48 protein-coding genes are annotated in these 52,575 nt (G+C 71.7%); 39 read left to right on the top strand and 9 right to left on the bottom strand.

The genetic code is table 11. From position 1 onward, the window contains the following. The first annotated feature begins 120 nt into the window (after positions 1 to 120). The 28 genes from fliD to ETU37_RS16655 all read left to right on the top strand — a co-directional run bounded on the left by fliD (position 121) and on the right by ETU37_RS16655 (position 23,348). Entirely contained in the window at positions 121 to 1,503 is a 1,383-nt protein-coding gene (gene fliD / locus ETU37_RS16790; RefSeq protein ID WP_129988508.1) for a flagellar filament capping protein FliD, read from the top strand. Positions 1,504 to 1,520: 17 nt separating this feature from the next. Further along, the gene (locus ETU37_RS16785; RefSeq protein WP_129988507.1) at positions 1,521 to 1,892 is read left to right on the top strand and encodes a flagellar export chaperone FliS; all 372 of its coding nucleotides are present in this window, start codon (positions 1,521 to 1,523) and stop codon (positions 1,890 to 1,892) included. A 4-nt stretch (positions 1,893 to 1,896) separates the two neighbouring features. Then, complete coding sequence (locus ETU37_RS16780; protein WP_129988506.1) at positions 1,897 to 2,208, top strand: hypothetical protein; 312 nt, start codon at positions 1,897 to 1,899, stop codon at positions 2,206 to 2,208. Positions 2,209 to 2,381: 173 nt separating this feature from the next. Continuing rightward, positions 2,382 to 2,738 carry a flagellar basal body rod protein FlgB gene (flgB, locus tag ETU37_RS16775; protein ID WP_129988505.1) on the top strand — a complete coding sequence of 119 codons (357 nt, stop codon included), beginning with the start codon at positions 2,382 to 2,384 and terminating at the stop codon, positions 2,736 to 2,738. Further along, the gene (gene flgC / locus ETU37_RS16770) at positions 2,738 to 3,136 is read left to right on the top strand and encodes a flagellar basal body rod protein FlgC (RefSeq protein ID WP_129988504.1); all 399 of its coding nucleotides are present in this window, start codon (positions 2,738 to 2,740) and stop codon (positions 3,134 to 3,136) included. Before flgB ends, flgC begins: the two co-directional genes overlap by 1 nt. 49 nt (positions 3,137 to 3,185) lie before the next feature. Then, complete coding sequence (gene fliE / locus ETU37_RS16765; RefSeq protein ID WP_129988503.1) at positions 3,186 to 3,548, top strand: flagellar hook-basal body complex protein FliE; 363 nt, start codon at positions 3,186 to 3,188, stop codon at positions 3,546 to 3,548. Further along, positions 3,548 to 5,134, top strand: a complete 1,587-nt coding sequence (gene fliF, locus ETU37_RS16760; RefSeq protein ID WP_129988502.1) for a flagellar basal-body MS-ring/collar protein FliF — start codon at positions 3,548 to 3,550, stop codon at positions 5,132 to 5,134. The genes fliE and fliF overlap by 1 nt, the downstream gene beginning before the upstream one ends. After that, positions 5,134 to 6,150 (top strand): flagellar motor switch protein FliG, encoded by a 1,017-nt coding sequence (gene fliG, locus ETU37_RS16755; protein WP_129988501.1) that lies wholly within the window; start codon positions 5,134 to 5,136, stop codon positions 6,148 to 6,150. The genes fliF and fliG overlap by 1 nt, the downstream gene beginning before the upstream one ends. Continuing rightward, positions 6,131 to 6,844 carry a FliH/SctL family protein gene (locus ETU37_RS16750; protein ID WP_129988500.1) on the top strand — a complete coding sequence of 238 codons (714 nt, stop codon included), beginning with the start codon at positions 6,131 to 6,133 and terminating at the stop codon, positions 6,842 to 6,844. Before fliG ends, ETU37_RS16750 begins: the two co-directional genes overlap by 20 nt. Continuing rightward, positions 6,841 to 8,154, top strand: coding sequence for a FliI/YscN family ATPase (locus ETU37_RS16745; protein ID WP_129988499.1), 1,314 nt, complete (start codon positions 6,841 to 6,843; stop codon positions 8,152 to 8,154). The genes ETU37_RS16750 and ETU37_RS16745 overlap by 4 nt, the downstream gene beginning before the upstream one ends. Continuing rightward, on the top strand, positions 8,151 to 8,639 hold the full coding sequence (locus tag ETU37_RS16740; RefSeq protein ID WP_129988498.1) for a hypothetical protein: 489 nt from the start codon (positions 8,151 to 8,153) through the stop codon (positions 8,637 to 8,639). The genes ETU37_RS16745 and ETU37_RS16740 overlap by 4 nt, the downstream gene beginning before the upstream one ends. After that, positions 8,636 to 9,661 (top strand): NlpC/P60 family protein, encoded by a 1,026-nt coding sequence (locus ETU37_RS16735; RefSeq protein WP_129988497.1) that lies wholly within the window; start codon positions 8,636 to 8,638, stop codon positions 9,659 to 9,661. The genes ETU37_RS16740 and ETU37_RS16735 overlap by 4 nt, the downstream gene beginning before the upstream one ends. Before the next feature lie 5 nt (positions 9,662 to 9,666). After that, complete coding sequence (locus tag ETU37_RS16730) at positions 9,667 to 10,905, top strand: flagellar hook-length control protein FliK (RefSeq protein WP_165372570.1); 1,239 nt, start codon at positions 9,667 to 9,669, stop codon at positions 10,903 to 10,905. Positions 10,906 to 10,910: 5 nt separating this feature from the next. Beyond that, positions 10,911 to 11,324, top strand: coding sequence for a flagellar hook assembly protein FlgD (locus ETU37_RS16725; protein ID WP_129988495.1), 414 nt, complete (start codon positions 10,911 to 10,913; stop codon positions 11,322 to 11,324). Positions 11,325 to 11,376: 52 nt separating this feature from the next. Beyond that, complete coding sequence (locus ETU37_RS16720) at positions 11,377 to 12,228, top strand: flagellar hook protein FlgE (RefSeq protein WP_129988494.1); 852 nt, start codon at positions 11,377 to 11,379, stop codon at positions 12,226 to 12,228. A 30-nt stretch (positions 12,229 to 12,258) separates the two neighbouring features. Beyond that, complete coding sequence (locus ETU37_RS16715; protein ID WP_420819116.1) at positions 12,259 to 12,795, top strand: flagellar FlbD family protein; 537 nt, start codon at positions 12,259 to 12,261, stop codon at positions 12,793 to 12,795. Further along, entirely contained in the window at positions 12,795 to 13,562 is a 768-nt protein-coding gene (locus ETU37_RS16710; protein WP_129988492.1) for a motility protein A, read from the top strand. Before ETU37_RS16715 ends, ETU37_RS16710 begins: the two co-directional genes overlap by 1 nt. A gap of 1 nt (position 13,563) precedes the next feature. Next, a complete protein-coding gene (locus tag ETU37_RS16705) occupies positions 13,564 to 14,457 on the top strand; it encodes an OmpA/MotB family protein (RefSeq protein WP_129988491.1) in 894 nt (297 codons plus the stop codon). A 64-nt stretch (positions 14,458 to 14,521) separates the two neighbouring features. Beyond that, positions 14,522 to 14,965 (top strand): flagellar basal body-associated FliL family protein, encoded by a 444-nt coding sequence (locus tag ETU37_RS16700; RefSeq protein WP_129988490.1) that lies wholly within the window; start codon positions 14,522 to 14,524, stop codon positions 14,963 to 14,965. Positions 14,966 to 15,130: 165 nt separating this feature from the next. Then, positions 15,131 to 16,078: a flagellar motor switch protein FliM gene (locus ETU37_RS16695; RefSeq protein WP_129988489.1), complete on the top strand. Its 948-nt coding sequence runs from the start codon at positions 15,131 to 15,133 to the stop codon at positions 16,076 to 16,078. Positions 16,079 to 16,096: 18 nt separating this feature from the next. Further along, on the top strand, positions 16,097 to 16,825 hold the full coding sequence (gene fliN, locus ETU37_RS16690) for a flagellar motor switch protein FliN (RefSeq protein WP_129988488.1): 729 nt from the start codon (positions 16,097 to 16,099) through the stop codon (positions 16,823 to 16,825). A 31-nt stretch (positions 16,826 to 16,856) separates the two neighbouring features. Next, positions 16,857 to 17,678, top strand: a complete 822-nt coding sequence (gene fliO, locus ETU37_RS16685; RefSeq protein WP_129988487.1) for a flagellar biosynthetic protein FliO — start codon at positions 16,857 to 16,859, stop codon at positions 17,676 to 17,678. Next, positions 17,675 to 18,640, top strand: a complete 966-nt coding sequence (fliP, locus tag ETU37_RS16680; protein WP_129988486.1) for a flagellar type III secretion system pore protein FliP — start codon at positions 17,675 to 17,677, stop codon at positions 18,638 to 18,640. The genes fliO and fliP overlap by 4 nt, the downstream gene beginning before the upstream one ends. 2 nt (positions 18,641 to 18,642) lie before the next feature. After that, a complete protein-coding gene (locus tag ETU37_RS16675; protein ID WP_129988485.1) occupies positions 18,643 to 18,912 on the top strand; it encodes a flagellar biosynthetic protein FliQ in 270 nt (89 codons plus the stop codon). Positions 18,913 to 18,927: 15 nt separating this feature from the next. Continuing rightward, positions 18,928 to 19,698, top strand: a complete 771-nt coding sequence (gene fliR, locus ETU37_RS16670) for a flagellar biosynthetic protein FliR (protein ID WP_129988484.1) — start codon at positions 18,928 to 18,930, stop codon at positions 19,696 to 19,698. Continuing rightward, positions 19,695 to 20,840: an EscU/YscU/HrcU family type III secretion system export apparatus switch protein gene (locus ETU37_RS16665; RefSeq protein WP_129988483.1), complete on the top strand. Its 1,146-nt coding sequence runs from the start codon at positions 19,695 to 19,697 to the stop codon at positions 20,838 to 20,840. Before fliR ends, ETU37_RS16665 begins: the two co-directional genes overlap by 4 nt. Positions 20,841 to 20,983: 143 nt before the next feature. Next, positions 20,984 to 23,080, top strand: a complete 2,097-nt coding sequence (gene flhA / locus ETU37_RS16660) for a flagellar biosynthesis protein FlhA (RefSeq protein ID WP_240755786.1) — start codon at positions 20,984 to 20,986, stop codon at positions 23,078 to 23,080. Between the two features lie 28 nt (positions 23,081 to 23,108). Further along, a complete protein-coding gene (locus tag ETU37_RS16655; protein WP_129988482.1) occupies positions 23,109 to 23,348 on the top strand; it encodes a hypothetical protein in 240 nt (79 codons plus the stop codon). A 1-nt stretch (position 23,349) separates the two neighbouring features. Here ETU37_RS16655 and ETU37_RS16650 read toward each other — a convergent pair whose 3' ends face one another. The 3 genes from ETU37_RS16650 to hisC form a co-directional block, all read right to left on the bottom strand. Continuing rightward, the gene (locus ETU37_RS16650) at positions 23,350 to 23,982 is read right to left on the bottom strand and encodes a GNAT family N-acetyltransferase (RefSeq protein ID WP_129988481.1); all 633 of its coding nucleotides are present in this window, start codon (positions 23,980 to 23,982) and stop codon (positions 23,350 to 23,352) included. After that, positions 23,979 to 24,959: an EamA family transporter gene (locus ETU37_RS16645; RefSeq protein ID WP_165372569.1), complete on the bottom strand. Its 981-nt coding sequence runs from the start codon at positions 24,957 to 24,959 to the stop codon at positions 23,979 to 23,981. The genes ETU37_RS16650 and ETU37_RS16645 overlap by 4 nt, the downstream gene beginning before the upstream one ends. Before the next feature lie 108 nt (positions 24,960 to 25,067). Further along, on the bottom strand, positions 25,068 to 26,153 hold the full coding sequence (hisC, locus tag ETU37_RS16640) for a histidinol-phosphate transaminase (RefSeq protein WP_129988479.1): 1,086 nt from the start codon (positions 26,151 to 26,153) through the stop codon (positions 25,068 to 25,070). A 463-nt stretch (positions 26,154 to 26,616) separates the two neighbouring features. Here hisC and ETU37_RS23300 point away from each other — a divergent pair, with 463 nt between their 5' ends. From ETU37_RS23300 to ETU37_RS16610, 6 genes are all read left to right on the top strand, one after another. Beyond that, entirely contained in the window at positions 26,617 to 32,127 is a 5,511-nt protein-coding gene (locus ETU37_RS23300; protein WP_165372568.1) for a SpaA isopeptide-forming pilin-related protein, read from the top strand. A 263-nt stretch (positions 32,128 to 32,390) separates the two neighbouring features. Beyond that, on the top strand, positions 32,391 to 34,211 hold the full coding sequence (locus ETU37_RS16630) for an ABC transporter ATP-binding protein (protein ID WP_338068619.1): 1,821 nt from the start codon (positions 32,391 to 32,393) through the stop codon (positions 34,209 to 34,211). Next, positions 34,208 to 36,073 (top strand): ABC transporter ATP-binding protein, encoded by a 1,866-nt coding sequence (locus tag ETU37_RS16625; RefSeq protein ID WP_129988478.1) that lies wholly within the window; start codon positions 34,208 to 34,210, stop codon positions 36,071 to 36,073. Before ETU37_RS16630 ends, ETU37_RS16625 begins: the two co-directional genes overlap by 4 nt. Positions 36,074 to 36,118: 45 nt before the next feature. Further along, the gene (locus ETU37_RS16620) at positions 36,119 to 36,655 is read left to right on the top strand and encodes a hypothetical protein (protein ID WP_129988477.1); all 537 of its coding nucleotides are present in this window, start codon (positions 36,119 to 36,121) and stop codon (positions 36,653 to 36,655) included. Positions 36,656 to 36,772: 117 nt separating this feature from the next. Next, a complete protein-coding gene (locus ETU37_RS16615) occupies positions 36,773 to 37,345 on the top strand; it encodes a DUF2231 domain-containing protein (protein WP_129988476.1) in 573 nt (190 codons plus the stop codon). A 145-nt stretch (positions 37,346 to 37,490) separates the two neighbouring features. Then, positions 37,491 to 38,762, top strand: a complete 1,272-nt coding sequence (locus ETU37_RS16610) for a TolB family protein (RefSeq protein ID WP_129988475.1) — start codon at positions 37,491 to 37,493, stop codon at positions 38,760 to 38,762. Between the two features lie 67 nt (positions 38,763 to 38,829). Here the strand turns inward: ETU37_RS16610 and ETU37_RS16605 are convergent, their stop codons facing one another. From ETU37_RS16605 to ETU37_RS16595, 3 genes are read right to left on the bottom strand one after another with little or no spacing between them, the layout of a single operon-like run. Further along, positions 38,830 to 40,677: an alpha-amylase family glycosyl hydrolase gene (locus tag ETU37_RS16605; protein WP_129988474.1), complete on the bottom strand. Its 1,848-nt coding sequence runs from the start codon at positions 40,675 to 40,677 to the stop codon at positions 38,830 to 38,832. Between the two features lie 9 nt (positions 40,678 to 40,686). Further along, positions 40,687 to 41,163, bottom strand: coding sequence for an SRPBCC family protein (locus ETU37_RS16600; RefSeq protein WP_129988473.1), 477 nt, complete (start codon positions 41,161 to 41,163; stop codon positions 40,687 to 40,689). A 55-nt stretch (positions 41,164 to 41,218) separates the two neighbouring features. Next, entirely contained in the window at positions 41,219 to 42,211 is a 993-nt protein-coding gene (locus ETU37_RS16595; RefSeq protein WP_129988472.1) for an EamA family transporter, read from the bottom strand. 280 nt (positions 42,212 to 42,491) lie between these two features. On the opposite strand from ETU37_RS16595, the gene pdhA reads away from it, so the two are divergent. The 5 genes from pdhA (at position 42,492) to ETU37_RS16570 (ending at position 48,282) form a co-directional block, all read left to right on the top strand. Next, positions 42,492 to 43,685 (top strand): pyruvate dehydrogenase (acetyl-transferring) E1 component subunit alpha, encoded by a 1,194-nt coding sequence (pdhA, locus tag ETU37_RS16590; protein ID WP_129988471.1) that lies wholly within the window; start codon positions 42,492 to 42,494, stop codon positions 43,683 to 43,685. Next, positions 43,682 to 44,668: an alpha-ketoacid dehydrogenase subunit beta gene (locus ETU37_RS16585; RefSeq protein ID WP_129988470.1), complete on the top strand. Its 987-nt coding sequence runs from the start codon at positions 43,682 to 43,684 to the stop codon at positions 44,666 to 44,668. Before pdhA ends, ETU37_RS16585 begins: the two co-directional genes overlap by 4 nt. 20 nt (positions 44,669 to 44,688) lie before the next feature. Further along, a complete protein-coding gene (locus tag ETU37_RS16580; protein ID WP_129988469.1) occupies positions 44,689 to 46,179 on the top strand; it encodes a dihydrolipoamide acetyltransferase family protein in 1,491 nt (496 codons plus the stop codon). Positions 46,180 to 46,303: 124 nt separating this feature from the next. Then, the gene (locus ETU37_RS16575; RefSeq protein ID WP_129988468.1) at positions 46,304 to 46,954 is read left to right on the top strand and encodes a GntR family transcriptional regulator; all 651 of its coding nucleotides are present in this window, start codon (positions 46,304 to 46,306) and stop codon (positions 46,952 to 46,954) included. Continuing rightward, positions 46,951 to 48,282 (top strand): MFS transporter, encoded by a 1,332-nt coding sequence (locus ETU37_RS16570; RefSeq protein ID WP_129988467.1) that lies wholly within the window; start codon positions 46,951 to 46,953, stop codon positions 48,280 to 48,282. Before ETU37_RS16575 ends, ETU37_RS16570 begins: the two co-directional genes overlap by 4 nt. Here the strand turns inward: ETU37_RS16570 and ETU37_RS16565 are convergent. The 3 genes from ETU37_RS16565 to ETU37_RS16555 form a co-directional block, all read right to left on the bottom strand. Further along, positions 48,252 to 49,757 (bottom strand): carboxyl transferase domain-containing protein, encoded by a 1,506-nt coding sequence (locus tag ETU37_RS16565; protein ID WP_129988466.1) that lies wholly within the window; start codon positions 49,755 to 49,757, stop codon positions 48,252 to 48,254. The two genes, ETU37_RS16570 and ETU37_RS16565, sit on opposite strands and share 31 nt — an antisense overlap. Before the next feature lie 25 nt (positions 49,758 to 49,782). Next, positions 49,783 to 51,906: a M14 family zinc carboxypeptidase gene (locus ETU37_RS16560; RefSeq protein ID WP_129988465.1), complete on the bottom strand. Its 2,124-nt coding sequence runs from the start codon at positions 51,904 to 51,906 to the stop codon at positions 49,783 to 49,785. Between the two features lie 328 nt (positions 51,907 to 52,234). Next, positions 52,235 to 52,575: CoA transferase (locus tag ETU37_RS16555; RefSeq protein WP_206053994.1), on the bottom strand; the 341-nt coding region annotated here is incomplete at its 5' end.

The following is a 52,575-nucleotide window of genomic DNA, read 5'->3' as shown; positions in this document are numbered from 1 at the left end:
CCACAGCCGACGGCTCCCGCGGCCCCGCACGACCAGTAGTACCCGGTGGGGGCAGGTGCACCGCACCTGCCCCCACCGTCCTGATCGCCCACCGAACCGAGACACGAGAGGACACAGACGATGGCCGGCACCAGCGTCAGCGGACTCGTCAGCGGTCTCGACACGGCGACGATCATCAACCAGCTCATGCAGCTGGAGGCCCAGTCGCAGACCCGACTGAAGACGAAGGTCACGACGGAGCAGAGCGCGGTCACCGCGCTGCAGTCGCTGAACAGCAAGCTCAGCACGCTGATGTCCAAGGCCGCCGACCTCGCGAAGTCGACGGGGGCGTGGAGCACTCGCACCGCCTCGACCACCAGCCCGACCGTCACCGCGGTCACCGACGCGGGCGCGACGGCCGCCAGCGTCTCGTTCACCGTCGACAAGCTGGCCACGCGAACCAGTGCGACGTACACGACCGAAGGCACCCGGACAGCCGCGGTCGTCGCGGCGAGCACGCCCTTCACCATGACCTTCCACGGCACCACCATCTCCGGGATGGACACCGGGGACGGTTCCCTCGAAGACATCGCCGCCTCGATCAACGCCAAGGCCGGAGACAAGCTGAGCGCCGTCCTCGTGCGCAGCGGCACGGACGCCGGCGGGGAGGCGACCTACCGACTGGCCGTCTCCTCCACGTCTACGGGTGCGAACACAGACTTCACGCTGGACGGCGCACTCCTCGGTCCGGTCGTGGCCGGGACCGATGTGCCCGGTGCCGACGCGGAGATCACCGTCGCGGGACAGACCATCAAGTCCTCGACGAACACGTTCGACGAGCTGATGCCCGGCGTCGACGTGACACTCGGCTCCGACACCGAGCTGACGAAGTCCGTCACCGTCACCGTCGCGACGGACCCGCAGGCACTGACCGAGAAGGTCAAGGCGATGGTCGACGCGGTCAACGCCGTCGTGGCGGACATCGACACCCTCACCAACTACAACTCGGCCACCAAGAAGGCCGGCCTGCTCGCGGGCGACACCACGCTCCGAGCGGTTCGCGACCAGATCGTCACCGCGGTGACCAGCGGCGTCGCCGACCCTGCCGGTGGCGGGAGCCTCTCGCTGGCGAGCGTGGGAGTCCAGGTCGACCGCAGCGGCAAGCTCACCTTCGACGCCGACAAGTTCAAGGCGGCCTACGCCGCGGGCCCGGCGACGACCATGGCCTTCTTCGAGGACGCTGACGGGTCGGGCGCGGACGAGGGCGTCGCCACCAGACTCGAGGCGCTCGCCAAGACGTTCAGCAACTCGGTCGACGGTGCCGTGACCAGCCTGGTCAAGGGCCGCCAGTCGAAGATCGACGGGCTCAACGACGCGATCGAGAGCTGGGACGCTCGCCTGGCCCTTCGCCGGACAGCCCTCGAGCGGCAGTACGGCGCCCTCGAGGTCGCCCTGGGCAAGCTGCAGAGCCAGTCGTCCTGGCTCGCCGGACAGATCGCCTCGCTCCCGAGCACGTCGAGCTGAGGCTAGGAGACTCTGACATGAACGCGCGCAACGCATACGTGACCTCGTCCGTGCAGACGGCCAGCCCGACCCGGCTGCTGATCATGCTGTTCGAGCGCCTCGGCCGCGATGTCGAGATGGCCGCCGTCGCCCAGGAGGCCGGCGACCACCTGGCCGCCATGCCGCACCTGCTGCACGCGCAGGAGATCGTCATGGAGCTGATGACCTCGCTCCGGCACGACGTCTGGGACGGCGCCGACCGTCTCGCCTCGATCTACGGCTGGCTCCACAAGGAGCTGGTCCGGGCCAACACCACCCGCGACGCCGCGATCACCCGCGACTGCCAGAGCCTGGTCGACCCCCTGGTCGAGACCTGGCGCCAGGCGGCGCTGGTGGCTGCGGCGGGGTGACCCCATGAACGAGTCGTGGAACGCTGCCTGGGAGTCGGCGCTCGACGACCTCGAGCTCACCCTGGAGGAGACGGAGCACCTCCTCCAGGGTGGGCACCCACCCGCCGAGCCGGCGGCGTGGACCCCGCCCGTGATGCCGTGCCCGCTGCCGGCCGCGATGGCCGACCGCGCCCGGTCCCTGCTGGCCCGCCAGCAGGAGGTCATCGTCCGGGCGGCGCAGGCCGCGGCCAGCGCGCGCAGCAGCGCGTCGTACGTCGACCGGGTCGCCGAGACCCGTGCGGGCGCCCGGCCCCTCTACGTGGACATCAGCGCGTAGCACGACGGTTCGTCTGGGATCGCCCTGCACAAATCACCCCGTAATTCGCAGACGAATCGTTTTCGAAAACCTCAGGTGGCCCCCGCGGCTGCCGAACGGACGTGCGAGCCAGGAAGGCTCACCCTTCTGCCGACGGACCGGCGCCCTGTGACGAGATCACGGAGACCCCGGTCATGCTCATCTCTGCGTCGGACCCCGTCGCCGCTGCCCTCGGCAGCGCGCTCGACGGTCTCGCCCTGCGCCAGCGGGTGGTCGCGGACAACATCGCGAACATGGACACCCCGGGGTTCATCGCCTCCACGGTCGACTTCGAGGGCTCCCTCCGCTCCGCGCTGTCCGGCTCGATGACCGAGGCGGACGTCTCCTCGACGGTCTCCGCATCGACGGCTCTCCCGGGCGCTGACGGCAACAACGTCGACCTCGGCACCGAGACGCTCAACGCGATGCAGTCGACGTTCCGCTACCAGCTCGTCTCGCGCGCGGTCGGTGACCGGGCGGCCCTCGTCACGACGGCGATCGGTGGTTGGTGATGGGCGCCTTCGACATGATGAACATCGCCGGCTCCGGGCTGTCGATGCACCAGACCTGGCTCGACACGCTCAGCTACAACATCGCGAACGTCAACACCGTGCGCGCCACGAGCGAGAACGCCTTCCAGGCGCAGTACCTCATGGCCCAGGCCCAGGACGGCGCCTCCGGCGTGCGGGTCTCCGGCATCGCTCAGGGCGACCCGGAGGGCCGCCTCGTCTACCAGCCCGACCACCCGCTGGCCGACGAGGAGGGCTACGTGCGCATGCCCGACATCGACCTCGGCTCGCAGATGAGCCAGCTGATCATGGCGCAGCGCGGCTTCCAGGCGCAGTCGTCGGTGATCAAGAACGCCCAGGACGTCTACCAGTCGGCCCTCTCGATCGGACGCAACGCATGAACACCCCAACACGCCGCTCGCTTCGCTCGCACCGCGCCGGGGACCCCGCATGAGCATCAACGGCATCGAGTCGATCGGCGGCTTCACCCCGATGACTCCCGTCACCCTGCGCAGCCCCGCCGCCGGTGCGGCCGGTGCCGCGAGCGGCGTGCAGCCGCTGTCGGGTACGTCGGGCGTCAGCGGCGCCGGCGGCGCGGAGTTCGGCGACATGCTCAGCCAGGGCCTGCAGAACCTCGAGGGTCTGCACGACCGCGCCGACCAGCTCGCGGTCCAGGCGGCCACCGGCGACCTGCAGTCGCTGCACGACTACACGATCACCGCGACCGAGGCCTCGGTTGCCACCCAGCTCACCACTGCCGTTCGTAACAAGGCCGTCGAGGCCTTCCAAGAGATCATGCGGATGTCGATCTGATGCGCCAAGCACTCACCGGTGGCCTGCAGAACCTGCAGCGCACCTTCGGATCCTTCACCGCCGGCCAGAAGGTCGTCGCGGTCATCGGCAGCCTCGCCCTGGTGCTCGCCGGCGTCATGGTGTTCCGCTGGGCGTCGACCCCGTCGTACGCGCCGCTGTTCACCAACCTCGCCCCCGCCGACGCCTCGGCGGTCGTCGAGCAGCTCGACGCCTCCGGTACGCCGTACGAGCTCACCGACGGCGGCAACACGATCATGGTGCCGCGCGACTCCGTCTACGACACCCGCATCCAGCTCAGCGGCGAGGGCCTCCCGAGCCAGAGCACCGACGGCTACTCCCTCCTCGACGGCCAGAGCCTGTCGACGTCGCAGTTCCAGGAGCAGACCTCCTACAAGCGCGCGATCGAGGGCGAGCTCGAGAAGACCATCGAGGCGCTCGACCCGGTGCAGACCGCGGTCGTGCACGTCGCCCTGCCGCAGGAGGAGCTCTTCGAGAGCGACACCAAGCCGGTCACGGCGTCCGTGCTCGTCGCCACCGGCCCCGGCAACACCCTCGACAGCGGCCAGGTCCAGGCCGTCGTCCACCTCGTCGCCTCCAGCGTCGAGGGCCTCGACCCCAAGCAGGTCACGGTCACCGACTCCACCGGCCAGGTGCTCTCCGCCGCCGGCGACGACGCCGCCACGCTCGGCGACGCCCGCGCCCAGCAGGTCGAGTCCTTCGAGCAGGACATGCAGTCCTCGGTCCAGCAGGTGCTCGACCGCGTCCTCGGCCCCGGCAACTCCGCCGTGCAGATCACCGCCGACCTGAACTTCGACAAGACCACCACCCAGACCACCCGCTACTTCAGCGACCCGAGCTCGACGCCGCTGCGCGACTCGACCAGCACCGAGACCTACACCACCCCCGGCGGCACCGCGGGCGGTACGGCGGGCGGCGTGGTCGGTCCGGACGGCCAGCTCAGCACCGACACCACCTCGACCGACGGCGGCACGAGCTACGAGAAGGAGTCGCGCACCTCCGACAACGCGGTCAACACCGAGGTCGAGCAGCGTGAGGCCGCACCCGGCAACGTCGAGAGCCTGCACGTGGGCGTCGTGCTCGACACCCAGGCGCTCGGCGAGATCCAGACCACCGACGTGCAGGACCTCGTGTCCTCGGCGCTCGGCGTCGACGAGCAGCGCGGCGACACCGTCGAGGTGACCAGCATGCCGTTCGACCGGACCGCCGAGGAGGACGCCGCGGCCGAGCTCGCGGCGGCCGAGAAGGCCGACTCCCGCGCCGAGATGATCAGCATGGGCAAGACCGGCGGCCTGGTGCTCCTGGTCCTCCTGGTCCTGCTGGCCGCCTGGCGGCAGAGCAAGCGGCGGATGAAGGCCCGCGAGCAGGCGACCAGCTACGTCGTCGAGCAGCTGCGCCGCAACGAGCCGCCGGCCGCGGTCGCGTCCCCGCTCGCCACGCCCGCCCTCGACGCCGGTCACGCCGAGCTCCGGATGGCGGCCCGTGACGAGATCGCCGCCCTCGTCGAGCGCCAGCCCGAAGAGGTCGCCCAGCTGCTCCGCGGCTGGCTGGTCGAGGCGGAGCGCTGATGACCGTCGTCGCCATGCCCGCGGAGGGCCTCCGCAAGGCCGCCGTCCTGCTCGTCCAGATGGGCCAGGAGAACGCCGCCCGCGTGCTGTCCTTCATGGCCGAGACCGAGGTCGAGGCGATCTCGTCGGAGATCGCCCAGCTCGACGCCGTGTCCCTCGGCGAGACCGAGGCCGTCCTCGCCGAGTTCCGCGACCTCACCACCGCGCAGGTGAACCTGATGCGCGGTGGCCCCGACTTCGCCCGCGCCCTGCTCACCGACTCGCTCGGCCCCGAGCGTGCGGACGAGATCATGGGCCGGCTCGCGGCCAGCGCCATGAAGCTGCCGTTCCAGTTCCTGCACCGCGCCGACCCGCGCCAGCTCGTGTCGTTCATCCACGGCGAGCACCCGCAGGTCATCGCCGTCGTGCTCGCGCACCTGCGCAGCGAGAAGGCCAGCATGGTCCTCTCCGGGCTCGACCCGCTCCTGCAGGCCGACATTGCGCACCGGATCGCGGTGATGGACCAGGCCTCCCCGGAGGCGCTCAAGCGGGTCGAGGAGCGCCTCGAGCGCAAGATGTCGTCCGTCCTCCAGCCCGCCGACATGGCCAAGGTCGGCGGCCTCGACCCGCTCATCCAGATCATCAACCGCGCCGACCGGGCGACCGAGCGGCTCATCGTCGACGGCCTCACCGAGCGCGACCCCGAGCTGGCGGAGGAGGTCAAGAGCCGGATGTTCATGTTCGAGGACATCACCCTCCTCGAGGACAAGGACGTCCAGCTCGTGCTGCGCCAGGTCGACAACTCCGACCTCGCCCTCGCGCTCAAGGGCGTCAACGACGAGGTCCGCACCAAGGTCACCACCAACATGTCCGAGCGCGCGGCCACCACGCTGCTCGAGGACGTCGAGCTGCTCGGCGCCGTCCTGCTCCGCCAGGTCGAGGAGGCCCAGCAGAAGATCATCCTCGCCATCCGGCGCCTCGAGGAGTCCGGCGAGATCACGCTGAGGAGGGGAGCCGATGACGAGTACGTCGTCTGAGTCGGTCGTCCTTCGCGGCGACCTGCCCAGCGCTCCCGTGGCCGCGGTCGCCCCGGTGGCCGTCGGCGACCTGCGCGCCGGCACCTGGACCCGCCTGGGCGCCAGCACCGTGCTCGGCGACAGCGCGACCGAGGCCACCCTCGGCGCGCTGGCCGACCGCACCCGTGCGGCCGGCATGGCGCAGGGGTACGCCGCGGGCTGGGCCGAGGGCCGGCAGCGCGCGCAGGAGGCCGCCGACCAGGCCGCCGCCGAGCGCGTCGCCGCCGACCAGCGGGCCGCCGCGCAGCTTCGCGCCGACCAGCAGGCGCTGGTGGCGTCGCTGGGTGACGCGGTCGCCCATGTCGACGCCGTCCTGGCCGAGCGCCAGGAGCTGATCGCCACCGAGGCCGTCGACCTGGGCCTGCGGATCGCCGAGGCGATCCTCGGCCGCGAGCTCGCCGTCATGACCGACGCCGGCGCCGAGGCCCTGCGCCGCGCGCTCGCCGAGGTGTCCCCGACCACCGCCGCGACCGTCCGGCTGCACCCGGCCGACGCCGCGGCGCTCGACCCCACCGCGATCGCCGGCCGGACCGTCACCGTCGTCGCCGACCCGACCGTCGCCGCCGGCGGCGCCGTCCTCGAGACCGAGGTCAGCACCGTCGACGCGAGCCTCGAGACCGCCCTCGCCCGCGTGCGGGAGGCCCTGGGCCGATGAGCACCCTGATCGACGCCCACGTCCTCGACCGCGCCCTCACGGCCGCTCGCCCCGCCGTCCGCGGCCGGCTCGTCGAGCTCAAGGGCCTGCACCTGCTCAGCCGCGGGGTCGACGCGGCCGTCGGCGAGATCCTCGAGGTCGAGGGCACCCAGGGACCCGTGCTCGCCGAGGTCGTCGCCAGCACGCCCGCCGGACTGGTCGGCGTCCCGCTCGGCAGCACCCACGGCCTCCGCGCCGGCGCCGCCGTCCGCGCGACCGGCTCGCCGCTCACCGTCCCCGTCGGACGCGCCCTCACCGGCCGCGTGCTCGACGGCCTCGGCCGCCCGATCGACGGCGGCCCCCCGCTCGACGCCCTGCCGCGGGTGTCCGTCGAGAACCAGACCCCCAACGCGCTGCTCCGCGGCCGGGTCGAGACCCAGCTCGGCCTCGGCGTACGGGCGCTCGACGCGCTCGTGCCCTTCGGCCGCGGGCAGCGCGTGGGCATCATGGCCGGCTCCGGCGTCGGCAAGTCGACGCTGCTGTCGATGATCGCCCGCGGCAGCGAGGCCGCGATCTCCGTCATCGCCCTGGTGGGCGAGCGCGGTCGCGAGGTCCGGGAGTTCCTCGAGAACGACCTCGGTCCCGAGGGCCTCGCCCGCTCCGTCGTCGTGGTCGCCACCTCCGACGCGCCGCCGGTCGAGCGGCTGCGCGCGGCGTTCGTCGCCACCCGGATCGCGGAGTGGTTCCGCGACGAGGGCGAGGACGTCGTGCTGATGATGGACAGCCTCACCCGCGTGGCGATGGCCCAGCGCGAGATCGGCCTCTCCGCCGGCGAGCCCCCGGCCACGCGCGGCTACCCGCCGAGCGTCTTCGGGCTGCTGCCGCGGCTGCTGGAGCGCGCCGGGCCGGGCGAGGTCGGCAGCATCACCGGCATCTACACCGTCCTGGTCGAGGGCGACGACCTGCAGGACCCGATCGGCGACACCGCCCGGTCGATCCTCGACGGCCACGTCGTGCTGTCCCGGCGGCTCGCCACCAGCGGGCACTTCCCGTCCATCGACGTGCTGGAGTCGGTGTCCCGCGTGGTGTCCGCCGTGACCACCCCCGAGCAGCGCGGCGACGCCGTCGGGCTGCGCCGGCTGCTCGCTGCGCACCGCGACGTCCGCGAGCTGGTCGAGATCGGCGCCTACGTGCCCGGCGGCAACGCCGACGCCGACCGCGCCATCGCGCTCATGCCGCTCGTGGACGAGTTCCTGCGTCAGGACCTCGACGAGCGCAGCGACGCCGCCGAGACCTGGCAGCGGCTGCACACCCTCCTGGAGACGACATGACGACGAAGGTCCACGAGGACGACCGCGGCCTCGCCGCCGTCCGCCGCGTCCGGGTCGCCCGCGAGAACGACTCCCGGGTCGGCCTCCAGCACGCCCTGACCGAGTCCCGGGTGGCCGACGCCGCCGCGGTGCGAGCGCAGCAGCGCCTCGCCGGTGCGCCCACCTTCGGCACCGGGATGCTCGCCGACTTCCAGATGCACCGCCTGCTGGTCACGGCGATGGCCGACGACCAGCGCTCCTCGGAGCAGTCCGCCGCCGCCAGTGCGCGCATCGCCGAGGAGGCCCGGCACCGCTGGATCGCGGACCGCACGGCGGTCCGCGTCGCGGACCAGCTGCTCGACCGTCGCAGCGCCGCCCGCGCCGAGGCCCGGGCCCGCCGCGAGGCCGCCGAGCTCGACGACCTCGCCGCCACCGCCTGGCTGCGCCGTACCGCCGAGCAGGCCGAGCAGGCCGAGCAGGCCGAGCTGCTGGAGGACGCCCGATGAGCGTCACGGACGTCGCGGCGCGCATCCAGCAGCTGCAGAGCCAGTTCGCCCTGCTCAACAAGGGCATCGGTCAGGCCGGGGGAGTCGCCGGCGGCGACGCCTTCGCCGCCGCGATGGCGTCCGCCACCGAGGGCCCGGGCAGCACCACCGCCGCTCTCGCCACCGACGGCACCGACCTCGCGAGCGCCCTCAGCGGCCTCACCGGCACGGGCACGCCGGCCGCCGGAACCGCGAGCGAGCAGTCCGTGGTCGCCGAGGCCCGCAAGTACCTCGGCGTCCCCTACGTCTGGGGCGGCACCGACCCGCAGAAGGGCCTCGACTGCTCCGGGCTCGTCCAGCTCGTCTACAAGAACCTCGGCATCGACCTGCCCCGCGTCTCCTACCAGCAGGCGACCCAGGGCCAGAAGGTCGCGAACCTCGACCAGGCCCGCCCCGGCGACCTGCTCGCCTTCGGCAGCCCGACCGTCAACCACATCGCCATCTACATCGGCGACGGCAAGATGATCCACGCGCCCCGCCCCGGCGAGAACGTCGAGGTGTCCGACGTCTACACCACCCCGGTCGCGATCCGCCGCATCCTGCCCGACAGCACGACCACGGCCCGGATCGGCGGGGTCACCGCGGCGTCCGGCGCCCTCAGCACCCCGTACGCCGACCTGTTCCAGGCCGCCGAGAGCAAATACGGCGTGCCCGCCACCCTGCTCGCGGCCGTCGCCAAGCAGGAGTCCGGCTACAACGCGAGCGCGGTCAGCCCGGCCGGCGCCCGCGGCCTCATGCAGATCATGCCGGCGACCGCGCAGGGCCTCGGCGTCGACCCGATGCAGCCCGCGCAGGCCGTCGACGGCGCCGCCCGGCTGCTCAAGGACCTGATCGGCCGCTTCGGCCGCGTCGACCACGCCCTCGCGGCCTACAACGCCGGACCCGGCGCCGTGCTGCGCTACGACGGCATCCCGCCGTACCCCGAGACCCAGCGCTACGTCCCGGCCGTGCTCGGGATCCAGCGTGACCTGGAGGCAGCGTGACGATCATGCCGATGGCGCCGATGCCCACGACCGTCCCCGTGGCGGCCGACGGCGCGGGAGTGCCCACGGACGCAGCAGGCTCGGGCCTGGCCGGCGAGACCTTCGCGGCGCTCATGGCCGCTCAGCTCGGCGACCCCGCCGCCGTCCCCGCCGGGACCGGGACCGCCGAGCCGGGCGTCGAGGCCGAGGACGCCCCCGCGACGCTCACGGTCACGACCGACGCCGAGACACCGGTGGTTCCCGCCGGCCTGGTGGTGCCGACGGCCGTCACGGTGCCGGTCCCGGCCCCGCCGACGCCCGCGACCACGACGACCACGACAGCCACGAGCACCGCGACCGACGGCGACGAGCCCGTCGAGCCGGCGCCCGGCACCGACAAGGTCCGGGGCCGCTCCGCGCAGGCACCCGGCCACACCGGGACGCTGCCCGAGCGCGCCGCCGCGCCGGCCCACGAGCACGCCCGCCCCGGCGGGTCCGGCAGCCCCGAGGTCGAGCACGCGCCCGAGCCCGTCGCGGCCATGACGACCCCGGCCCCGGCCACGCCCGCGAGCCCCGCCACCCCGCCGGTGCCGCAGACCGACGCCGCCCAGGTCACCCAGCTGACCCCGGTCGCCCCCGTCACCGCGGCCACTCCGGCCGCGCCCGCCACGCCGGCCACCCCCGCGCCGGCCTCGTCCCCGGCCGCGCCCGTCCCGAACCCCGTGCTCGACCAGGTCAAGCCGACCTTCACCAGGCTGGTCAGCGGCCCCGAGGGCACGCACCGGATGATGCTCCGCCTGCACCCCGCCGACCTGGGCGAGATCCACCTGACCGTCCGGGTCAGCGGCGACACCGTCGACATCACCGTCGCGGCCCGGCCCGAGGCCCGCGCCATGCTCGTGGACGGTCACGGCGAGCTGCGCGGCCTGCTCGACTCCGTCGGCCGTACCGCCACCCACATCACCTTCCGCGACCTGCCCGGCACCGGCACCGCGGTCCAGGTCGTGCAGACCGGCGCCCAGCAGGGCGCCAACCCCGACGGCCAGTCCGGCGCCCAGCAGGGCGGCCACGCCACTCCCGACCAGGGCTTCGCCGGCCGGTCGGGTCAGTCGGGCGGAAACGGTCATTCCGGGGCCGGTGCTGCCGATCATGCCTCCAGCAGTCCTCGGGACGGTCGTCCCGGCGTGCCCGCCGAGACCCGTCCGACCACCACCACCCCCAGGACCGCCGGCCACGTGCGCGGCGCCCTCGACGTGAGGATGTAGCACCGATGTCCGTACCTGCCATCGAGTCGTTCGGCACCTCGACGACCCCGCAGACGAGCACCGCGTCGTCGGCCACCCAGATGGACAAGGACCTGTTCCTCAAGCTGATGGTCACCCAGCTGAAGAACCAGGACCCCATGAACCCCCAGGACTCCGCGGAGTTCCTGGCGCAGACCGCCCAGTTCACCTCCCTCGAGAAGCTCGAGGCGGTCGCCACCCAGAGCTCGCAGGCATTGGCCGCACAGATGGCCTTCGGTGCGAGCAGCCTCGCCGGACGCACGGTCACGTACGTCGGTGAGGACGGCACCACCGAGACCACCGGGAAGGTCGACGCGGTCCGCTTCGCGGCGGCCGGCCCGATGCTGTCGGTCGGCGGTGTCGACGTACCGATCGCCAACGTCGTCACGGTCGCTGCCTGACGTCTGCTCCACCACCACGCACGAGAACCACCCCTGAAGGGACACCACCACCATGCTCCGCTCGCTCTTCTCGGCCATCTCCGGCCTCCGCGCGAACCAGACCATGCTCGACGTCACGGGCAACAACATCGCCAACGCGAACACCGTCGGCTTCAAGGCCAGCAACGTGCTGTTCCAGGACACCCTCAGCCAGATGATCACCGCGGGCGCGGCCCCCGCCGGCGCCCAGGGCGGCCAGAACCCGATGCAGGTCGGTCTCGGTGTCCAGGTCGGCGGCATCACCACCAACTTCAACCAGGGCTCGGCGCAGGTCACCAACCGGCCGACGAACCTGATGATCTCCGGCGACGGCTTCTTCGTCGTCAACCGCGGCGGCGAGAACATCTTCACCCGCAACGGCGCGTTCAACTTCGACAGCGAGGGCAACCTCGTCACGCTCGACGGCGACCTGGTCCGCGGCTACCCCGCCGGTGCCGGCGGGGCCTTCGACACCACGGCGGCGCCGGGCGACATCACGATCCCGGACATGGTCGACGAGACCCTGGCCAACCCGATGCGGTCGTACCAGATCGGCAACGACGGAGTGATCACCGGCATCTACGCCGACGGCACGAAGACCCCGCTGTTCCAGATCGCGATGGCCAACTTCGCCAACCCCGAGGGCCTGACCAAGATGGGCGACACGTCGTTCCGCGAGGGTGTCAACTCCGGCACCCCGCAGCTCGGTGCCGCCGGCACCGGCCGCCGCGGCGAGCTCATGAGCGGCTCGCTGGAGATGTCGAACGTCGACCTCGCCCAGGAGTTCACCAACCTGATCATCGCCCAGCGCGGCTTCCAGGCCACCTCGCGCGTGATCACCACCTCGGACCAGGTGCTCGAGGAGCTCGTCAACATCAAGCGCTGATCGCGCTCGTGACCTGCGGTGCCCCGGCCCATGGGCCGGGGCACCGTCGCGTCCGGCCTCGTCCCGGCGCGGGCAGCGCTCCCGCCGCTGCCGCGAAATCGGACAAAAAGGCACGGCCGGGCCCCTCAGATCGACCCGGCAGCAGCCGAAGTACTTGGTGCCGGCCACGGATGGCCGCACGTTCGACCGCACAAGGATGGTGCACCGATGGTGACGCTCACGCGTATGACGGGCGCGCAGTTCGCGCTGAACCCGGATCTGATCGAGCGCGTCGACTGCACCCCTGACACGGTCATCACCCTGGTCGACGGGACGAAGTACATCGTCCTGGAGTCCCTGGCCGAGGTCGTCGCCGCCGTGCGCGACTTCCGCGCCGCCGTGATCGGCGCCGCCGGCTCGTTCGAGCACGGTGCCGAGACCCCCGCCCGCCGCGGCCGGCTCACCGCCGTACCCGCCACGGACGCCGAGGGTCGCGACCGTCACGACGGTCACGTGGACGGCAGCGCCCACGATCTCGACGAGCCCGTCGACGGGCCCGTCGTGCCGCTCACCCCGAGGAGCCTGTGATGGACCGCGCGACACCGATCGGCATCGGCCTGGCGTTCGCGGCCATCCTCGGGGCCAACGTCCTCGAGGGCGGCAACCCGATGTCGCTGATCCTCATGCCCCCCATGATCCTGGTCATCTTCGGCACCCTCGGTGCCGCGATCGCCGGTTGCACCCTGGCGGACATGAAGAGCTCGTTCGCCGCGCTGAAGACGGCGATGGGCTACAAGGCGACCCCGCCCGCCGAGCTGGTCCCTGTGGTGGTGGACCTGGCTGACAAGGCGCGCCGGGGCGGGCTGCTGACCCTCGAGGACGCGGTGGCGGAGATGGACGACGAGTTCCTCAAGAAGGGCGTGAGCCTGGCCGTCGACGGCACCGACGCCGAGGAGATCCGCGAGATCCTCGAGGCCGAGTCGATGGCCAAGAAGAAGAAGGCGAAGCAGGACGCCAAGTTCTACAACGACATGGGCGGCTACGCGCCGACCATCGGCATCATCGGCACCGTCATGGGCCTCGTGCACGTGCTCGAGAACCTGTCGGAGCCGGACAAGCTCGGTCACCTCATCGCGGGCGCGTTCGTCGCGACCCTGTGGGGTGTCATGACGGCCAACGTGATGTGGCTGCCGATCGGCAGCCGGATCACCCGCATCGGCGACCTCGAGGCCGCTCGCATGGAGGTCGTCATCGAGGGTGTCCTGGCCGTGCAGGCCGGCTCCAACCCGCGTGTGGTGGCGCAGCGTCTGGAGTCCCTGCTGGCCATGGACCCCGACGAGGCCAAGGCGGCCTGACATGAGCCGGAAGAAGAAGCACGAGGAGCACGAGGAGCACGCGAACCACGAGCGGTGGCTAGTGTCGTACGCCGACATGATGACCCTGCTGATGGTGCTCTTCATCGTGCTGTTCGCGATCAGCCAGGTCGACCAGAAGAAGTTCAACGAGCTGCGCGAGGGCATGGCGGCCGGCTTCGGCCAGCAGCCCTCGCCGTTCCAGGGCGACCGCTCCGTGCTCGCGGAGGCCGGCGTGGCGCCGATGGCGCCGATCGCCCCCGGACAGGTCACGACCGAGACCGACCAGACCGCGATGAACGGCGAGAAGCCGCAGGCCACGTCGGAGCAGGCGCAGCAGGCGGCCGAGGAGCGGAACCGCAACCTGGCCGAGGCGATCCGCGAGGTCAACCGGCTCGAGGAGCTGCGCAAGAAGGTCGACGCCGCGCTGCGCAAGCACGGCCTCGCCGACGACGTCTCGATGCGGATCGACGAGCGCGGCCTGCGGATCAGCCTGGTCTCGCGGCACATCGTGTTCGCCCCCAACGTCGCCGACCTGAGCCCTCGCGGCGTCCGCGTCCTCGACGTGATCGCCCCGGTGCTGCACGACCTGGACAACCAGATCGAGGTCGCCGGCCACACCAACCAGGTGAACGTGAAGCCGAAGTACTACCCGAGCGACTGGGAGCTCTCGGCCGCGCGCGCCGTGACGGTGCTGCGGCACCTCAAGGAGCGCGGCGGGGTTCCCGGCCACCACATGGTGGCCGCGGCGTACGGGCACGAGCAGCCGCTCATCGACCCCAGCAAGCCCGGCTCGCAGGAGCTCAACAAGCGCGTGGACATCCTCGTGCTCTCGACCGCCCGCGACGAGGTGCGCGCGCTGTTCGACGAGGCCCTCCGCACCCAGCACCTGACCTGACCGACCCCGCAGCGCACGACCCGAACCGCACCGCACGACCCGAACCGACCAGAGGACTTGAGACATGAGCACGACGACCGTGGCCCCCGACGAGGCCGAGGGCACCAAGAAGGGCGGCAAGAAGAAGCTGCTCGTCATGGTGCTGGCCGTCCTGCTGCTCGGCGGTGGCGGCGGCTACTGGTTCTTCCTCAAGCCGGCCTCCGCCGAGGAGGAGAAGCCGGTCCCGGGCGAGGTGCTGCCGCTCGAGGCGATCCAGATCAACCTCCAGGACAGCCACTACCTGCGCATCGGCCTCGCCCTGCAGCAGGTCGAGGGCGGCGGTCACGGCGAGCTCGACGGCAGCAAGGCGCTGGACGCGGCGATCGACATCTTCTCCGGCGAGAGCATGGAGGAGCTGTCCCAGAAGAAGTACCGGCACAAGCTCAAGAAGGAGCTGGAGCACGAGCTCGAGGAGCTCTACCACGAGGACGTGATGGGGGTGTACTTCACCGACTTCGTGATGCAGTAGCCCACGAGCGCAGTCAAGGGGGGTGCGGCGCCGGCCCAGGGAGGGGCCCGGCGCCCACCTACCCGCACCGCACACCAGGCCCGGGGCCGGCGTCAGGGACGACGCCCGCCGCCGAGCGCCGCACAAACTCCTCAGGTCACGCCGCAGGACGCCGATACGTCCGCCGTGAACGCCTCGCCCCGCACCGTGCGCAGTCGCGTGCTGCCCTCCGCCGGGCAGGTCCGCCGTGCGCCCGAGCAGGTGACGGCGTACGACTTCCGCCGCCCGCTGACGCTCTCCCGCGAGCACCTCCGCGCGCTGCAGCTGGCGTTCGAGACCTTCGGCCACCAGGCCGGCACGATCCTCACCTCCGCCCTCCGCTCCGTCTGCCTCGTCGAGGTCGTCGACGTCGAGCAGCAGACCTACGCGGAGTACGTCGAGAGCCTCGACGACCTCACCTACCTGACGGTGTTCAGCGCCGAGCCGCTCCAGCAGGCCGGCGCCCTCGAGATGCCGCTCACGGTCGTCATGACGCTCGTCGACAAGCTCCTCGGCGGCCCCGGCAGCAAGGTGCAGCCGGAGCGCCAGCTCACCGACCTCGAGACCGCGGTGGTCTCGGGCCTCTACGAGCGGCTGGTGGCGGAGGTCCGCCACGCGTTCGCCGAGATCGTCCCGCTCGCGCCGGTCGTCAAGGGCGTCGAGTACAACCCGCAGCTCGCGCAGGTGGCCGGCGGCTCCGACGCCATGGTCGTCGCCCGATTCGTGCTGCGTCTCGGTGAGGCCGAGCACCCGGTGTCCCTCTGCCTGTCCTTCTCGGGTCTGCTGCCGTTCCTGACCGCCGCCGACGCGACCGAGCAGGTCTCGGACCGGGAGCGCGCCGAGCGCGAGCAGAGCTCCCGCCGCCTCGCGGCCGGCATGCAGACCGTCCCGGTGGACGTCGCCATCCGGTTCCGCACCACCACCGCCGACCCGATGGAGCTCTCCGGGCTCCGCGTCGGCGACGTCGTGAAGCTGCGGCACCCGGCCGCCGCTCCGCTCGACGTCGTCGCCGCCGACGTCGTCTTCGCACACGCCACCCCCGGCGCCCAGGGCACCCGCCTGGCCGCCCTCGTCGTCGCACCCCCGACCCAGTAACCACGCAGGAGCCGACCGATGACCACCACCTCCGAGCTGCACCCGGGCACCGTCGACCGGGTCGTCGCCGCCGCCGAGGCCGCCCTGGCCCTGGTGCCGGCCGGCGCCCCGCTGGCGCTCGACGCCCCCCGGGCGGCCGTCGACGTCGACCCGGCCGCGTGGGCGGCCGGCGCCGTCGCCGCGCTGAACGCCGGTGGCGCGAACGCCCAGGTCGCCGTCCTTGTCGGCCCGGACCTGGTCCAGGCGCTCGCCTCCGCCCCGGCCGGTGCCCTCGACCTGGGCGCCGCGCTGCAGCCCGCCCTCGACGCCGCCGCGGCCGCCCTCGGCTGCGCCGCGAGCGCCGGACGGACCCTGACGGCCGGCGAGGTCGCCGCGCTGCTCACCCCGGACGCGGTCGCCGTACCGCTGCAGGCCGGTGGCGTCCCCGCCGCCGTCGTCGTCGCCCGTACGGCGTCCGAGACCCCCACCGTCCGCGGCCTCGACTCCGCCGCCTCCCAGGTTCGCGGTGTCGAGCTCCTGCACGGCGTGGCCATGGAGGTCACCGTCGAGCTCGGCCGCACCCGCCTGTCGGTGCGCGACCTGCTCGCGCTGACCCCCGGTGACGTCGTCGAGCTCGACCGCGCCGCCGGCAGCCCGGCCGACCTGCTGGTCAACGGTCGCCTGATCGCCCGAGGCGAGGTCGTCGTCCTCGACGAGAACTTCGCCCTGCGCGTCACCGAGATCGTCGCCCAGTCCGCCACGGCCTGACCCGGCCTCACCTCACGGGACCACCACCACCATGATCGAGCTCGTCCTGCGCCTGGGCCTGTCCCTGGGCATCGTGCTGGGGCTGTTCTGGGCCATCGCCCGGACCGGCTCCAAGCGCATGGGCGGGTCCCGGTCGCTGCTCAAGGTGCGGTCCCGGCAGTCCCTGTCCCGCTCCTCGAGCGTCGCGGTCGTCGAGGTCGGCAACCGGATGCTCGTGGTCGGGGTCAGCGACGGCGGGGTGCGCCTGCTCACCGAGCTCGATCCGCAGGAGCTCGGCGAGACCGTCCCCGCCGCCGAGGCCGTCGCGACCGCCGCGCCCGGCCGGCGTGCGGCCCGCGCGCCGCGCGGTCTCCGGGTCGGCGGCGTCGCCAAGGTCGCCCGCGCCGAGGGCGGCAAGCGCCGCGCCGGTGTCCCGGTGGCCGCTCCGGCCACGGCCCTCGAGGTCGTCGAGCCCGCGCCCGCCGCGGCTCAGCCGGCCGCCGCTGCCGCTGCTGCCGAGCCGGTCGCCCCCGACTTCGCCTCCGTCCTCGCCGCCGCCCGGGCCGCACGCCCGGTCGAGCCGGTCCGGCCGGCCGCGCCGCGCGTCCCCGCGCCGACCCTGCCCGACCAGCTCGTCGCGGCCATGCCGGCCGCGCTCGTGGCCATCGCCGAGGCCGAGCTGGCCGCGGCCCGCCCGGTCACCCACGTCACCCAGGTCAGCCCGGCTCCCGTCCGGGCCCCCGCGCTCGCCGCGGCGGCGCCCGCGTCGGACTCGCCGCTGGCCGGGTCGATCCTCGCGCCCGACACCTGGAAGAGCGCCTGGGCCGCGATGTCCGCGCGGACGCCGCGAGCCGCCTCGCAGGGCCGCTCATGACCCATCGCCCCGCCGCCCGGCGCGTCCTCGGAGCGCTGGCCGTCCTCGGCTGCGTCCTGGCCGCGCTGCTGCTCGTCGGCGTACCGGCCCAGGCCGCGGACCTGCCGAACACGCCCGCCCCCGGCACCGACGGAACCGGCGTCACCGGCACCGTCACCGGCGAGGACGACCTGCCCACGCCGGGCGCCGGCCGCGGTACCCAGGTCCAGGAGAGCCCGGACAGCACCGGAACCCGGCCGACCGGCCCTGCTGGTCCCGGCGGCCCCAGCGCCGGCACCGCCGACGGCTCCGGCGACATCACCATCGAGCTCAATGACATCACCAAGAAGCCCAGCACGCCCATCGTCGCGCTGCTCGGCCTCACCCTGCTGTCGCTGGCCCCGGCGATCCTGCTGACCTGCACCAGCTTCACCAAGATCCTGGTCGTCCTCGGCCTCACCCGGAACGCGCTGGGCCTCCAGCAGATCCCGCCGAACCAGGTGCTCGCCGGCCTCGCGCTGTTCCTCAGCATCTTCATCATGGGTCCGGTCCTGAACCAGATGAACGACGAGGGCCTGCAGCCCTACCTCGACGGCTCCAAGTCGCAGATCCAGGCCTTCGACGACGGCGTCGAGCCGCTGCGGGAGTTCATGCTCGCGCAGGCCGGGGACAAGGAGGTCGCGCTGCTCACCGAGGTCGCCGGCAAGGACAAGCCGGCCAGCCCCGAGGACGTCGAGCTCACCACGCTCATCCCGGCGTTCGTGCTGAGCGAGCTGAAGCAGGCTTTCATCATCGGCTTCATGATCTTCATCCCGTTCCTGGTGATCGACATCGTCGTCTCCGCGGGACTGATGTCGCTCGGCATGATGATGATGCCGCCGGTCATGGTGTCGCTGCCGTTCAAGCTCCTGCTGTTCGTCCTCGTCGACGGCTGGGGTCTGATCGTCCGCTCCCTCGTCCAGTCCTACGGAGGTGGCGGCTAGCCATGACCGACTCCGCCGTCATCGAGATCGCGCTGCAGACCATGGTCGTCGCGCTCAAGCTCTGCCTGCCGATCCTCATCCCGGCCCTCGTCATCGGCTTCGTGATCTCGCTGATCCAGTCGATGACGCAGATCCAGGAGTTCACCCTCGCCTTCGTGCCGAAGCTCGTCGGCGTCGGCGTCGCCCTCCTCGTGTCCGGCAACTGGATGCTGCACACGCTGATCTCGTACACCCAGGACCTGTTCGCCCGCATCCCCGGCCTGCTGGGCTGACGGGGAGCCACCTCCATGGTCCTGCAGATCGAGGGCGTCACGGTCCTGACCTACGTGATGGCGTCCCTGCGCATCGTCGCGTGGCTGGTGATCGTGCCGCCGTTCTCCACCCGCGCCGTACCGGTGATGGCCAAGACGCTGCTCGCGCTCGGCCTCGCGCTGGCGGTTGCGCCGCAGCTGCACCAGGCCGACACGCTCTCCGCCGACGCCGGCACCCTGATCGTGGTCGCCGTCCAGGAGGTGATGATCGGCGCGACGATGGGCTTCGTGACCTACGTGATGTTCGCCGCCGTCCAGGCCGCCGGTGACCTCATCGACACGTTCGGCGGCTTCTCGCTGGCCGCGGCGTTCGACCCGCTGAACCAGACCTTCAACTCCATCCACGGCAAGCTGTTCTCGATGCTCGCCACGATGCTGCTGTTCGCGAGCAACGCGCACCTGCTGGTGATCGGCGGCCTGCTGAAGACCTTCGAGTACCTCCCCGTGGGCAGCACCTGGCAGCCGGACAACGCCATCGAGGTGGTCACCACCGCGTTCGGCGTGTTCTTCACGTCCGCGGTGCAGATCGCGCTGCCGCTCATCGCGGTGCTGTTCGTCGCCGACCTCGGCCTGGCGCTGCTCACCAAGGTCGCGCCGCAGCTCAACGCGATCGGGATCATGTTCCCCGCCAAGATCGGCCTCACCCTGCTCGTGGTGGGCATGTCGTTCGCGGTCCTGCCCGACGCGCTCACCCGCCTCGTCGAGAGCATCTCCGACGCCACGAAGGCCCTCGGGATCACGTCATGAGCGCCGGCGGTGGCTCCGAGGAGAAGACCGAGAAACCGACTCCCAAGAAGCTCAAGGAGAGTCGCAAGGAAGGCACGGTCGCCCGGACGCCGGAGATCGGCGCCTGGGCCGGTGTGCTCGCGCTGGCGATGTCACTGAACTGGATGGTCGGGCACGGCATCGAGAAGATCACGAACCTCCTCGGCGAGACCCTCGTCGCGATCGACCGGCCCAGCGACGAGCGGGCGCTCAGCCTGCTCGGCGAGGCCGCGCAGCTGATGCTGGTGCTCTCTGCGGCGTTCGGCACCTTCATCCTCGTCATCGCGGTGATCGGTGCGGTCGCCCAGGGCGGCCTCTTCTTCGCCACCAAGGCGCTGAAGCCCAAGTGGTCCCGGCTCAACCCGCTCGAGGGCGCCAAGCGGCTGTTCGGCCCGCACGCCCTCTGGGAGGGCGCGAAGATGCTGGTCAAGAGCGCGCTCGTCGGCGTCTTCGTCTACCGGGCGGTGCAGGACCTGATGCCGCTCGTCGGCGGCCTGGTCCCGCTGTCGGTCGCGATGGAGATCGCCGCCGACGCGGCCACCGGCCTGATGCGCGACGTGGCTGCCGCCGGCCTGGTCGCGGCCGGCGCCGACTACGCGATGTCCCGCCGCCGGACGATGAAGCAGGTCCGGATGACCAAGAAGGAGATCCGGGACGAGCACAAGAACTCCGAGGGCGACCCGCTCATCAAGAGCGCGCTCCGCTCCCGGCAGCTCGCCGCGGCCCGCAACCGGATGATGGCCGACATCCCCGAGGCCGACGTCGTGCTGGTCAACCCGACCCACGTCGCGGTCGCCATCCGCTACGAACCCGCGAAGGGCACCCCGCGCGTGGTCGCCAAGGGCGCCGGTGCGATCGCCACCAAGATCCGCGAGGCCGCGAGCGAGCACGAGGTGTCGATGGTCGAGGACGTCCCGCTCGCCCGGGCGCTGTACGGCGCCTGCGAGGTCGGCCAGGAGATTCCGCCGGAGCTCTACCAGGCGGTCGCCCAGGTGCTCGCGTTCGTGCTCAGCCGCAAGGCCGCCGGCCACCCTGCCGGCCGCCACCGCACCCCACGCGACCTGGCCCCGCTGCCGGACGTGCCCAAGCACCGCCGCCGTACCCCAGCAGCCGCCTCCGTGTAACGGGCGAAACGCCTCAGGTCGGGCATCCGGCCTGCCGATACCACCGGTGCCAGGACGGCGGCCGAAGCAACTGCACCACGGACGGTGCGTACCGGGTGGTCGAGCACGTGTGCGACCACCGACGCTCCTACCGATGAGGTCCCGTGGCCGAGAACGCCCCGCGTCACAACGCGAAGCCCGCGCGTCAGCGCGTGATGACGCAGATCGGCGTGCCGGTCGGCATCGTCGCGATCGTCGTGATGCTCGTCGTCCCGCTGCCGCCCGTGGTGCTGGACATGCTGATCGCGTTCAACATCACCGCCGCGCTGCTCATCCTGCTCACCGCGATGTTCGTCCACCGGCCGCTGGACTTCGCGTCGTTCCCCGCCCTGATCCTGGTCGCCACGCTGTTCCGGCTCGCGCTCAACGTGAGCGCCACCCGGCTCGTGCTGCTCGACGGGTACGCCGGCAAGGTCATCGACACCTTCGGCCACTTCGTGATCGGCGGCTCGCTGATCGTCGGCATCATCGTGTTCGCGATCCTGATCGTCATCAACTTCGTGGTCGTCACCAACGGTGCCGGCCGCGTCGCGGAGGTCGGGGCGCGGTTCACCCTCGACGCCATGCCCGGCAAGCAGATGGCGATCGACGCGGACCTCAACTCGGGCCTGATCACCGAGGACGAGGCGCGACGCCGTCGTGCCGAGGTCGCCGGCGAGGCCGACTTCTACGGCGCGATGGACGGCGCCTCGAAGTTCGTCAAGGGCGACGCGATCGCGGCGATCATCATCACGCTGGTCAACCTGATCGGCGGCTTCACCATCGGCATCGTCCAGCACGAGATGTCGTTCGGCGACGCGGTGTCGACGTACTCCCTGCTGACCATCGGAGACGGCCTGGTCTCCCAGATCCCCGCTCTGCTGCTCTCGGTCGCCACCGGCATCATCGTCACCCGTGCCGCGGGCGACGCCGACATGGGCTCCGACCTGATCGGCCAGCTCTCCCGCCAGCAGATGCCCATGCGCATCGCCGGTTTCGGCGCCCTCGGCCTGTGCCTGATCCCGGGCATCCCGAAGCTGCCGTTCCTGGTGTCCGGCGGGCTGCTGCTGTTCCTCTCCACGCGGGTCACCCCGCAGTCCGAGATCGACGAGGCCCGGGCGATCGAGGCCGCGCAGGCCGAGGCCGCCGCCGGCCCCGCGCCGGACTCGATGGAGGCGCTGCTCGACGAGATCCGCGTCGACCCGCTCGAGCTCGAGCTGTCCGGCGACATCATCGACCTGGTCGACCCCGCCTCCGGCGGTGACCTGCTGGACCGGGTGAAGGCGCTGCGCCGCAAGGTCGCCGTCGACCTCGGCGTCGTCGTGCCGCCGGTCCGCACCCGCGACAACCTGGACCTGCCGATGGGCACCTACGCGATCCGGCTCTTCGGCGTCGAGGTCGCCCGTGGCGAGGCGCCCCCCGGCACGGTCCTCGCGATCGGCGACGGCCTCGAGGGGCTGCCCGGCCGCCGCACCCAGGAGCCGGTGTTCGGGCTCGCGGCCGTGTGGGTCCCGGTCGAGCTCCGCAGCCAGGCCGAGCTCGCCGGCGCCACCGTCGTCGACCGCTCGTCGGTGCTCACCACGCACCTCGCCGAGGTCGTCCGCGGGTACGCCGCCCGGTTGCTCGGCCGCGAGGACGTCAAGATGCTCACCGACGTCGTCCGCCGCACGCACCCGGCCGTCGTCGAGGAGCTCACCCCGGCGCTGCTGTCGCTCGGCGAGATTCACCGCGTGCTGCAGGTGCTGCTCGACGAGCAGGTCTCGGTGCGCGACCTCTCCCGCATCTTCGAGGCGCTGTCCCTGCGCGCCCGGGCCTCCAAGGACATCGACGGCCTCGTCGACGCCGCCCGCGAGACGCTGGGGCCGGCCGTCGTGGCGCCGTACGTCCAGGACGGCACGATCAACGTGATCAGCTTCGAGCCGCTGCTCGAGCAGCGGCTGCTCGAGGGGCTGCGAGTCGCGGAGGGCGGCGGCTTCCTCGCGCTCGACGCCGACCTCACCCAGGCGCTGCTCACCCAGCTCGCCCAGCTCGGCACGGCCGCCGAGGAGCAGAACCTCACCCCGGTGCTGGTCTGCGCCCCGCAGATCCGGGCGGCGGTGCGCCGGATGGTCGCGCCGTCGATCAACCGGATGCCGGTCATCTCGTACGGCGAGCTCACCGGCCCGGTCCAGATCCGCTCCGTCGGCGTGGTGAACGGCCAGGCGCCGGCGATGGCGCTATGACTTCTCTGACGACTGCAGGAGGAACCCCGTGAGCCCCTTCTCCGCCCCGGTCCTGGTGGCTGCCGCGCTGGTCAGCTCGCCGGCGCTCTGGAACGTCATCCAGGGCACCACCCCGGCCGAGGTCGCGCTGACCCGCTACCTGATCAGCGTGGTGCTGTGCTGGATGGCGCTCGCGGCCGTGGCGATGCTCATCGGCCCCGTGCCTCCGGCCAAGCCCGTCACCCCGGCCGACGCCGACGCCCCGACCGAGCAGCTCCCGGTCGTCTGACTCACGTCCTCGGCGCGGCCGCCCAGGTGGTCAGCGGGGCCCGCCGCGTCCAGCCCAGCCGCCCGTAGAGGAGCTGGCCCTCGGGGGAGGCCGCGAGCACGCCGGTCGTCGCGCCCTGTTCGAGCGACCACGCGGTCAGCGCCTGCATGACCCGCGTGCCGAGCCCGCGCCGCTGGAAGCCATCGTGGGTGCGGATCCGGTCGAACACGGCGTGGTCGCCGGCCAGCCCCACCTGCCCCTCGGCGGCGTGCTCGCCGTCGACCGCCACCCGGGCGAACGCCCGGGCGCCGTCCACCTCCAGCAGCACTCCTCCCGGGGCCGCGACCTCGCTCAGGGTGGTGGTCATGAGGGCCTCGTCCTCGTCCCGCACGGGGACGGCGGGGTGCTCGACGCCCGGCGCCGGGCCGAACACCGTCGCCCACATGTCCTCCGTGCGGGCCACCTCGTCGAGCGCCGCCGCGAGCACCTCCGGCGACGGCTCGACCATCACCAGCTCGCGGCGCCGGGACCGCGACTCCGGCCCGAGGTCGACTTCGACGAGACCGGGGCGGTGACGGATCGTGGCGCCGCGGCTGACCACCCAGCCCGCGAGCCAGCGGTCGACGAGCTCCGTCAGGTCGGCCGGCGCGCTCACAGGTGCGGAGGCTCCACGACGACGGCCGCCCGTCGCGCGGACTGCGCGAGCACGATCCCGGCGACGACGGCCGCGCAGCCGATCACGGCCACGGCCCCGAGCGACTCGCGGAACCAGATCCACCCCAGCACACTGACTCCCACCGGCTCCAGCATGGACGCCATCGTGACCGTCGTCGCGGGCAGGTGCTGCAGCGCGAGGAGCGCGACGGCGAAGGGGATCAGCGTGCCCAGCAGGATCACCCAGGTCAGCGCGGTCCACACCGGCACCGACAGGCCGTCGAGCCGGCCGAGCAGGGGAGCGGCGTCGTCGAGCAGCCCGGTGTCGAAGCCGGTGAGCGGCGAGACCAGGTTCATGGCGACGGTGGCGACGAGGAACGCCCACAGGATCACCCGCAGGGGGTCGAGCAGGCCGACGCCGTGCTCGCCGATGAGGAAGTACGCCGCGAAGCACACCGCCGCCCCGAGACCCGCGACGATGCCGACCGTGTCGAACGCGAGGCCGCGCCAGATGCCCGTCACGGCGGCCATGCCGACGAGCGCCAGACCGAGCCCGACCCACATCCGAGGGCGCACCGACTCCTTCTGGACGACCCGCGCCCAGAGCGCGACGAGGATCGGCGCCTGGTACTCCAGCAGCAGCGCCATCCCGACCGGGAGCCGGTCGATCGCGACGAAGTAGGTCCACTGCAGCCCCGCGACGCCGACCAGGCCGTGCAGCACGAGCAGCCACCCGAGCCGTCCCGTCGGTGGCCGGAGCGCACTCGGCCGGAACGCCGCCGCGACCCCCACCAGCACCAGCGTCGTACCGGTGAGGCGGATCGTGGTCAGCGTGGCCGGGTCCACCCCGGCGCGCAGCGCGACGCGGGAGACGCCGGCGTTGACGACGAAGAGCAGCGCCCCGAGCACCACCAGGCCGAGACCGAGCGCCGGGCGGCGGACGGCAGCCGTGGGCGGAGCGAGCAGGGTGGTGGACACCGGACCAGCGTAAGGGCTGTCCGGTCGTGATGCTCCTGTCGTCTCATACCGATATCGGTAGTCGGACCGTGACCCGTGGGTCACTCCTGGACTACCGACATCGGTAGCTCAGGAGGCGAAGGCCGGGGTCACCGAGAGCAGGACGTCGTTGCCGGCGGGCTCGCCGATGGTCACCCGCGCGCCGTCGCCCGCGAAGGGGCGCACCATGACGCCGGCCTCGTCGGCGGCCTTCGCGAACTCCAGGGTGCGGTCGCCGAGGCCGAGCCAGACGAAGTTGCCCTGCGCGTCGGGCAGGTCGAACCCCTGGTCGCGCAGGGCGGCGACGACCCGCGCACGCTCGGTGACGATCGCATCGACGCGCTCGAGCAGCTCGGCCTCCCGTTCGAGCGACGCGACCGCCGCGGCCTGTGCCACGCTCGACACCCCGAACGGCAGCGCGCAGGCCCGCACGGCCGCCGCGACCTCGGGATCGGCGACGGCGTACCCGACCCGGAAGCCGGCCAGGCCGTAGGCCTTCGCGAACGTGCGCATGGCGACCACGTTGGGTCGGGCGCGGTGGAGCGCGACACCGTCGACGGGGTCGTCGATGCGTACGAACTCGCGGTAGGCCTCGTCCACCACGACGAGGACGTGCGGCGGCACCTTGGCCAGGAACGCCTCGAGCTCGCTGTGCGTCACCGCCGGACCGGTCGGGTTGTTGGGGGAGCAGACCAGCACGACCTTGGTCCGGTCGGTGATCGCGGCCGCCATCGCGTCGAGGTCGTGCCGTCCACCTGCCGCCAGCGGCACCTGGACGGACGTCGCGCCCGTCACCGCGACGGCGATCGGGTAGGCCTCGAACGACCGCCACGCGTAGACGACCTCGTCGCCGGCCTCGCAGAACGCCTGCAGCAGGTGGTAGATCACGGCGACCGACCCGGTGCCGGCCGCGAGGTGCTCGGTCGGCACTCCCAGCCTCTCGCTGAGCGCGGCGTACAGCGCCGTACAACCCATGTCGGGGTAGCGGTTCATCCGGCCGGCCGCCTCGACCGCCGCCTCGACCACGCCCGGCAGCGGGTCGAAGGGGTTCTCGTTGGAGGAGAGCTTGTACGTCGTCAGCCCCGGTCGCGCCGCGGGCGGCTTGCCGGGCACGTAGGCGGGGATGTTCGCGATGGCCGGTCGCACCACCGGGCCGCTCTCCTCAGGCGTGGTCATGGCGGTCACCCTAGTCCGCGCGGCTGGACTGGTCCGACGCCGGCCGATGGCCCGATCGGGCTACTCGAGAACCACCCGGTCGGACCATCAAGAAGTCCGATCAAGCAACCGAAAGGATGAAGTTTCGGCTAGATCGGGACATAGGTCTTTTCTCGGTCTAATCGGCGGGTCGAGACTCAAGCGTCCGGAAGTGATGGGGGCATCACGACCGGACAGCGCTGGAACATCACGACGTTGCGCCGATGGGGGGCGGGCGTCTCGTCGACCGGGATCGCCGGCCGGCAACCGCATCGCCACCTTGGGGGGCCTAGGTGGCCGTGGCGCCGTGCGCACACCTGCGCGCACGGCGTGGACGGTGCCGCCCTCCCGGTGGCTGACCGAACTGATCCTTGGGGGGATCGTGGCCAGTCAGCCTTCTCGCCGCTCGCGTCCGAACGCGCGGCCTTCTCTCTTCTCGATCGCCGTGCGCGTGGTGCTGTCCGCGGCGCTCGCGCTGCTGACGCTCCCCCTCCTGGGGATCTCGGCCGCCTACGCAGCGCCCACCGGGATCGACACCGACGGCAACCAGGACGGCATCGCGACCGACTGGCAGGGCCTGAAGGTCGGTGACGCGCACTTCGTCCTCATCGAGGACGAGATCAGCACCGACCCGGCCGACAACGACGGCTTCGGTCCGGGTAACAGCGAGAACGACTACGACGGCGAGGGCCAGGAGAAGGGCTGGTCGGTCGGCGACAACGTGGCGTCCGGCAAGTCCGACGTCGGCAACGTGCTGATCTACGACTACCGGCAGAACGGCGACCTCATGCTCGCACTCGGCTGGGACCGCGGCAGCGGCACCGGCACGCAGAACTACTGGATCGAGCTGAACCAGAAGGCGCAGACGTCCGCTATGCCCGTCCGCACCGTGGGTGACCTCCGGATCAACCTGGACATCAACGGCAGCGACTCCCAGGAGTGCCAGCAGGCCCAGCTGTGGGACGGCAGCAAGTGGGGCGCGCTCCTCCCGTGCGACCAGTTCACACAGTTCGGCGTCAACACCGCCCCGATCGACGACTACTTCGGCTCCCCCTACCTGTCGAACGGCAAGATCCCGGCCAACCAGTTCTTCGAGCTGGTCATCAACCTGACCGACCTCGGCGCCACCTCCTGCCCCGTGAGCGGCTTCAGCACCTTCAACATGCGCACCCAGGAGGGCAACGAGAACGGCGACACCAGCCGGCTCAAGGACCTCGTCCAGGGGCCCGTGAACATCCCGTCCGACTGCGGCACGATCAAGATCGTCAAGCTGGACGCGGCGACGGGCCAGCCGGTCACGGTGCCGGGCGCGAAGTTCGAGATCGACCCGAACCCGACGGCCGGATCGCAGGACGCGACGCCCAAGACGGTCACCGACAACGACGCGAACGTGACCGCCGGCGAGCTCGCTGACGCCGACCCCGCGGTCGGCAAGATCACCGTCACCAACGTGAAGCCCGGCGTCAGCTACAAGGTCACCGAGCTCGCGGCGCCCGAGGGCTACTTCCTGCCCGCGCCGTGCGTGACCGACGCCGAGGACGCCGACCGGTGCACCAAGAAGACGCTGGCCACCGGCGAGACGGTCACCTTCACCTTCAGCGACAAGCGCAAGTACGACAAGCCCGAGGTCGTGAAGACGGCCGTGGCGACGTACGACGCCCGCTACACCTGGGAGATCGACAAGGCCGTCCGCAACCCCGGTGGCAGCTACGGCGCCTCGGCGACGCAGAACGTCCCCCAGGGCACCGGCGCCACCTTCCAGTACGGCGTGACCGTCACGGAGAAGGAGAAGATCAAGTCCGGCTGGGAGGTGCACGGCACCGTCTCGGTGAAGAACCCGAACAGCCTGCCGATGACCGTCACCCTGTCCGACGTGCTGAGCGACGGCACGGTCTGCAGCTTCCCGAACGTCACCGACGTCTCGGGTGCTGCCGCCGGCCTCCAGGTGAGCCTGGCGGCCAGCAAGACCACCGACTTCGGCTACACCTGCGCGCCGGCGGCGGCGAACCCGGCCGACGGCACCAACACGGCGAAGGTCGAGTGGAGCCTGGCGGACTACCCGCAGACCCAGGAGCAGGCGAGCTCCTCGAACCCGGGGACCGACAAGGCCCAGGGCACCGCGGACTACGCCTACAAGGTCGACACGGAGACCGACAAGACGGTCACCATCACCGACAACCAGCACACCTTCGACCCGGCGTGGGTGAACACCTGGGGTGAGGGTGCGAGCCCGGAGACCCGGACGTACGAGAAGACCTTCACCGGCACCCCGGGCACCTGCACGCGTTACGACAACACGGCCACGATCACCGAGACGGGTCAGAACGACTCGGCCCAGGCCAACGTCTGCGTGGGCAAGGACCTGACGGTCAGCAAGAACAAGATCGCGAGCCTGACCCGCAACTACGCCTTCAACATCGACAAGAGGGCCACGGACACCACGCTCGACGTCGACCCGAAGACCGGCAAGGCGACCGCGAACTACACGGTCACCGTCACCGACGGCGCGGCCACCGACAGCAGGTGGCTGATGCAGGGCTCGATCACCGTGTCCAACCCGAACGACTGGCAGGACGTCACGCTGACGGGCATCAAGGACGAGTACAACAACGACTCCGTGTCCTGCATGGTCGACACCACCGGGGGGCTCACGATCCCGAAGAGCGGCAGCAAGACGTTCGACTACCTCTGCACCTTCGCGACCAAGCCGAGCTACACCGGCACCAACGTCGCCTGGGTGACCTGGGACCAGGCGGCCGCCTCGACGCCGACCGGCACCGCCAGCGGCGACGCCGGCGTGGTCGAGTCCGACTGGACGGTCAGCGAGGTCGGCAAGACCGTGAACATCGTCGACGACAAGACGGTCCCGGGCGCCAGCCACGCGCTGGGTTCGGTCACGTGGCAGGCCCAGGGCACCACGCACACGTTCACCTACGCGCTCGAGCTGCAGGGGCAGCCCGGCCAGTGCGTGAGCTACACCAACACCGCCACGATCGTGGAGACCAAGCAGCTCGCGAAGGAGACGGTCGAGGTCTGCGCGCCACTCGGTGTCAGCGTCGAGAAGACCGCCTCCGGCACCTACGACCGCACCTACACGTGGCTGATCGACAAGCAGGTCGACAAGACCCACGTCGACATCGACGGTGGTGACTACACCTTCAACTACACGGTCACGGCGACACCGGACAGCTACACCGACAGCGGCTGGACGATGGGCGGCACGATCACGGCCAAGAACCCCAACACGTTCAAGACCATGACCGTCGACCTCACCGACGTGCCGAGCGTGGGCGGCGGCGCAGTCTGCAGCGTGACCAACGGTGACGACGTCCTCATCGGCCAGGCGACGCTCGTGAACGGCCAGGTCGTGCCGGCGTCGGCCAGCCGCCCGTACACCTGCACCTTCGGCTCGGCGCCGCTCTACCAGGGCGGCACCAACACCGCCGTCGCGACCTGGGACGGCGGGTCCGCCTCCTCGGTCCCGACCGCGGTGCCGTTCAGCCTGGCGAAGGAGACCAACAAGACGATCACCGTCAAGGACGACAAGACCGTCCCTGGTGCGAGCAACGTCCTCGGCACCGCCACGTGGGGCGCGCCGAAGTCGTTCGAGTACTCCCTGACCAAGACCGGTGTCGCCGGCCAGTGCACGACCTACGACAACACGGCGACGATCGTCGAGACCGGGCAGACCGACACCGCCTCGGCCACCCTTTGCGTGCAGAAGGCGCTCACGGTGACCAAGACCGTCGACGCGACCTACGAGCGCACCTACCTGTGGTCGATCACGAAGCAGGCCGACAAGACCTCCTTCGAGATCGCCGAGGGCGGGTCCGCGACCGCGCACTACACGGTCACGGTCGACCCGGGCTCGTACGTCGACGGCGGCTGGGTGATGACCGGCACGATCGACGTGACGAACCCGAACGCCGCGGGCGTCGGCTCGATCACGGCCGACGTCACCGACACCAACACGGTCGGTGCGACCTGCACCGTGGCGTCCGGCGAGGACCTCACGATCGCCGCGGGCGAGACGAAGACGCTGAGCTACTCCTGCACCTTCCCGCAGGCCGGCCCGTCGTCCTACCAGGGCACCAACACCGCCACGGCCACGTGGACCGGTAGCGGTGGCACCCGGACGGCGGTCGGCACGGCGCCGATCACGTTCGCCCTCACGAAGAAGATCAACGACGTGGTCGACGTGACCGACCTGTTCGACGACGCCACCATCGCGGGCAGCGGTGAGGTCGAGGACCTGGGCACGGCCAACTGGTTCGACGGCGTGAAGACGTTCGAGTACGACCGGACGGTGAAGGGGATCGGCGGCACCTGCGTCGACCACGACAACACCGCGACGATCGTCCAGACCGAGCAGGCGGCCGACGAGACGGTCACCGTCTGCGCGGAGGACGCGTTGGAGCTCGACAAGACCGTCACGGCGACGTACGAGCGCACGTACCACTGGCGTCTGGACAAGGTCGCCAAGCAGCTCGACGACGTCGAGGTCACCGACGGCACCACGGGCACCTTCGACTACACGGTCGAGGTGACCCCGCAGCTGCCCGGCGAGGCCGGCCACGACGACCACGACTTCGCGATGTGGGGCACCATCACGGTGACCAACCCCAATGACTACGCGGACGGGTCGATCACGGCGGACATCACCGACGTGCCGTCGGTCGGCGGCGGGGCGGTCTGCACCGTCGAGGACGGCGAGGACGTCGAGATCGACGCGGGCGACTCCGTCACGCTCGACTACACCTGCACCTTCACCAGCCGGCCGAGCTACTCCGGCAGCAACGAGGCGAAGGCAAGCTGGACGGGTCCGACCGGCCAGGCGCGCACGGCGTCGTCCGACGACGAGGGCGTCACGTTCGCGCTGGTGAACGAGATCGACAAGGTCGTCAGCGTGTACGACGACAAGACGGTCCCGGGCAAGCGGGTCGAGCTGGGCGAGGCGACGTGGAACCCGAACGGCACGCCGACCCGGTTCACCTACCAGCTGCCGCTGACCGGCACCGCCGGGAAGTGCACGGACTTCACCAACACGGCCACCGTGCCGCTCGAGGGGAGCCCGGACCTGTCCGACGAGGCGACCGTGACGCTCTGCGTCGAGGATGACGCCGTCCTGGCGAACATCGTCAACGCCAGCTACGACCGCACCTACGACTGGTCGATCGCCAAGGCGGCCGGTGGCACGCGGTTCGACGTCGGCGACAACGGCACGGCCAGGGTCGACTACACGGTCAACGCGATCCCGGGTGCGTCGACAGACTCGGGCTGGACGATGTCCGGGGCGCTGACGATCTCGAACGGGAACGCCTACAAGCCGCTCACCGCCGGTGCCTCGACGCTGACCGACCTGGGCGGCGGCGCCGCCTGCTCGCTGACGCCCGGCCAGGACCTGGTCGTCCCGGCGTCGAGCAGCAGGACGTACACCTACAGCTGCGCCTTCACGGGCCAGCCGGCGTACACCGGCACCGGTACGACGACGGTGACCTGGGCCCAGGGATCGGTGGCGCTGACGTCGCCGGTGACCTTCGCCCTCGACCAGGAGACGAACAAGGTGGTCGACGTGGTCGACGACCAGACCGTCCCGGGTCAGGTCATCCCGCTCGGCCAGGCCACCTGGAACGCGGCCGGCACCCCGACGCCGTTCAGCTACTCGCTGGACCTCGCGGCGGACACCAACGAGTGCGTCGACCTCACCAACACGGCGAGCATCGTCCAGACCGGCGCGAACGCGACGGCCACGGTGACCGTCTGCGGCCCGCAGATCCTGCCCGAGGAGGACACCCGGCCCCGGCCCCGGCCGCGTCCGCCGGTGGTGGTGGCCGGTCTCCCGGAGACCGGTGGTCCGAGCGGGATGGTGCTCTGGTCCGGCGCGGGACTCGTCCTGCTCGGCGGCGCCCTGATGATCGCCCGCGGCCGCTGGTCGCGGAGGAAGCTCGGGTCCTGACCCGATCAGGAAGGGCGGGGGTGCGGTCCTGGGACCAGCGCCCCCGCCCGCCCCGGGCGGGCCCGCGGTGACGAGCCCCCAGCACCGCGGGCCTGCCTTGGTGTCGCCGCGGCCGGAGACCGGCCGCGGCGTTCGCCTGTCCGAAATCGACTTGGGCGACGTCAGGAGCACCGGGTAATCTGTGCCTTACAACCATGGCGCGTCCCGGGCCACCCATGCCAGGAGCGCGCCGCTGCGCCTGACGAGGGGATCCCGCCCAGCAGATGACCGATGCCGCGACGCCGTCCGGAGCCGACGCCCAGCCCGACACCCACCACCGTGACCACCCGCCCGCGAGCGTGCACTCCTTGTGGCGCCTGCGCGGCTACCTCCGCCCGCACCTCACCTCGCTGAGCATCATGCTCGGCACCGCGCTCGTCGGTGTCGGCCTGTCGATCGCGATCCCGCTCGTCACCAAGGCGATGATCGACGGCCCGATCACCGACAAGGACATCGAGCCGGTGCTGCCGCTCGGCCTGCTCGCGCTGGCGCTGGGCGTGGTCGAGGCGGTCCTGATCTTCTGGCGCCGCTGGGTGCAGTCCAACACGGTGCTCAACGTCGAGACCGCGATGCGGCACGACCTCTACGTCCGGCTCCAGCAGCTGCCGATGGCCTTCCACGGCCACTGGCAGTCCGGCCAGCTGCTCTCGCGCGTCACGACCGACCTCAGCGCGATCCGGCGGTTCTTCGGCTTCGGCATGCTGTTCCTGGTCATCAACGTCGTGCAGCTCGTCGTCGTGACCCTGGTGCTGCTCAAGATGTACTGGCCGCTCGGCCTCGTCGTGGCGCTCACCGCAGCCCCGATCATCGCGCTGTCCAACCGCTTCGAGCGCCGGTACGTCGTCATCTCCCGCCGCGTCCAGGACGAGCAGGGCGACCTCGCCACGCTCGCCGAGGAGGGCGCGGTCGGCATCCGGGTGATCCGGTCGTTCGGCCGCAGCGAGCACGTCTCGGGCCAGTACGAGCACGCCGCGCAGAAGCTCTACGGCACCTCGATGGACAAGGTCCGGCTCGCCGCGAAGTTCTGGACCTTCCTCGAGGTGATCCCCAACGTCGCGGTCGTCGTCGTGCTGCTCCTCGGGGCGTACGGCGTCGGCCAGGGCGACCTGACCCCGGGCACCCTGGTCGCCTTCATCACCCTGATGCTGTCGCTGGTCTGGCCGATCGCCGCGCTCGGCTACATCCTGGCGATGGCTCAGGAGGCGATGACCGCCGCCGCCCGCATCAACGAGATCTTCGACACGGTGCCCTCCATCGTCAGCGGTGAACGCGTCCTGGCGAAGCCGCGCGGCCACCTCCGGTTCGAGGGCGTCGGCTTCGCGTTCCCCGACGAGCCCGACCGGCCGGTTCTGCACGGCGTCGACCTCGACGTCGAGCCCGGCGAGACCGTGGCCGTCGTCGGTGCGACCGGCTCCGGCAAGACCACCCTGACCGCCCTCGTCCCGCGCCTGTACGACGTCACGGCCGGCCGGGTCACGATCGACGGGGTCGACGTCCGCGACCTCGAGCTCGCCGACCTGCGCTCGGTCGTGGCGACGGCGTTCGAGGAGCCCACGCTGTTCTCGATGTCCGCGCGCGAGAACCTCACGCTCGGCCGCGCCGACGCCACCGAGGAGGAGGTCCTCGAGGCGATCGAGGTCGCCCAGGCCGGCTTCGTGCACGACCTGCCGTGGGGCCTCGACACCCGCATCGGCGAGCAGGGCATGTCGCTCTCCGGCGGCCAGCGCCAGCGGCTCGCCCTGGCCCGCGCCGTGCTTGCCCGGCCCAAAGTGCTGGTCCTCGACGACACGCTCTCCGCGCTCGACGTGCACACCGAGAAGCTCGTCGAGGACGCGCTCCGCCACGTGCTGCGCGACGCCACCGGCATCGTGGTCGCGCACCGCGCCTCGACCGTGCTGCTCGCCGACAAGGTCGCGCTGCTCCAGGACGGCACCATCACCCACGTCGGACGGCACAGCGACCTGATGGCGACCGTCCCGGCCTACCGCGACCTGCTCGCGGCCGACGCCGATACCGACGCCGAGCTCGAGGAGGTGTCGGCATGACGGCCACGCAGGACACGTCGACCAGCCCGACCGACGAGCAGGACTGGCGCGGTGTCGCCGCCGACGGCCAGGACGTCGACGCGCGCGTCGGCGCGATGCTCCAGGCCCGCTCGCGCCGGCTGCTCGGCGAGCTGATCCGCCCACACAAGCGCTGGATCTGGGTGCTGGTCGCGATCGTGCTGGTCGAGAACGCCTCCCGGCTCTCGATCCCCTACCTCGTCAAGGAGGGCATCGACCGCGGCATCCCGCCGATCGCCGAGAACAACGACATCAGCGTGCTGCTCACGATCGTCGGCATCGCGTTCCTCGCGACGATCACGCAGGCCGTCACCCGGCGCACCTTCCTCGTGCTGTCCGGCCGCATCGGCCAGGACATGCTGTTCGAGATCCGCCGCCGCGTGTTCCGACACTTCCAGAAGCTGAGCCCGGCGTTCCACGACGAGTACACCTCCGGCCGCGTCATCAGCCGGCAGACCTCCGACGTCGACGCGATCTACGAGCTCCTCGAGACCGGCTTCGACGGCCTGGTCACCGCGATGCTGACGCTGGTCGGCACGGCGGCGCTGCTGCTCGTGCTCGACGTCAAGCTCGCCCTGGTGGCGCTGCTCTGCTTCCCGTTCCTGCTCTGGCTGACCAACTGGTTCCGCAAGGAGTCCGGCGCCGCCTACCGCGTGACCCGCGAGAAGGTCGCGCTGGTCATCGTGCACTTCGTCGAGTCGATGCTCGGCATCCGCGCGGTCCAGGCGTTCCGCCGCGAGCCGCGCAACACCGAGATCTTCGACGACGTCAACGAGCAGTACCGCGTCGCCAACCTGCGGGCCTTCCGCGCGGTCACGTGGTTCATGCCCGGCATCAAGCTGATCGGCAACATCACCATCGCGATCACGCTGCTCTACGGCGCCTACCTCGCCTTCCACGACGAGGTCACCGTCGGCGTGCTGGCGGCGTTCCTGCTCTACCTGCGGCAGTTCTTCGAGCCGATGCAGGAGATCTCGCAGTTCTACAACACCTTCCAGTCCGCGAGCGCGGCGCTCGAGAAGCTCTCGGGGGTGCTCGAGGAGGAGCCGTCGGTGCCCGAGCCGGCCCACCCGGTGCCGCTCGAGCACGTGCGCGGCGAGGTGCGGTTCGAGGACGTCCGCTTCGAGTACGTCGAGGGCGTGCCGGTGCTGCCCGGGATGGACCTCGTCGTACCGGCGGGCCAGACCCTCGCCCTCGTCGGCACGACCGGCGCCGGCAAGACCACGATCGCCAAGCTGCTCTCGCGGTTCTACGACCCCGTCGAGGGCCGGGTGCTGCTCGACGGGGTGAGCCTGCGCGACCTCGACGAGCCGACGCTGCGCCGCTCGGTCGTGATGGTGACCCAGGAGAACTACATGTTCAACGGGTCCGTCGCCGACAACATCCGGTTCGGCCGGCCCGAGGCGAGCCTGGAGGAGGTCGTGGCCGCGGCGAGGGCGATCGGCGCGCACGACTTCATCACCGAGCTGCCGCAGGGCTACGACACCGACGTCGCCAACAAGGGCGGCCGGCTGTCCGCGGGGCAGCGGCAGCTCGTGGCGTTCGCCCGGGCGTTCCTCGCCGACCCCGACGTGCTGATCCTCGACGAGGCGACCAGCTCGCTCGACGTACCCTCCGAGCGGCTCGTGCAGCGCGCCCTGCGCACGATCCTCGCCGACCGGACGGCGGTGATCATCGCCCACCGGCTCTCCACGGTGGAGATCGCCGACCGCGTGCTGGTGCTCGAGCACGGCCGGATCATGGAGGACGGCTCGCCGGAGGAGCTGATCGCGCTCGGCTCCAACAGCGGCGCCGGCGGCCGGTTCGCGGCGCTGCACGAGGCCTGGGTGGAGTCCCTCGCCTAGGGTGCCGCCCTTGGCGCCGGAAGCCGGACGGAGTAAGCCGGTGGTATGCGCTACGTGGAGCTGTTCCGGCACACCGACAACGACGGCGACGCGCTCACGCCGGAGGGGGTTGCGGCGGCCGAGGCGATCGGACGCGAGCGACTGAGCCCGCCGTACGCGCTGTTCGGCTCGACCGGCGCTCACCGGGCCACCCAGATGGTCGAGATCCTGCGGCGCGCCGCACGTCAGGAGGACGTACCGGTCACCGTCACGGCCGGGCTGCGCTCCTCGGTCGAGGATCGTTGGCGTGCCGCGGCGAAGGGTGCCGGCAAGGGCGCGACGGTGGAGCGGATGCGCGCAGTCGACGCGGACCTCGTCGAGAAGGAGTCCCTCCTCCTCGGCCGGGCGCTGCGGGCCGTCCTCGATGCGCTGCCCGACGGCGGTCGGGCCCTCGTCGTCGGACACAGCCCGACCAACGAGGCCGCCGTGCTCGGGCTGACCGGGGACGTCGTCGGGCCCCTGGGCAAGGGCGATGCCGTGCTCGTGACCGAGGACCGGGACGACGTCCAGGTCCGGCCGATGCCGAGCGTGGGGTCGCCCTGACGGCGGTGGCAGCACGCGTGCGGGCACCACGCCATTGACTTGCGCGTCCGTCGGGGAAACGCTGGGTCCGAGGGCGAGCGGGGAACGTCCTGGTCGCGCACCCTCGGAGGAGACGCGATGGACACGGTGGAACCGCCTCGAGTCGTCCGCTGGACGCTCGGGCTGGAGGACGCGACGTCGCTCGACGGTCCGGTCCGGGCCGTGGAGCCGCTGATCCAGGCCGTGTTCGGCAACGGTGCCCGGGGCGCGGTGCTGCGTGGCGAGTGGCTCGGTCACGCCGTCCACCCGGTGCTCACCGACGTCGTGCTCGGCACGTGGACCTCCGCCACCGTGCTCGACCTGGTGGGTGGCGCCGACTCGTCGGAATCGGCTCGCCGGCTCATCGGCACCGGTCTGCTGGTCGTCGGGCCGACGGCCTGGACCGGATGGGCCGAGTGGTCGAGGGTGGGGCCGCGCGACAAGCGCGTCGGCCTCGTGCACGCGGTCACCAACGCCGTCGCCATCGGCGTGTACACGGCGTCGTGGTTCGCCCGAAAGCGCGACCGGCACCGCACCGGGGCCCGGCTCGCCCTGGCCGGAGCGGCCGTCTCGGCCGTCGGCGCCTACCTGGGCGGCCACCTCACCGAGGCCCGCAACGTGGCGAGCCACCACCCGGCGTACGACGAACGGCCGACACCGGTCCAGGCCTGATCGTCACGTCGCCGCGCGCTGCACGAGGCACGCGTGGAGTCCCTCGCCTGAGCCGAGAAGTCGCCTCTGCGTTACCTTGGCGATTCGCGCCGTTTTCGGCCCGGCCCGTGATTCGATGCGGGCCTCTACGGGAGGAAACCACCACATGAACAAGCACACGATGAGGCCGCTCGTCGCCGTCGGCCTGACCCTCGGCGTCGTCGCGGTGACCGCCGCCACCACCGGGACCGCCACCGCGGCGGCCACCGTCGACCGCGTGTCGGTCGGCGCGGCCGGGGCGCAGGCCGACAACGTCAGCGGCGGGGGCATCCCGTCCGCCGACGGCCGCTACGTCGGGTTCACGTCGAACGCCACCACCCTGTCCCCGCAGGACGAGAACCTCGTGGCCGACGGCTACGTGCGCGACCGCGTGCTCGGCACCACCGAGCTGGTCACGGTCGGCACGGGCGGCAAGGCCAGCGGCGGGCTGGTCAACGACGTCTCCGCGGACGGCCGGTACGTCGTCTTCACGTCCTCGGCCAACGACCTGGTCGCCAACGACTTCAACGGGATGAGCGACGTGTTCATCCGCGACCGCGTCGCCGGCACGACCGAGATCGTGTCGGTGGCCTCCGACGAGTCCGCCGCCCAGCAGCGCAGCCTCGACGCCTCGGTGTCGAAGGACGGCCGCTTCGTGGCGTTCACGTCGTTCGCGGCTCTGGCCGACGAGGACAGCTCCTCGAGCAACCAGGACGTCTACGTCCGCGACCGCACCGCCGGCACCACCCAGCTGGTGACGATCACCCGCAAGGGCGGCGAGGGTGGCGGCAAGGACCCGAGCATCTCCGACAACGGGCAGTTCGTGTCGTTCACGGCGAAGAGCAAGGACTACGTCAAGGGCGACAAGAACAAGGCCCACGACGTCTTCGTCCGCGACCTGACCAAGAAGAAGACCGAGCGCGTCTCCGTCAGCAGCAAGGGCGAGGAGGCCGCCAAGCGCAGCTTCGAGTCGCAGATCGCCGGCTTCGGCCGGTACGTCGTCTTCACCTCCGCGGCGAAGAACCTCGCGAAGGGCGACACCGACAAGAAGGTCGACGTCTTCGTCCACGACCGCCGCAAGGACAAGACCGAGCTCGTCTCGGTGGACAGCGCCGAGCGCCAGGCCAAGGGCCCGGTGGTCACGCCGTCGATCTCCGCCGACGGCCGCTACGTCACGTTCCACGCCGGCGAGGACCTGCGCGCGGGCGGCAAGGTGACGGACTCGTTGTACCTGCGCGACCGCAACGCCGGCACGACCAAGCCGCTCAACAACCGCATCGCGACCGGTGGTTCGGTGATCTCGGGCAACGGCGCCGTCGTCGTCTTCGACGCGATCCGCGGCACCGTCGTCCCCGACGACACCAACAACCTGCGGGACGTCTTCGCCTACACCCGCTGACCGCGCTACCGACATCGGTAGTCCAACCGTGACCCCTGGGTCACTCCCCGGCTACCGATATCGGTAGTCAGCGCCGCCGGAGCCAGCGCACCTGGTACTCCGACAGCACGACCTGGCCCTCGGCGTCCTCGCCGGTGACCAGGTCGTGCACGGCGCCCCAGTGGGTCGGCAGCGTCGTGCCGACCGGGTGCGGCGACACGTTCGCGAGCACCAGCAGGTCGCCGCGCGCGCTGGACCGCAGCAGCGTGAACACCCGCGGGTCGCCGCTCCAGATCGCCTCCGCCGACGCCTGCGCGTGGAGCTCCGGGGTGTCCCGGCGCAGCGCGACGATCCGCTGCAGGTCCTGGTAGATCCGCGCCTCGATGGTCGCCGGGTCGTGCCGCCGCTCGGCCGCCGCCCAGTCCATCATCGGCCGGTGCAGCCAGCGGTTGTCGTCGGCGAGGTCCGGCTGCGCGGCGTACGACGGGTCGTTTCGCTGCCCGATCTCGTCGCCCATGTAGACGAGCGGGATGCCGCCGAAGGTCAGGATCAGGTGGTGGAGCAGCAGGATCCGGCGTACGGCGAGCGCCGCACCCGTGTCGTCGTCGCGCTCGAGCGCCTCCTCCAGGCCGGCCAGCGACGCGAGCGACCCGCTGATCCGCCGGTCGCCGGTCTGCGGGTTGGCCTGGAACACCGCGCCGCGGGCGAACGAGCCGGGGTAGGTGCCGGAGTAGAAGTCCGACAGGAACGACCGGTGGTCGAAGCCGCCGAGGCCGACCGCGCGGGCGTTCTCGTCGGTGACCGCCCAGCCGATGTCGTCGTGCAGCCGCGCGTAGGTCAGCCAGGCCGCTGTCGGTGGGATCGGCGGCATCGCCTGCAGGGTGTGGGTGAGGAGCGCGGCGTTCTGCTCGGCCAGCGCGCTCCAGAGGCTCACCATCAGCACGTTGTGGTACGCCAGCTCGCACTCCTTGCCGGCGCCCTCGCCCTGCCCGAGGTACCCGACCAGGTCGTCCGGCGCGACGATCGCCTCGGCCAGCAGGATCACGCCCGGCGCCACGATCCGGGACAGCGCCCGCCAGGCCTGGAGCAGCAGGTGCACCTCGGGCTGGTTCTGGCAGTTGGTGCCCAGCCGCTTCCACATGAACGCGACCGCGTCGAGCCGCAACACCTCGACGCCGAGGTTCGCGAGGTGGCAGATGACGCCGAACATCTCCACGAACACGTCGGGGTTCGTGTAGTCGAGGTCCCACTGGTAGTCGTTGAAGGTCGTCCAGACCCACCGCTCCATCTCCGGCACCCAGGTGAAGTTGCCGGGGGCGAAGTCCGGGAAGACCTCCGGCAGGGTCGCCTCCCACCGGTCGGGATCGGTGCGGTCGGGGTAGGTCCGGAAGTAGGCGAGGTACGCCGGGTCGCCGGCTCGCGCCTTCTCCGCCCACTCGTGCTCGCGGGCGGTGTGGTTGCAGACCAGGTCGAGCACGAGGCTCACGCCCTCACGGCGGAGCGCGGTCGCCACGTCGCGGAGGTCGTCGACGGTGCCGAGCCGCTCGTCGACGGCGCGGTAGTCCATCACGGCGTAGCCGCCGTCGTTGGGGCCCGGCCGCGGCTTGAGCAGCGGCATCAGGTGCAGGTAACTGATCCCGAGCTCGCGCAGGTAGCCGATCCGGGACGGCACGTCGGCGAGCTTGCCGGCGAACCGGTCGGTGTAGCAGACGTAGCCGAGCACGTCGGTGCGCTGGAACCAGTCCGGCGTCACCAGTCGCCGGTCGTCCAGCGCCCGCAGGTCGGCGTCGCGGGCCGTGTAGGCGTCGGTGACCTCGACCCGGAGCCGGTCCAGCAGGGCGTCGAAGTCGGGCCGCTCGCCGTACAGCGCCCGGAGGGGCCGGACCACGTCCGGCCAGAGCGCCGCGAACCGTGACTCGAGCGTCGCGTCGGTCATCCGCTCAACCTAGGGGAGAGCAGGTCCCGCCCGCGAGGCTCGCGCGTCGCACTCCGCCGCGTCCTTGAGCCGCACGAGCGTGCCCTCGATTCCCTTGCGGTTGCGGCCCGGGAAGCCGAGCACGGTGATGACGCCCGTCCACAGCGCGTTGTAGCGGGAGTAGTCGAACGTCTCGGTGACGCGCGTCCCGGTCCCGGACGGCTCGAGCTCGTAGCGCCAGCGGTGGCCGCCGAAGTGCCGCCACGCGATCCGGCGGTCGGGTTCGTACTCCACCACCGTGTTCGTGATCTTGTACGGCGCCCCGAACAGCTTCATGTTCACCGCGAACGTGTCGCCCTTGGTGACGTGGTCCGGCCCCTCGATGAGGCTCCGCACCGAGCCCGAGCCGTCGATGCGCGGGTGCTCGTGCGGGTTGGCGACGATCGCGAACACCACGTCCGGCGGTGCGTCGATCGTCGTGGTGGCCGAGACCTGCTTGTCGCTCATGGCCTGAAAGTTACCCGCCGGTCGGGCGAGCCAACCGCGGCGTCCGGGATCCCGGCTACGCGGGGTCCGGATCCGGCACCGGCTCGCCCGACGACGCGGTCGCGGCCTGCCGGGTGCGGCGTGGTCGCTCGGCGGTGATCACGAGCGCCACGGACGCGACCACGATGCCGCCGCCGAGCACCACGGCCGGGGTGACCGCCTCGGAGAGGATCAGCCAGCCCAGGAACACCGCGACGACCGGGTTGACGTAGGCGTAGGTGGCGACGAGCGAGATCGGGGCGTTGGCGAGCAGCCAGACGTACGACGTGAACGCGACCACCGAGCCGAACACGACGAGGTAGCCGAGGGCGAGCCAGGTGCGCGTGGAGTAGTCGCCGGTGAACCGCTCGCCGCTGAGCTGGCCGATCGTCATCAGGATCAGGCCGCCGGCGAGCATCTCGTAGACCGTGACGACGAAGACGTCCTTGGGGAGCGGCAGACGCGGCTGCACGTAGGAGCCGAACGCCCAGCACGAGGAGGCGAACAGCACCAGCAGCCCCGCACCCAGCGGGAACGCCTGCGCGCCGTTGCTGCCGATCAGCACGAGCAGCGCGAGGCCGCCGAAGCCGGTCAGCACGCCCAGGAGCGTCAGCCCGCGAGGCCGGTCGCCCTCGACGACCCGGAACACCACGATGATCAGCGGCGCGATCGCGATCAGCAGCGCGGTCACGCCGGAGGGCGCGCCCAGGCTCTCGCCGACCGCCACCATGCCGTTGCCGAGCACCGGCAGCATCAGGCCCAGGAAGGCGCAGCCGAGCAGCTGGCGGCGGGTCACCCGCAGCCGGCGGAGGCCGCCCTTGAGGGAGAGCAGTGCCCCGAGCAGCACAGCGGCCGTCGTGTAGCGCAGCCCCATGGACGTGAGCGGCGGGGCCTCCTCGACGACGATCCGGATGCCGAGGTAGGTCGAGCCCCACACGACGTACACGATCGCGAGCGCGCCGAAGACGAGCCCGACCGCGGGACCGACCCGGCTGTCGGCCGGACGTGTCTCGGATGCCTGCGCTGTCACTAGCAACTCCCTCCCTTGCCCCTGACAGGGTAGGGCCGGGCGCCGACAGGTGTCGCGCGAGTTCCGGCCGCGCGGACCTCGATTTCCTGCCACCCGGAGGGGACCGGTACCTTAGGCAGACGACCGACCGGTGTGGCACCGGTCACAGCGACGTCCAGCCGCTCGGCCGCACACCGCGCACCACCCCCGCGCCGGTGTCGCGGACCCCTGGCAGCGGGCCGTCAGCTCCACAGAGCCGGCAGCGGAGACCCCGTGACGCCGACGACACGAAGGAGTGCAGGTGAGCCATTCACACCCCGAGGCGCATGCCGACCTCGAGGCCGGTGAGTTCGGGCCAGACCTCGGCGAGGTCTTCGGCCCCCGCCAGGCCGACGGCGGCCCCGAGCTCGTCCAGCTGCTGACGCCCGAGGGCGAGCGCGTCGAGCACCCGGAGTTCTCGTTCGACCTCGACGACGAGGCGATCAAGGGCTTCTACCGCGACATGGTGCTGACCCGCCGCATCGACACCGAGGCCACCGCGCTCCAGCGCCACGGCGAGCTCGGCATCTGGGCCCAGCTCCTCGGCCAGGAGGCCGCGCAGATCGGCTCCGGCCGCGCGCTGCGCCCGCAGGACTACGTCTTCCCGACCTACCGCGAGCACGGCGTCGCCTACACGCGGGGCATCGACCCGCTGCGGCTGCTCGGCCTGTTCCGCGGCGTCGACCAGGGCGGCTGGGACCCCAACGAGGGCAACTTCGGCCTCTACACGATCGTGATCGGGGCGCAGACCCTGCACGGCACCGGCTACGCCATGGGCCTCCAGCGCGACGGCGTCGTCGGCACCGGCGACCCCGACCGCGACGCCGCGGTCGTCACCTACTTCGGCGACGGCGCCAGCAGCCAGGGCGACGTCAACGAGGCGTTCATCTTCGCCGCCTCCTACAACGCGCCCGTCGTGTTCTTCTGCCAGAACAACCAGTGGGCGATCTCCGAGCCGATCGAGCGGCAGACCCGCATCCCGCTCTACCAGCGCGCCCTCGGCTTCGGCTTCCCGGGCGTCCGCGTCGACGGCAACGACGTGCTCGCGACGTACGCCGTCTCCAAGGCCGCCCTGCAGCGCGCCCGGGAGGGCCAGGGCCCGACGTTCGTGGAGGCCTACACCTACCGCATGGGTGCGCACACCACGACCGACGACCCGACCCGCTACCGGCTGTCGGAGGACCTCGAGCACTGGAAGCTCAAGGACCCGATCCAGCGCGTGAAGGTCTACCTGACCCGCAACGGCCTGGCCGACCAGGACTTCTTCGACGAGATCGACGTCGAGGCCGAGAAGCTCGGCGAGCACCTCCGCGAGGGCTGCAAGGCGCTGCCCGAGCCGCGGATCCTCGACATCTTCGACTACGTGTACGCCGAGGGCAGCCCCGAGATCGACGCGCAGCGTGAGGGCTTCGCGGCGTACCTCGACTCCTTCGAGACGGCGGGAGGCCACCGATGAGCAAGATCACCCTGGCCAAGGGCCTCAACGCCGGCCTGCGCAAGGCCATGGAGGACGACCCGAAGGTCCTCGTCATGGGCGAGGACGTCGGCAAGCTCGGCGGCGTCTTCCGGATCACCGACGGCCTGCAGAAGGACTTCGGCGAGGACCGGGTCATCGACTCGCCGCTCGCCGAGTCCGGCATCCTCGGCACCGCCGTCGGCCTGGCCATGCGCGGCTACCGGCCGGTGTGCGAGATCCAGTTCGACGGGTTCGTCTACCCCGCCTACGACCAGATCGTCAGCCAGGTCGCGAAGATCCACTTCCGCAGCCAGGGCAAGGTCAAGATGCCCATCGTCATCCGGATCCCGTTCGGTGGCGGCATCGGCGCGGTCGAGCACCACTCCGAGAGCCCCGAGGCGCAGTTCGCGCACACCCCGGGCCTCAAGGTGGTCGCCTGCTCCAACCCGGTCGACGGCTACTGGATGATCCAGCAGGCCATCAAGTGCGACGACCCGGTCGTCTTCCTCGAGCCCAAGCGGCAGTACCACGCCGACAAGGCCGAGCTCGACGAGACGAGGACGCTCGCCGACGCCGACCCGCTGTTCAGCTCCCGCGTCGTGCGCGAGGGCACCGACCTGACGCTGCTGGCCTACGGCCCGATGGTGAAGACCTGCCTGGCGTCCGCCGAGGCCGCCGCCCAGGACGGCCAGAGCATCGAGGTCATCGACCTCCGCACGCTCTCGCCGCTCGACATGGGCCCGGTCCTGGCGTCGGTCCGCAAGACCGGCCGCGCGGTGGTCACCCACGAGGCGCACGTCAACCTCGGCATGGGCTCGGAGATCGCGGCCCGGATCACCGAGGAGTGCTTCTACAACCTCGAGGCGCCGGTGCTGCGCGTCGGCGGGTTCGACACGCCGTACCCGCCGAGCCGCATCGAGGAGGAGTGGCTTCCCGACCTCGACCGGGTGCTCGACGCCGTCGACCGCTCCCTCGCCTACTGACGTCCGGGAGGACACCACCCGTGAACGAGTACAAGCTGCCCGACGTTGGTGAGGGCCTGACCGAGGCCGAGATCGTGACCTGGAAGGTCAAGGTCGGCGACGTCATCAAGGTCAACGACATCGTCGTCGAGATCGAGACGGCCAAGTCGCTGGTCGAGCTGCCGTCGCCGTACGCCGGCACGATCCAGGCGCTGCTGGTCCCCGAGGGCGAGACCGTCCCGGTCGGCACGCCGATCATCCGGATCGGCGAGGGCGCGGCCCCGGCCGAGGAGCCGGCCGCCCCGGCGCCGGCCGAGCAGACCGAGTCCGACCCGTACCTCGGCATGGCCGAGAAGGCCGGCGCCAAGGCGGTGCCGACCGACATCGACATGTCCAACCCGGCCGCCACCGGTGGCGGCGAGAACCAGACCCTCGTCGGCTACGGCCCGCGGGAGGCCGCGGCCAAGCGGCGCCCCCGTCGTGGCGCCGCGAGCCCGGTGTCCGACGCCGGCGCCGCCGCGCAGCTCCAGCTGCAGGGCGCGTTCGCACCCGGCGGCGCGACTAGCGCCGACGTGGTCGAGGGTGACGAGGAGGCGGTCCCGGCCGTCGCCGCGAAGCACGACCCGGCCAACGACCGGCCCGGCGACGTGCGGGTGCTGGCCAAGCCGCCGGTGCGCAAGCTGGCCAAGGACCTCGGCGTCGACCTGCGGGCGCTGGTCCCGTCCGGGCCGGGCGGCACGATCACCCGCGACGACGTCCAGGCCGCGGCCAACCCCGATTCGTCCGCGTCGGCCCCGCGTGGGACGGACGCAGTTTCGCGGACGAATCGGGGTGAGCGGGAGACGCGCGAGCCGATCAAGGGCGTGCGCAAGATGATGGCGCAGGCGATGGTCGACTCGGCGTTCACGGCGCCGCACGTGACCGAGTGGATCACCGTCGACGCGACCCGCACGATGAAGCTCGTCGAGCGGCTCAAGGGCCACCGCGACTTCCGCGACGTCAAGGTCTCGCCGCTGCTCGTGCTGGCCAAGGCGGTGCTCCTGGCGGCCCGCCGTACCCCCGAGATCAACGCCACCTGGGACGACCGGGCCCAGGAGGTCGTGTTCAAGCACTACGTGAACCTCGGCATCGCGGCCGCCACGCCGCGCGGCCTCGTGGTGCCGAACGTCAAGGACGCCGACGCGATGTCGCTGCCCGAGCTCGGCCGCGCGATCAACGAGCTCACCAAGGTCGCCCGCGAGGGCAAGACCCAGCCGGCCGAGATGGCCGGGGGCACGTTCACGATCACCAACGTGGGCGTCTTCGGCGTCGACGCGGGCACGCCGATCATCAACCCCGGCGAGTCCGCGATCCTCTGCTTCGGCGCCGTCCGCAAGCAGCCGTGGGTGCACAACGGCAAGATCAAGGTCCGCGACATCACCACCCTCGCGCTGTCGTTCGACCACCGGCTCGTCGACGGCGAGAAGGGGTCGCGCTTCCTCGCCGACGTCGCCGCCGTCCTCGAGGACCCGGGCGCCGCCCTGCTGCTCTGAGGTGGTGCAGGGGTCCCTGGTTCACCAGGGACCCCTGCACTTCCAGGCCGGTGCAGCACCCGGGAAGTGCAGGACTTGCCCTGGAAGCATCAAGGCGAGAGCCGGTCCCTACGATGTATGCAACATGAGACCGTCCCTCCCGCCACCGGGCTCCGCCGCCGCCCGGGCGTACGACTACGCGAAGTGGGCGATCCTCAACGCCGTCTACTCCGCCGGCGACGTGATCACCGAGGGCGGGCTGGCCGCGGAGCTCGGGGTCAGCCGTACGCCGGTGCGCGAGGCGCTGCTCCGGCTCGAGGTCGAGGGCCTGGTCCAGCTGCGGCCGAAGAAGGGCGCCGTCGTCGCGACGTTCACGCTCGAGGACGTCGACGACGTGCTGGAGGCACGCACGCTCGTCGAGACCGGCACCGCGCACAAGTCGTTCGAGCGCCGTGCCGAGCTGCTGCCCGCGGTGGTCGAGGTGCACCAGGAGATGTGCCGGCGCCGCCACGAGCGCGACACGGCCGGGTTCACCGACGCCGACCGCCGCTTCCACGAGCTGATCGTCGACGCGGCCGGCAACAGCGTCATCTCGGGCGTCTACCGGATGCTCCGCGAGCGGCAGACGCTGTTCAGCAGCGCCATGGTGCGTGGCCGCACCGACCGGATGGACGGGGCCATCGCCGAGCACGAGCGGATCCTCGCGGTCCTGCGCGGTGACGACGCCGAGGCGTTCGCGCGGGTCGTCCGCGAGCACCTCGCGTGGTCGAGCGCGCTGGCCCGGGAGACGGAGTGAGCACCTCCGTCGACACCGCACCACCGGGCGGCCGGCGCGCCCTCGTCGTCTGGCTCACCGGCGTCTCGGTCTACTTCCTCGCGATCTTCCACCGGTCCTCGCTCGGCGTGGCCGGCATCGCCGCGGCCGAGCGGTTCGACATTTCCGCCTCGCAGCTCTCCACGTTCACCGTGCTCCAGCTGCTGGTGTACGCCGGCATGCAGGTGCCCGTCGGCGTCCTCATCGACCGGTACGGCCCGCAACGGCTGCTGTTCGTCGGCGCGGTGCTGATGACGGCGGCGCAGCTCGGGTTCGCGTTCACCGCGGTGTACGCCGGGGCCGTCGTCGCCCGTGTCTTCGTCGGCATCGGGGACGCCATGGTCTTCATCAGCGTGCTGCGCCTGGTCGCGTCGTGGTTCCCGCCGATGCGCAGCCCGGTGCTGACCGCCTGGACCGCGCTGCTGGGCCAGTGCGGCGCGCTGGTCGCGGCGATCCCGCTGGCACACTCGCTGGCCGTGTTCGGGTGGACCCCGACGTTCGCGGTCAGCGCGGCCGTCGGGCTCGTGCTCGGCGTGCTCGTCATCCTGCTCGTCCGCGACGTGCCGCCGGGGTTCCCGCCGTCCCGCTCGGTCAAGGCGGCGCGCGAGGTCGGTCGCGACCTCAAGCTGTCGTGGCGCGACCCCGGCACCCGGCTCGGGCTGTGGTCGCACTTCACCGCACAGTTCGGCGCCAACGTGCTCGGCCTGCTGTGGGGCTACCCCTTCTTCGTGCACAGCGAGCACACCGGCACGCCCGCCGCCGGCCTGCTGATGACGCTGCTCGTCGTGACGTTCATGGTCGGCGGTCCGCTCATCGGCGGCTTCATCGCCCGGCACCCGTGGCACCGCTCGACACTCGTCCTGTCGATCATCCTCGCGATGATGCTGAGCTGGGCCGCGGTGCTGCTGTACCCGGGCGACGCCCCGGTCTGGCTGCTCGGGATCATGGTGGTCACCACCGGCCTCGGCGGTCCCGGCTCGATGATCGGCTTCGACCTGGCGCGCACGTTCAACCCCGCGACGCGCCTGGGCTCGGCCACCGGGATCGTCAACGTGGGCGGGTTCGTCGCGTCGCTGCTGATGATGCTGGCGATCGGCCTGCTGCTCGACCTCCTCACGCCCGGCTCGGGGACGGAGTACCCGCCGTCGGCGTACAAGCAGGCCATGTCGGTCCAGTACGTCGGTTGGGTGCTCGGGCTGGTGCTGATCTGGCGCTACCGCCGGAGGGCGCGCGCCCACCTCGCCCGCACCCAGCCCGCCACCTACCGGGCGATGACCGGTCAGGACGACGCGGCGCCCAGCGAGCGGTAGCGCTGCTCGCGCCGGGCGAGCAGCTCGGCGCGGTCGGTGTTGAGCAGCGTGGCCAGCTCGTAGCGCAGCACGTCGCCGAGCCGGCGGCAGAACTCCTCCGGCTCGTCCGCCGCGTCCGGCCGCTCGGCGACGATCCGGTCGACGACGCCGGACTCGCGCAGGTCGAGGGACCGAACCCGCTGGGCCCGCGCCATGTCGGGCGCGTGGTCGAGGTCGCGGTGCACGATCGCGCTGGCGCCCTCGGGCGGGAGCGGCGACAGCCACGCGTGCTGGGCGGCCACCACCCGGTCGGCCGGCAGCAGCGCCAGCGCGCCGCCGCCCGTACCCTCGCCGAGCAGCAGGCACAGCGTCGGCGCCTTGAGCGTGACCAGGTCGGCGAGGCAGCGCGCGATCTCGCCGGCCAGCCCGCCCTCCTCGGCCTCGACGGAGAGCGCCGCCCCGGGGGTGTCGATCACGGTCATCAGCGGCAGCCCGAGCTCGGCCGCCAGCCGCATCCCGCGTCGGGCTTCGCGCAGCGCGCCGGGCCCGAGCGGGTGTGCCTCGGTCTGGCCGCGCCGGTCCTGGCCGAGGAACACGCACGGCGAGCCGCCGAAGCGCGCGAGCGCGATGAGCAGCCCGGGGTCGGCCTCCCCCTGGCCGGTGCCGTTCAGCGGGATCACGTCGGTGGCGGCGTACCGCAGCAGCCGGCGCACCCCCGGCCGGTCCGGCCGGCGGGAGATCGTCACCGACTCCCAGGTCTCCACGTCCTCGATCTCGTCGAGCGGCGGGTCGGCGGGGTCGGCGGCGACGTCGTGGGTGGCGAGCAGCACCGTCAGCGCGCGGTCGAGGATGTCGGCGATCTCGTCGGGCGGCACGACGGCGTCGACGAGGCCGTGGGCGTAGAGGTTCTCGGAGGTCTGCACGTCGTCGGGGAACGCCCTGCCGTACAGCGCCTCGTAGACCCGAGGCCCGAGGAAGCCCACGAGCGCGCCCGGTTCGGCGACGGTCACGTGCCCGAGCGAGCCCCACGACGCCATCACGCCGCCGGTGGTCGGGTGCCGCAGGTAGACGAGGTACGGCAGGCCGGCGGACTTGTGCGCCGCGATCGCCTGGCTGATCTTCACCATCTGGACGAACGCGACGGTGCCCTCCTGCATCCGGGTCCCGCCGGACACCGGAGCCGCGAGCAGCGGCAGTCCCTCACGGGTCGCCCGCTCGATGGCCGCCACCAACCGGTCGGCCGACGCCACGCCGATCGACCCGGCCAGGAACCGGAACTCGCACGCCACCACCGCGACTCGCCGGCCGCGCATCAGGCCCTCGCCGGTGATCACCGACTCGTCGAGGCCGGTCTTCTCCCGGGCGGCCGCGAGCTCTTCGGCGTACTCCTCGGACAGGTCGCCGTACGCCGGCGGGGTGTCCCACGACGACCACGAGCCGTCGTCGAGGACCAGGTCGATGAGGGCGGTCGCGGACAGCCGGACGGGGGCGCTCATGGCCCCCATCCGACCACGTCCGGGGTCAGCGCACCGAGCGCCACCGGCTTGCGCACTGGCTGAGGTCGACCTTGACCTGCTGCCCGCGGTCCACGATCACCGGGACCGTCTGCAGCGCCTGGCCGTTCTTCTCGCAGGTCAGCGTCCACGCCTCGATCAATCCCGGGACCTCGGTCGAGTCGACGACCGTCGAGTCGAAGAGCGTCGCGGTGAGGTCGTACGACGGCGCGACCGACGCGTAGTTGATCACCCGCAGCACGTAGGTGCCCGGCGTCGGCGCGGCGACCTCCGCCGACTCCTTCTCGCCGGGAGCGTTGCCGGACGACGCGACCTCGGTCAGCGACCCGTCGGCGTTCTTCCGGTAGACCTCCAGGTCGAGGTCGTCCGGGGTCGGCCAGTCCAGGTCCACCTTCAGCAGGTCGAGCCCGGTCTCGGTGACGGTGAACTCGTGGTCGACCTCGTCGCCGACGGTGGTGGCGCCGCCGGTGAAGGTCTGCGAGCGGACCGGCTGGTCCTCGGTGATCTCGACCAGCTTGGCCTGCACGACCGGGCGGGTGGACTGGTTGACGTGCCAGGTGTACTTCCCGTTGGTGCCGACCTTCATCGTCGAGTCGAGCGTGTCCTGGAACGAGCCGGACCAGGTCGGCGACGCGAACTGCTTGCGCAGCCGCAGCGTCGCGCCGGCCGGCGCCTTGCCGGTGATCACCGAGTGCGTCGCGGTGTTCACGGTGTTCTCCAGCGCGACCAGGTAGGCCTCGCGATTGCCCTTGCCGGCGTACGCCCCGGCGCCGAGGTACTCGTCGACGACCTCCGGGTACGGCGGGTGGAACTCGTTGGGCCCGATCTCGAACGTGTAGCCGTAGCCGCCGGTGGCGTTGTAGGACCAGTCCTCGGTCGTGCCGGTGGTGTCGTAGAGCTCCCAGCCGTGGATGTTGGCGTAGCCGTTGGCCGCGGCCATCTCGGCGCCGAGCGCCTTCAGGCCCTCCTCGTCCGGCGCGTCGCCCACGGGGAGTCCGTCGTGCCCGATGGTGTCCGGGTGCACGCCGTTGGGCCGCAGCACCAGGTTGGAGAAGGTGTGGTTCGAGATCAGTGTGGTGACCTGACGGCCGCTGACCAGCTCGCGGACGTTCTGGATCTCGGGCTCGGAGAACGGACCGGCGCCGCGGTACGTCGGGTCGGCGAACACGTCCGACGCGCCCGGGCCGCCCCAGAAGCCGCCGTAGTTGCGGTTGAGGTCGACGCCGACGCCGTAGCCGCCGGGGCTCGTCGCGCTCCCGACCCGGCAGGTGCCGTCGGGGGTGTCCTGGCCGTCGACGACGCGGCAGTTCTTTCGCTTGTAGGTGTTGCCCGGCGTGACGAGGACGGAGGTGGTGCCGCCCAGCGGGTCGCTCGGGTTGAGGTCGCGCAGGTCGATGAGCGCGCCGTCGGTGCGGGACAGCTCGAAGCCGTCGACGTTCACCACCGGGACGACGACCACGCGAGACTTGTCGAGCAGCCCGGTGATCCGGGCGTCGGTGCCGTAGCCCTTGACCAGGTCGTAGGCGAACTCCATCGCCAGCTCACCGGAGGGCCACTCGCGCGCGTGGTGCACACCGAGCAGCACGAACGTGGGTCGGCCGTCCTCGGCGGCGCGCACGTCGCGGCCGATCTCGATGCCGTAGACGGTGCGTCCGTCGAGCGACGGGTGCGGCAGCGCGAACCGCTTGGCGATCGCCGGCCGGATCGTGGCCAGCTGCTGCATGTCGTTGTTGTAGTCGGCGAGCGTGCGGTAGGTGTCGCGGCCGGAGGGCAGCGGTGACGACGTCGTCGCGGCGGCGTACGCCTTGTTGGCGGCGTTGACCTCGGCCTCGCGGCGGACCAGGTCGGGGATCCGGACGTCGTAGGTCAGCCCGGCGGCGCGCAGCGCGTCGGCGTCGCCGAGACCGTGCAGCACCACCTCGACGTAGTCCTGTCCGGCGTGCTCGGTGAGGTCGAGACCGAGCGACTGGAGCAGGCGCTTGTCCGCCCGGGTCGGGGTGTCGACGGTGACCAGCTGCGGGGCGAACAGCGTGTCGCCCGCCTCCGCGCTGCCGGCGGTGACCGCGGGGAGCAGCCCCAGTGCCAGCAGGGACGTGGTGGCGGCGGCGAGGGCGGCGCGTCGGCGGACCATGGGCTCTCCCAGTTCGAAGGCGCGCGGATGCGCGGATGCGGAGGTGTTCCCATAACGAGCCGTATCGGTCGGAGTCACGCCGTAAAGGACCAGCTGGCCTGGACCGCGCGTCCGCCCTCCGGACGCGGCCGTGCCCCGACCCGCTGGGACAGGGCCGGGGCACGGGGGTCCGGGGTCCGGTGGTTCCGGGTGGCTCCGCTGGGTGCCGGCAGTGCGCTACGGAGCCGAGATCGAGGTACTGGTGACTACCTTCCCATCCCAGCGCATGATCACTCCTCCTCGCGAGACCAATTTCCCGGGAAGTGGACAGGTACGTCGCGTGGTCCGGTCAGGCGTCCGGATCCGGTTGGGCGAGCCAGGCCCGCACCGACGCGTCGTGCTCGCCGAGGCGCGGTGGTGGCAGGTGCGTCTCGCGGGCGCCGGCGTAGGCGTTGTCGTCGAACCGGAGAGCCGGCCCCGGCAGCTCGACCGCGCCCAGCGTGGGGTGGTCGACCTCGACGACCAGGCCCTGCGAGCGGGTCTGGTCCCAGGCGTACACGTCGTCGAGCGTGCGTACCTTGCCGGCCGGGATGCCGAGCTCGGCGAGCCGACCGAGCCAGGTCTCCGCACCCTCGGCGGCGAGCGCGCCCTCGAGCGTCGCGATCAGCTCGTCACGGTGCCCGACCCGCT

Origin of the sequence: Nocardioides iriomotensis, assembly GCF_004168035.1 — a bacterium.
Lineage (GTDB): Bacteria > Actinomycetota > Actinomycetes > Propionibacteriales > Nocardioidaceae > Nocardioides_B > Nocardioides_B iriomotensis.
This window is presented reverse-complemented; position numbering and strand designations above follow the sequence as displayed.

Coding starts and splice junctions, on each gene's coding strand:
- fliD (WP_129988508.1), top strand. CDS start 121: ATGGCCGGCACCAGCGTCAGCGGACTCGTCAGCGGTCTCGACACGGCG.
- ETU37_RS16785 (WP_129988507.1), top strand. CDS start 1,521: ATGAACGCGCGCAACGCATACGTGACCTCGTCCGTGCAGACGGCCAGC.
- ETU37_RS16780 (WP_129988506.1), top strand. CDS start 1,897: ATGAACGAGTCGTGGAACGCTGCCTGGGAGTCGGCGCTCGACGACCTC.
- flgB (WP_129988505.1), top strand. CDS start 2,382: ATGCTCATCTCTGCGTCGGACCCCGTCGCCGCTGCCCTCGGCAGCGCG.
- flgC (WP_129988504.1), top strand. CDS start 2,738: ATGGGCGCCTTCGACATGATGAACATCGCCGGCTCCGGGCTGTCGATG.
- fliE (WP_129988503.1), top strand. CDS start 3,186: ATGAGCATCAACGGCATCGAGTCGATCGGCGGCTTCACCCCGATGACT.
- fliF (WP_129988502.1), top strand. CDS start 3,548: ATGCGCCAAGCACTCACCGGTGGCCTGCAGAACCTGCAGCGCACCTTC.
- fliG (WP_129988501.1), top strand. CDS start 5,134: ATGACCGTCGTCGCCATGCCCGCGGAGGGCCTCCGCAAGGCCGCCGTC.
- ETU37_RS16750 (WP_129988500.1), top strand. CDS start 6,131: ATGACGAGTACGTCGTCTGAGTCGGTCGTCCTTCGCGGCGACCTGCCC.
- ETU37_RS16745 (WP_129988499.1), top strand. CDS start 6,841: ATGAGCACCCTGATCGACGCCCACGTCCTCGACCGCGCCCTCACGGCC.
- ETU37_RS16740 (WP_129988498.1), top strand. CDS start 8,151: ATGACGACGAAGGTCCACGAGGACGACCGCGGCCTCGCCGCCGTCCGC.
- ETU37_RS16735 (WP_129988497.1), top strand. CDS start 8,636: ATGAGCGTCACGGACGTCGCGGCGCGCATCCAGCAGCTGCAGAGCCAG.
- ETU37_RS16730 (WP_165372570.1), top strand. CDS start 9,667: ATGCCGATGGCGCCGATGCCCACGACCGTCCCCGTGGCGGCCGACGGC.
- ETU37_RS16725 (WP_129988495.1), top strand. CDS start 10,911: ATGTCCGTACCTGCCATCGAGTCGTTCGGCACCTCGACGACCCCGCAG.
- ETU37_RS16720 (WP_129988494.1), top strand. CDS start 11,377: ATGCTCCGCTCGCTCTTCTCGGCCATCTCCGGCCTCCGCGCGAACCAG.
- ETU37_RS16715 (WP_420819116.1), top strand. CDS start 12,259: ATGGGCCGGGGCACCGTCGCGTCCGGCCTCGTCCCGGCGCGGGCAGCG.
- ETU37_RS16710 (WP_129988492.1), top strand. CDS start 12,795: ATGGACCGCGCGACACCGATCGGCATCGGCCTGGCGTTCGCGGCCATC.
- ETU37_RS16705 (WP_129988491.1), top strand. CDS start 13,564: ATGAGCCGGAAGAAGAAGCACGAGGAGCACGAGGAGCACGCGAACCAC.
- ETU37_RS16700 (WP_129988490.1), top strand. CDS start 14,522: ATGAGCACGACGACCGTGGCCCCCGACGAGGCCGAGGGCACCAAGAAG.
- fliN (WP_129988488.1), top strand. CDS start 16,097: ATGACCACCACCTCCGAGCTGCACCCGGGCACCGTCGACCGGGTCGTC.
- fliO (WP_129988487.1), top strand. CDS start 16,857: ATGATCGAGCTCGTCCTGCGCCTGGGCCTGTCCCTGGGCATCGTGCTG.
- fliP (WP_129988486.1), top strand. CDS start 17,675: ATGACCCATCGCCCCGCCGCCCGGCGCGTCCTCGGAGCGCTGGCCGTC.
- ETU37_RS16675 (WP_129988485.1), top strand. CDS start 18,643: ATGACCGACTCCGCCGTCATCGAGATCGCGCTGCAGACCATGGTCGTC.
- fliR (WP_129988484.1), top strand. CDS start 18,928: ATGGTCCTGCAGATCGAGGGCGTCACGGTCCTGACCTACGTGATGGCG.
- ETU37_RS16665 (WP_129988483.1), top strand. CDS start 19,695: ATGAGCGCCGGCGGTGGCTCCGAGGAGAAGACCGAGAAACCGACTCCC.
- hisC (WP_129988479.1), bottom strand. CDS start 26,153: ATGACCACGCCTGAGGAGAGCGGCCCGGTGGTGCGACCGGCCATCGCG.
- ETU37_RS16630 (WP_338068619.1), top strand. CDS start 32,391: ATGACCGATGCCGCGACGCCGTCCGGAGCCGACGCCCAGCCCGACACC.
- ETU37_RS16625 (WP_129988478.1), top strand. CDS start 34,208: ATGACGGCCACGCAGGACACGTCGACCAGCCCGACCGACGAGCAGGAC.
- ETU37_RS16620 (WP_129988477.1), top strand. CDS start 36,119: ATGCGCTACGTGGAGCTGTTCCGGCACACCGACAACGACGGCGACGCG.
- ETU37_RS16615 (WP_129988476.1), top strand. CDS start 36,773: ATGGACACGGTGGAACCGCCTCGAGTCGTCCGCTGGACGCTCGGGCTG.
- ETU37_RS16610 (WP_129988475.1), top strand. CDS start 37,491: ATGAACAAGCACACGATGAGGCCGCTCGTCGCCGTCGGCCTGACCCTC.
- ETU37_RS16605 (WP_129988474.1), bottom strand. CDS start 40,677: ATGACCGACGCGACGCTCGAGTCACGGTTCGCGGCGCTCTGGCCGGAC.
- ETU37_RS16600 (WP_129988473.1), bottom strand. CDS start 41,163: ATGAGCGACAAGCAGGTCTCGGCCACCACGACGATCGACGCACCGCCG.
- ETU37_RS16585 (WP_129988470.1), top strand. CDS start 43,682: ATGAGCAAGATCACCCTGGCCAAGGGCCTCAACGCCGGCCTGCGCAAG.
- ETU37_RS16575 (WP_129988468.1), top strand. CDS start 46,304: ATGAGACCGTCCCTCCCGCCACCGGGCTCCGCCGCCGCCCGGGCGTAC.
- ETU37_RS16565 (WP_129988466.1), bottom strand. CDS start 49,757: ATGAGCGCCCCCGTCCGGCTGTCCGCGACCGCCCTCATCGACCTGGTC.
- ETU37_RS16560 (WP_129988465.1), bottom strand. CDS start 51,906: ATGGTCCGCCGACGCGCCGCCCTCGCCGCCGCCACCACGTCCCTGCTG.